The organism is Sediminibacterium salmoneum NBRC 103935 (assembly GCF_000511175.1).
Taxonomy (GTDB): domain Bacteria; phylum Bacteroidota; class Bacteroidia; order Chitinophagales; family Chitinophagaceae; genus Sediminibacterium; species Sediminibacterium salmoneum.
This window is the reverse complement of sequence record NZ_KI866530.1, coordinates 1,196,427-1,240,369: the sequence shown is the minus strand read 5'-3', so window position 1 is coordinate 1,240,369 and position 43,943 is coordinate 1,196,427. Positions and strand designations below refer to the sequence as shown.

The 43,943-nt window shown below is 38.4% G+C and carries 40 protein-coding genes and 1 other RNA gene; 22 read left to right on the top strand and 19 right to left on the bottom strand.

The features are described from left to right. Positions 1 to 105 precede the first annotated feature (105 nt). The 6 genes from P767_RS19050 to P767_RS0105945 are packed head-to-tail and all read left to right on the top strand — an operon-like array spanning position 106 to position 9,341. Entirely contained in the window at positions 106 to 636 is a 531-nt protein-coding gene (locus tag P767_RS19050; RefSeq protein ID WP_084799835.1) for a T9SS type A sorting domain-containing protein, read from the top strand. A 29-nt stretch (positions 637 to 665) separates the two neighbouring features. Continuing rightward, positions 666 to 3,560: a beta strand repeat-containing protein gene (locus P767_RS17550; RefSeq protein ID WP_026763799.1), complete on the top strand. Its 2,895-nt coding sequence runs from the start codon at positions 666 to 668 to the stop codon at positions 3,558 to 3,560. A gap of 29 nt (positions 3,561 to 3,589) precedes the next feature. Then, positions 3,590 to 5,668, top strand: a complete 2,079-nt coding sequence (locus tag P767_RS0105960) for an Lcl C-terminal domain-containing protein (RefSeq protein WP_026763798.1) — start codon at positions 3,590 to 3,592, stop codon at positions 5,666 to 5,668. A gap of 32 nt (positions 5,669 to 5,700) precedes the next feature. Continuing rightward, positions 5,701 to 6,864 (top strand): MFS transporter, encoded by a 1,164-nt coding sequence (locus P767_RS0105955; RefSeq protein ID WP_026763797.1) that lies wholly within the window; start codon positions 5,701 to 5,703, stop codon positions 6,862 to 6,864. Between the two features lie 18 nt (positions 6,865 to 6,882). Next, a complete protein-coding gene (locus tag P767_RS0105950; RefSeq protein WP_037351656.1) occupies positions 6,883 to 7,509 on the top strand; it encodes an NAD(P)H-dependent oxidoreductase in 627 nt (208 codons plus the stop codon). Further along, a complete protein-coding gene (locus P767_RS0105945) occupies positions 7,479 to 9,341 on the top strand; it encodes a monovalent cation:proton antiporter-2 (CPA2) family protein (RefSeq protein ID WP_026763795.1) in 1,863 nt (620 codons plus the stop codon). Before P767_RS0105950 ends, P767_RS0105945 begins: the two co-directional genes overlap by 31 nt. On the opposite strand, the gene P767_RS0105940 is transcribed toward P767_RS0105945, so the two are convergent. Next, positions 9,331 to 10,398 carry a Gfo/Idh/MocA family oxidoreductase gene (locus tag P767_RS0105940; protein WP_245586844.1) on the bottom strand — a complete coding sequence of 356 codons (1,068 nt, stop codon included), beginning with the start codon at positions 10,396 to 10,398 and terminating at the stop codon, positions 9,331 to 9,333. The genes P767_RS0105945 and P767_RS0105940 overlap by 11 nt on opposite strands. Then, the gene (locus P767_RS0105935; protein WP_026763793.1) at positions 10,385 to 11,212 is read right to left on the bottom strand and encodes an RHS repeat domain-containing protein; all 828 of its coding nucleotides are present in this window, start codon (positions 11,210 to 11,212) and stop codon (positions 10,385 to 10,387) included. Before P767_RS0105935 ends, P767_RS0105940 begins: the two co-directional genes overlap by 14 nt. A gap of 186 nt (positions 11,213 to 11,398) precedes the next feature. On the opposite strand from P767_RS0105935, the gene P767_RS0105930 reads away from it, so the two are divergent. From P767_RS0105930 to P767_RS0105920, 3 genes are read left to right on the top strand one after another with little or no spacing between them, the layout of a single operon-like run. Continuing rightward, the gene (locus P767_RS0105930; protein ID WP_026763792.1) at positions 11,399 to 12,298 is read left to right on the top strand and encodes a DUF3667 domain-containing protein; all 900 of its coding nucleotides are present in this window, start codon (positions 11,399 to 11,401) and stop codon (positions 12,296 to 12,298) included. 4 nt (positions 12,299 to 12,302) lie between these two features. Beyond that, positions 12,303 to 13,088: a nucleoside triphosphate pyrophosphohydrolase gene (mazG, locus tag P767_RS0105925; RefSeq protein ID WP_026763791.1), complete on the top strand. Its 786-nt coding sequence runs from the start codon at positions 12,303 to 12,305 to the stop codon at positions 13,086 to 13,088. After that, positions 13,072 to 16,818: a sensor histidine kinase gene (locus tag P767_RS0105920; protein WP_026763790.1), complete on the top strand. Its 3,747-nt coding sequence runs from the start codon at positions 13,072 to 13,074 to the stop codon at positions 16,816 to 16,818. The genes mazG and P767_RS0105920 overlap by 17 nt, the downstream gene beginning before the upstream one ends. On the opposite strand, the gene P767_RS0105915 is transcribed toward P767_RS0105920, so the two are convergent. The 4 genes from P767_RS0105915 to rplU all read right to left on the bottom strand — a co-directional run bounded on the left by P767_RS0105915 (position 16,815) and on the right by rplU (position 19,508). Continuing rightward, positions 16,815 to 18,488 (bottom strand): DNA polymerase/3'-5' exonuclease PolX, encoded by a 1,674-nt coding sequence (locus P767_RS0105915; RefSeq protein ID WP_026763789.1) that lies wholly within the window; start codon positions 18,486 to 18,488, stop codon positions 16,815 to 16,817. The genes P767_RS0105920 and P767_RS0105915 overlap by 4 nt on opposite strands. A 99-nt stretch (positions 18,489 to 18,587) precedes the next feature. Beyond that, positions 18,588 to 18,815: a hypothetical protein gene (locus P767_RS16050; protein ID WP_037352355.1), complete on the bottom strand. Its 228-nt coding sequence runs from the start codon at positions 18,813 to 18,815 to the stop codon at positions 18,588 to 18,590. Between the two features lie 73 nt (positions 18,816 to 18,888). After that, a complete protein-coding gene (gene rpmA, locus P767_RS0105905; protein ID WP_026763788.1) occupies positions 18,889 to 19,155 on the bottom strand; it encodes a 50S ribosomal protein L27 in 267 nt (88 codons plus the stop codon). Positions 19,156 to 19,202: 47 nt separating this feature from the next. Further along, positions 19,203 to 19,508 carry a 50S ribosomal protein L21 gene (gene rplU, locus P767_RS0105900; protein WP_026751554.1) on the bottom strand — a complete coding sequence of 102 codons (306 nt, stop codon included), beginning with the start codon at positions 19,506 to 19,508 and terminating at the stop codon, positions 19,203 to 19,205. A 149-nt stretch (positions 19,509 to 19,657) separates the two neighbouring features. Here rplU and P767_RS0105895 point away from each other — a divergent pair, with 149 nt between their 5' ends. From P767_RS0105895 to ssrA, 4 genes are all read left to right on the top strand, one after another. Next, a complete protein-coding gene (locus P767_RS0105895) occupies positions 19,658 to 21,154 on the top strand; it encodes a GH3 auxin-responsive promoter family protein (protein ID WP_026763787.1) in 1,497 nt (498 codons plus the stop codon). 63 nt (positions 21,155 to 21,217) lie between these two features. Next, positions 21,218 to 22,375: a 1-deoxy-D-xylulose-5-phosphate reductoisomerase gene (locus P767_RS0105890; protein WP_026763786.1), complete on the top strand. Its 1,158-nt coding sequence runs from the start codon at positions 21,218 to 21,220 to the stop codon at positions 22,373 to 22,375. Between the two features lie 33 nt (positions 22,376 to 22,408). Next, positions 22,409 to 23,758, top strand: coding sequence for an RIP metalloprotease RseP (gene rseP / locus P767_RS0105885; RefSeq protein ID WP_026763785.1), 1,350 nt, complete (start codon positions 22,409 to 22,411; stop codon positions 23,756 to 23,758). A 41-nt stretch (positions 23,759 to 23,799) separates the two neighbouring features. Continuing rightward, positions 23,800 to 24,172, top strand: a transfer-messenger RNA (tmRNA) gene (gene ssrA, locus P767_RS17905). A gap of 66 nt (positions 24,173 to 24,238) precedes the next feature. Here ssrA and P767_RS0105880 read toward each other — a convergent pair. Next, a complete protein-coding gene (locus P767_RS0105880; RefSeq protein WP_157611394.1) occupies positions 24,239 to 25,405 on the bottom strand; it encodes a hypothetical protein in 1,167 nt (388 codons plus the stop codon). A 134-nt stretch (positions 25,406 to 25,539) separates the two neighbouring features. Between P767_RS0105880 and P767_RS0105875 the strand changes: the two genes are divergently transcribed. Continuing rightward, complete coding sequence (locus P767_RS0105875) at positions 25,540 to 25,989, top strand: DUF2147 domain-containing protein (protein ID WP_026763783.1); 450 nt, start codon at positions 25,540 to 25,542, stop codon at positions 25,987 to 25,989. Between the two features lie 37 nt (positions 25,990 to 26,026). Here the strand turns inward: P767_RS0105875 and P767_RS0105870 are convergent, their stop codons facing one another. Beyond that, positions 26,027 to 27,394, bottom strand: coding sequence for an ammonium transporter (locus P767_RS0105870; protein ID WP_051417179.1), 1,368 nt, complete (start codon positions 27,392 to 27,394; stop codon positions 26,027 to 26,029). Positions 27,395 to 27,704: 310 nt separating this feature from the next. On the opposite strand from P767_RS0105870, the gene P767_RS0105865 reads away from it, so the two are divergent. After that, complete coding sequence (locus tag P767_RS0105865) at positions 27,705 to 28,205, top strand: cupin domain-containing protein (RefSeq protein ID WP_026763781.1); 501 nt, start codon at positions 27,705 to 27,707, stop codon at positions 28,203 to 28,205. Here P767_RS0105865 and P767_RS0105860 read toward each other — a convergent pair. Both P767_RS0105860 and P767_RS0105855 read right to left on the bottom strand, forming a co-directional pair. Continuing rightward, the gene (locus tag P767_RS0105860; RefSeq protein WP_026763780.1) at positions 28,202 to 28,552 is read right to left on the bottom strand and encodes a hypothetical protein; all 351 of its coding nucleotides are present in this window, start codon (positions 28,550 to 28,552) and stop codon (positions 28,202 to 28,204) included. The two genes, P767_RS0105865 and P767_RS0105860, sit on opposite strands and share 4 nt — an antisense overlap. Further along, entirely contained in the window at positions 28,549 to 29,115 is a 567-nt protein-coding gene (locus tag P767_RS0105855) for an RNA polymerase sigma factor (protein WP_051417177.1), read from the bottom strand. Before P767_RS0105855 ends, P767_RS0105860 begins: the two co-directional genes overlap by 4 nt. Positions 29,116 to 29,185: 70 nt before the next feature. On the opposite strand from P767_RS0105855, the gene P767_RS0105850 reads away from it, so the two are divergent. Further along, complete coding sequence (locus P767_RS0105850) at positions 29,186 to 29,974, top strand: C40 family peptidase (RefSeq protein ID WP_026763778.1); 789 nt, start codon at positions 29,186 to 29,188, stop codon at positions 29,972 to 29,974. 2 nt (positions 29,975 to 29,976) lie between these two features. On the opposite strand, the gene P767_RS18305 is transcribed toward P767_RS0105850, so the two are convergent. From P767_RS18305 to P767_RS0105820, 6 genes are read right to left on the bottom strand one after another with little or no spacing between them, the layout of a single operon-like run. Beyond that, a complete protein-coding gene (locus P767_RS18305; protein WP_157611392.1) occupies positions 29,977 to 30,129 on the bottom strand; it encodes a hypothetical protein in 153 nt (50 codons plus the stop codon). A gap of 36 nt (positions 30,130 to 30,165) precedes the next feature. Beyond that, the gene (locus P767_RS16045; protein ID WP_071840045.1) at positions 30,166 to 30,603 is read right to left on the bottom strand and encodes a sulfite exporter TauE/SafE family protein; all 438 of its coding nucleotides are present in this window, start codon (positions 30,601 to 30,603) and stop codon (positions 30,166 to 30,168) included. Between the two features lie 5 nt (positions 30,604 to 30,608). Then, positions 30,609 to 31,157 carry an inorganic diphosphatase gene (locus tag P767_RS0105835; RefSeq protein WP_026763777.1) on the bottom strand — a complete coding sequence of 183 codons (549 nt, stop codon included), beginning with the start codon at positions 31,155 to 31,157 and terminating at the stop codon, positions 30,609 to 30,611. Positions 31,158 to 31,167: 10 nt separating this feature from the next. Continuing rightward, positions 31,168 to 31,566: a DUF4878 domain-containing protein gene (locus P767_RS0105830; RefSeq protein ID WP_026763776.1), complete on the bottom strand. Its 399-nt coding sequence runs from the start codon at positions 31,564 to 31,566 to the stop codon at positions 31,168 to 31,170. Between the two features lie 43 nt (positions 31,567 to 31,609). Continuing rightward, positions 31,610 to 32,347 carry a tRNA1(Val) (adenine(37)-N6)-methyltransferase gene (locus tag P767_RS0105825; protein WP_037352349.1) on the bottom strand — a complete coding sequence of 246 codons (738 nt, stop codon included), beginning with the start codon at positions 32,345 to 32,347 and terminating at the stop codon, positions 31,610 to 31,612. Positions 32,348 to 32,351: 4 nt separating this feature from the next. Continuing rightward, entirely contained in the window at positions 32,352 to 34,427 is a 2,076-nt protein-coding gene (locus P767_RS0105820) for a S9 family peptidase (protein WP_051417402.1), read from the bottom strand. Positions 34,428 to 34,585: 158 nt separating this feature from the next. On the opposite strand from P767_RS0105820, the gene P767_RS0105815 reads away from it, so the two are divergent. Then, on the top strand, positions 34,586 to 35,395 hold the full coding sequence (locus P767_RS0105815) for a hypothetical protein (RefSeq protein ID WP_026763773.1): 810 nt from the start codon (positions 34,586 to 34,588) through the stop codon (positions 35,393 to 35,395). A gap of 96 nt (positions 35,396 to 35,491) precedes the next feature. On the opposite strand, the gene P767_RS0105810 is transcribed toward P767_RS0105815, so the two are convergent. From P767_RS0105810 to P767_RS0105800, 3 genes are read right to left on the bottom strand one after another with little or no spacing between them, the layout of a single operon-like run. Next, positions 35,492 to 36,256, bottom strand: a complete 765-nt coding sequence (locus P767_RS0105810) for a succinate dehydrogenase/fumarate reductase iron-sulfur subunit (RefSeq protein ID WP_026751570.1) — start codon at positions 36,254 to 36,256, stop codon at positions 35,492 to 35,494. A gap of 44 nt (positions 36,257 to 36,300) precedes the next feature. Further along, entirely contained in the window at positions 36,301 to 38,274 is a 1,974-nt protein-coding gene (locus P767_RS0105805; RefSeq protein ID WP_026763772.1) for a fumarate reductase/succinate dehydrogenase flavoprotein subunit, read from the bottom strand. A gap of 50 nt (positions 38,275 to 38,324) precedes the next feature. After that, positions 38,325 to 39,026: a succinate dehydrogenase cytochrome b subunit gene (locus tag P767_RS0105800; RefSeq protein ID WP_026763771.1), complete on the bottom strand. Its 702-nt coding sequence runs from the start codon at positions 39,024 to 39,026 to the stop codon at positions 38,325 to 38,327. 200 nt (positions 39,027 to 39,226) lie between these two features. Between P767_RS0105800 and P767_RS16040 the strand changes: the two genes are divergently transcribed. The 5 genes from P767_RS16040 to P767_RS16035 form a co-directional block, all read left to right on the top strand. Further along, positions 39,227 to 40,201 carry an ABC transporter permease gene (locus tag P767_RS16040; RefSeq protein WP_245586842.1) on the top strand — a complete coding sequence of 325 codons (975 nt, stop codon included), beginning with the start codon at positions 39,227 to 39,229 and terminating at the stop codon, positions 40,199 to 40,201. Between the two features lie 30 nt (positions 40,202 to 40,231). Beyond that, positions 40,232 to 40,474: an ABC transporter permease gene (locus P767_RS18795; RefSeq protein ID WP_262506412.1), complete on the top strand. Its 243-nt coding sequence runs from the start codon at positions 40,232 to 40,234 to the stop codon at positions 40,472 to 40,474. A 12-nt stretch (positions 40,475 to 40,486) separates the two neighbouring features. Beyond that, a complete protein-coding gene (gene tsaD / locus P767_RS0105790) occupies positions 40,487 to 41,482 on the top strand; it encodes a tRNA (adenosine(37)-N6)-threonylcarbamoyltransferase complex transferase subunit TsaD (RefSeq protein WP_026763770.1) in 996 nt (331 codons plus the stop codon). A gap of 67 nt (positions 41,483 to 41,549) precedes the next feature. After that, a complete protein-coding gene (locus tag P767_RS0105785) occupies positions 41,550 to 43,175 on the top strand; it encodes an ABC-F family ATP-binding cassette domain-containing protein (RefSeq protein ID WP_026763769.1) in 1,626 nt (541 codons plus the stop codon). 42 nt (positions 43,176 to 43,217) lie between these two features. After that, positions 43,218 to 43,943 (top strand): M14 family zinc carboxypeptidase (locus P767_RS16035; protein WP_037351654.1); only part of this gene is annotated, 726 nt, incomplete at its 3' end.

Below are 43,943 nucleotides of genomic sequence, written 5' to 3'. Positions count from 1 at the left end.
TTCTTATGTGAAATATCATACTAAATTGCCCGCATTGCGGGCAATTTAAGTTTTAAACAGACTTCATTGTGTTTGCATTTTTTTATTGTTTAAACACAATGTTTCATTGAAAAAATTACTTCCATTAGTTTTTTAGTCTGCTTTTTTCAGGATAAAGCAGAAGCCCAGTCCATCTATCCATCTACTATTAATGTAGCAGGGCAATACAGCGCAGGTCAAGGTAATTACCAGTTTGAATTAAGCCTGGGAGAATCAGCATCAATAGTAACACAATCAGCTGGGAGCCTTGTTGTAACAAGTGGTGTTCTTCAATCTTTTACTTCTTTTGCATCCATTTATAATGCATTCCCCGGATTTCTACCTGATGAAATTAAAATCTATCCTAATCCATTTAGGGATATTCTGGAGATTAATTTGATGCATACCAATTCAGGAAAGATTAAGATTGAAATTTTTGACATTCAGGGAAAGTTAGTTAAGGAAATAGTTTATTATCACTTTGGTTTGGGTAGAACAGAGAGATGGGATTTCAGTAAGCTGGCTCAGGGAGCTTATATAATTGTTATTCAGCAGCTAAATGGGGTAGGCAATTCTGTTGTTAAGAAAGGCACATTCAAAGTTTTGAAAATCAAGTAAGTTTTAAAAGAAAATATCAATCAAACAGCATGTTAAATAAAAAGGCATTCTTTGGGTTCAGTTTTGTTCTGTTTTTGTTTTTAACCACAAACTTATTTTCTCAGGCACCTGTTTTAATCAATTACCAGGGCGTTGCAAGAAATGCTGCCGGTAATCCATTACAGAATCAGACAATCTATTTAAGGGTTAATATCAGAACAGGATCATCACAGGGGCCGGTTCAGTTTTCAGAAACCAGGTCTGTAAAAACCAATTCCTGGGGGCTTTTTGCCATTCAAGTGGGAAGTCCTGGCTTTATGAGTTCAATTGGATCATTGGGCAATGTAACCTGGATGCAAGGGGATAAATTTATGGAAGTTGAAATTGATCCAACGGCAACAAACAATTATATTAATCTGGGGTCAACACAATTGTTAAGTGTACCCTATGCATTGAATGCGGTTTCTGCAGGCACTGCAAATCCTGTTGGTACAGCAGGTGGTGATTTATCTGGTAGTTATCCTAATCCAATCATTGGGAATAATAAAGTTACTTCAGCAAAAATTGCAGATAGCGCAATAGTGACATCTAAGGTTGCTAATTATAGTATTACGGATATAAAAATAGAATCGGTTAGTGGTGCAAAAGTGACGGGCGATATTAAAGGTAATTCCGAAAACGTAAATGGAATTATTAAAATTATTAATGGTGGTACTGGTGCTTCTACTGTTTTAAATGCCAAAGTTAATTTGGGAATAGATGCAGTAGATAATACATCAGATTTAAATAAACCAGTAAGTAAAGCTGTACAGAGCGCACTTGATTTAAAAGTTAATATTGCTGATGCGGAAGGATTGCTAAGTAGCAGACTTAAATTAAGCGATACTGCTGTTATGCTGAGTAACCGGCTCAAGATTACCGATACCGCAAATATGTTGTCCAACTTCAGACGGTTATCTACTAAAATTGAGAATGGTGATTTGGCAAATAGCACCATTAGTGGTATTGCATTGGGTTCAAATTTAAAAGGGTTAAGTGCTTCATATGGTATAGCAGGTACAGGTTTTAATGGTTCTGCTGATGTTTCAGATTGGAAAGTGGATACATCAGTAATTAGTACCAAAGCTAATGTGAGTGGATTGTTGACAGGTTATGCAACCACTGGGTCTGCTGCATTAAAGTTAAATATCAGTGACACTGCAAGTATGCTGAGTAACCGGCTGAAGAGTAGCGATACAACAACAATGTTGGCCAATCGGTTGAGGAGTAGTGACACATCCTATATGTTAGTGAACAGGTTGAAGATCAGCGATACAGCGAATATGTTGAGTGGCTACCGACGTTTGTCTACTAAGATTGAGAATGGTGATTTGGCAAATAGCACCATTAGTGGTATTGCATTGGGTTCAAATTTAAAAGGGTTAAGTGCTTCATATGGTATAGCAGGTACAGGTTTTAATGGTTCTGCTGATGTTTCAGATTGGAAAGTGGATACATCAGTAATCAGTACCAAAGCAAATGTGAGTGGATTGTTGACAGGTTATGCAACCACTGGGTCTGCTGCATCAAAGTTAAATATCAGCGATACAGCAAATATGTTGAGTAGCTACCGACGTTTGTCTACTAAGATAGAGAATGGTGATTTGGCAAATAGTACCATTAGTGGTGTTGCATTGGGGGCAAATTTGAAAGGGTTAAGTGCTTCATATGGTTTAGCGGGAACTGGTTTTAATGGTTCTGCCGATGTTTCAGATTGGAAAGTAGATACATCATTAATTAGTACAAAAGCCAATGTTACTGCTCTACTTGAAGGATATGCAACTACAGGTTCTACAAGTAGTTTGGATAAGTTGTCGGATGCCAAGTCAGGAGGGGATAATTTTAATAATAGTATCCTCCTTGGCCATAAAGAGACTGGTATACTAAATAATGCTTCTAATAATACTGTTCTTGGGTACGGGGCTTTTAAATCTGTTACAAGTGCTTCGGATAACACTGTGGTTGGATTTAATGCCCTAAGAAACAACCTGAGCGGTAATTATAATATTGCTTTAGGCTCACATGCTTTATTTTCCAATACCACAGGAGCGGATAATGTATCGATTGGTTATAATGCATTACTAAATAATACTGCTGCAGAAGGTAGTATTGCTATAGGAACTAATGCTCTAACAAACGCCACAACCGGAAGCTTCAATGTTGCTATTGGACATCAGTCAATGGTGAAAAATACTACTGGTGATGTTAATATTGCATTGGGGTATACTTCTTTATTTGAAAATACAACGGGCAGATATAATCTGGCCCTGGGAGTTCAGTCTTTGGAGAAAAATACTACAGGGAGTCAAAATACAGCTGTAGGTGTTGGGGCTTTGGATCATAATATTACCGGAAATGAAAATGCAGTTTTAGGTGCATTTGCAGGTAGATATATTGCTGATGGGTCTACTCTAAATACCGCAACTTCTAATTCAATTTTGATTGGGGCAAATTCAAGGGTCAATGGCATTGGGCAAAGCAATCAGATTGTTATTGGTCACGATGCCATTGGAAATGGCTCAAATACAATCAAATTAGGAAATGCCAATATTACAAATGTGGCCACAAGTGGAACCATTACGGCGGGGACAATTACCTATCCTAATACGGATGGTACAGCTGGTCAGGTTCTTGTTACTAATGGGAGTGGTGCCATTTCATGGGGTTCAGCTGGAACTACTGTTAGGGAGGTAGCAGACGAGTATAATGCAAGTGCATCACAAACCAGTTTTACTTTGAGTCAAACACCTTCAGTTAATAGTAAAGTAAAGATGTTTGTAAATGGTATTCGAATTAGTAATACCGCATATAGCGTTTCTGGAGCTACGGTTACGTATATTCCGGCTAACAATGGTGGTAACAATCTTGTGGTGGGAGATCGTATACAATTTGATTTTTTTTACTAGTAACATTAACTAATTGTAAATCGGTTTTTATGCAGATTGTTAATCGTATATTTTTTTCGGTTATTCTTGGATTCTTAATGCAATTGTCAGTTGCTGCACAGAATATATTGGATTTAGCTGGTTTAGATGAAACTGTTAATTCAACTGTTGCATATTCGGTAAGAAAGCTAAGCTCAGCGTATACAGGGTATTGTATGCAGGTTAGGAGAAGTAGTGATAATGCGTTGCTAGATATTGGTTTTACTGCAGGTGGAGATTTGGATAAAAGTTCTCTATTAGCTTTTGTAGGTACAGACGATGGATTTGTTGTAATCTGGTATGATCAAAGTGGGAATAACAAAAATCTTACACAGGCAAGCAATGCTAAACAGCCGCGAATTGTAAATTCAGGCAATATTGAATTGGAGAATACTAAACCATTTATCCGCTTTTTTGGACAAGTAAACACAAGTGCATATAATTCTCTGAATCTTGTTTCTGAAATGACAATAACAGGACACGTTGCAATTGTGAACAAGTTTGCAAATGGGGGTGACGGATTTATTTTAGGTCATTCTGCTGATTTAATTAGAGATTGGCATAGTAATCTTTCCTCCAATCTTTTAATTGATCTTTCTAATGCCAGCACGTCAATAAAAAATGGCAAATATTGGCAGAATGGCTCATCTGTTGCCCCTGGTAGTGCGGTATTCAATACTACGCTGATGGTTCAGTCTATTGCTCCCTTGACTCCAAATGATAAAACAAGGTGGAATAATATTGGCTCTGATAGAAATTTATATCATCACACCAATAATGGAGGTGGGTATGCAGAACTAATTGCCTTCTCCTCTGAACTTAAAACTTATTCAAGAAATTATTTGGCTGAAAATCAAGGGATTTATTTTGGAACTGGAACTACCCCGGTTCCTTATTTAAATAGATTCGGAAAGATGGTAATTGCAGAAAGCGAATATTTGAATAGAAATGGCGGATTGGGTACATCAGGAATGAACAGTAACGGCGAAACTTTTCCAAGATCTGTTATTGCCGATATCCCTGTTACTGCACCTGTAAGCTCAATAACATCATACAGCGCAATCACTGGTGGTAGTATATCTTCAGATCAAGGTGCTAATTTAAAAGCAGGAATTTGCTGGAATACTTCCTCTAATCCAACAATTCTAAATTCAAAAACAATCGATTTAGGGAGGTCCGGTAGTTATACTAGTCTTATAAATGGCTTAAGAGGTAATACAACATATTATATTCGATCTTATGCTTCTAATTATCTTGGGATAAAGTATGGAAATGAACTGAGTTTTACTACTGCTGCATCTGTTCTGCCCATTTTTTCTGGTACTAACAGCGTAAGTGCAATTAAAGCATCATTGGCAACGGTTTCAGCCAATTTGTATACAGACGGAGGAGAACCAATCTTGGAAAAAGGCTTTTGCTGGAGTACTTCAGCTAATCCTACCATTGCAGATTTTAAGTCTAGTACAACAAATCCTTCAACTGGATTGTTCTCAGCTAATTTGACTGATTTAACATTGGCTACTACTTATTATGTACGGGCTTATGCTACAACCAGTTTAGGTACTACTTATAATGACCCTGTTCAATTTTCAACAAGCTCTGTTTTGAGTGTTGGAGAAAAATATTATGGAGGAACAATTGCTTATATTTTAACAGCCTCTGATCCGGGTTATATTTCAGGCGAAACTCATGGACTAGTTGTGGCAAATAGTGATGCAAATATTATAAATATCCCTTGGTCAACAGCATTGTCTAGTTCCTTAAATACGAGTAATGAAATTGGAACAGGAAGGTCAAATACGGCACTAATTAGTGCATATACCGGAGCTAATATTTCTTATGCTGCTTATTTATGCAGTTCTCAAACAATCGGTGGATATTCTGATTGGTATTTGCCCAGTAAAGATGAACTATATAAAATATATCTTAATAAAGCTCAGTTGCCTGGTTTTAGGAATTCCCGGTATTGGACATCAACTCAAAATTCCGCTTCTTTAACTACTGCTTGGTATCAAGATTTTAATGTTGGTGTTCAAGCTTCCTTATCTGTCTCAATCCGTTGTTATGTAAGGCCAGTGCGAAGTTTTTAAGATAAAATAATAACTAAATTCGATATTGTTTTATGAATCGAAATTTAGTCATCATTATTATTGCCCAATTCTTCTGCACCTCAGTTTGGTTTGCAGGTAATGCTGTATTGCAGGATCTGGGAACTGAAAAAGGGTTATCGGCAGATTTTCTGCTTTATCTGGTTAGCGCAGTGCAGATTGGATTTATTTCAGGGACATTGATTTTTGCCTTGTCAGGGATCACCGATCGTTTTTCTCCTTCACGTATTTTTTTCTTATCCTCTATTGGGGCTGCTGTATGCAATATTTTATTATCAGCAAATGATATGGGTTCAACCGCAATTTTAATTTCCCGATTCTTTGTGGGCTTTTTTCTGTCCGGCATATATCCTGTTGGAATGAAAATTGCTGCAGACCATTTCGAAAATGGGTTAGGTAAATCTTTGGGATTTTTAGTAGGAGGGCTGGTACTTGGTACTGCTTTCCCTCATTTTATTAAAAGCTTATCCATCAGCTTTCCATGGGAATTCGTGGTTTATACCAGTTCAGGCTTATGTATTTTTGGGGGATTATCTCTTTATTTACTGGTTAAAGATGGTCCTTATAGAAAGCCTGCAGGAAAGCTGCAGTTTCCTGATTTTAAAGTGTTAATGCGGATAGTTCCCTTGCGAAAAGCTATACTTGGTTACTGGGGTCATATGTGGGAGCTCTATACTTTCTGGACGTTTATACCATTGCTCATCTTTCAGAAAACTTCCTGGACTTCAGCATCTATTTCCCTTTATTCTTTCTGTATAATAGCAACAGGTGCGCTTGCCTGCGCGGTATTTGGTTTGCTATCCAGAAAAACCCCGTTGGACAGCCTTGCCAAACTGGCTTTGCTTATTTCAGGTATTTGTTGTTTGTTATTTCCAGTTTTTTATTTTTTTGCTTCCAATGCAATTTTTATAGGTTACCTGGTTATCTGGGGCTTTTTTGTTGTGGCAGATTCTCCCATGTTTTCAAGTCTGGTAGCTATGTCTGCACCTCCTGGATCCAGAGGCAGTATCATTACATTCGTAAACAGTATTGGTTTTCTAATAACAGTAATCAGTATTCAGATTACAGGTTACTTGCTTATGCAGATTACATTTATTTGGGTCTGGCCTTTTCTCGCTCTTGGTCCTGTAATTGGGTTGAGTCAGTTTGCGAAGCCGCTAAATCTGCGTAAATTGTAGTATCAGCTAAAATTGTTTATGACCAGCAAAAAACTATTGTTGTTGTTTTTTCATCCCAGATTCGAAGACAGCAAGGTAAATGTAAAATTAACTGAAGGCGTAAAGCATCTTTCTGGAATCACTTTTCGGGATATGTACGAATTGTATCCGGATTTTAATATTGATATTGAAAAAGAACAGTCCTTATTGCTGGAGCATGATATAATTGTATGGCAACATCCTTTTTATTGGTACAACTGTCCGCCATTAATGAAGCAATGGCTCGATTTGGTTCTGGAATATGGTTGGGCGTATGGAACGGGGGGTAATCAGTTGCAAGGTAAGTGGGTGATGAATGTAATTACCTCAGGAGGGGATTTTCATGTGTATCAGAAAGAAGGTAGAAACAGGTTTACACACAGGGAATTTTTAAATTCATTTGATCAGACGGCAAACTTATGTAAAATGGAATATTTGCCACCTTTTATAGTTGCAGGTGCCAATAAACTAAGTGCAGACGCAATTGAAGAGAATATGATTTGGTATCAGCAAATACTTCACTTTTTAATGAATGAACCAATTGAGTTAAATAAGCTCAAAGAGATAGACAATTTTAATCAATTAAAATCAGCAGAATGGGAGCATCCGTTTTACAAAATGCCATGATTTTTCTGGGAGCTGCATTGGTTTTTGTTCCCATTGCAAAGAAACTGGGGATTGGCTCTGTACTAGGCTATATTATTGGAGGGGTAATCATTGGACCCTTTGTGCTGGAGTTTATTGGAACTGAAGGGGAAGATATTATGCATGCGGCTGAGTTTGGAGTTGTTATGATGTTGTTTTTAATTGGATTAGAATTAAACCCTCAATCATTCTGGAGAATGAGAAGACGCATTATTGGCATGGGGGGCTTACAAATGCTTTTCACCAGTATCTTATTTTTTCTATTTTTTTATTTTGGTTCAGGGATGGAGCTAAATACATCAATTGCATTAGCCCTCACATTCTCTATGTCTTCTACTGCGATTGTTTTACAAACATTGAAAGAGAAAAATCTTGATAAATCACAGGCAGGGAAATCTTCATTTGCAGTTTTATTGTTCCAGGATATTGCTGTTATACCAATATTGGCTGCACTGCCTTTACTTGCAATAGGTGAAGTTCAAACAAAGGTTGCAAGAACCGGAATGCTTGGCTGGATGGATGAAAATAGAACCATTACCATTATAGTAGCTGTTTCCAGTATTATTTTACTGGGAAGATTTGTTTTCAGTCCCCTCTTGCATTTAATTGCCAGGGTTCATATGCGTGAGTTGTTTACTGCTTCCGCTTTATTTCTGGTAATAGCAGTATCCTGGTTAATGGATCTGGCTGGTGTAAGTGCGGCATTAGGTGCTTTCCTGGCAGGAGTTTTAATGGCAAACAGTGAATTCAGGCATGAATTAGAAAGCAATTTAGAACCTTTTAAAGGGCTTTTGCTGGGCCTGTTCTTTACAGCAGTTGGTTCTACCATCAATTTTGGATTGATTGTGCATCAGCCATTGGCCATATTTAAAGCCGTATTGCTTTTCATGTTATTGAAATCAATTGTATTATTTCTGGTTGGTAAGATTTTCAGGAAAGTACTAATGCAGAACATTTTATTTACCCTATTGCTATCTCAAATAGGGGAATTTGCATTTATCCTTATGGGATCCATCGGGATGTTGGGACTGCTGGAGAAAGAAATGCTTGATTTTTACATGGCTGTTATTACCATCAGTATGATTATGTCTCCCGTATTATTATTTATCAATGAAAAATTAATTGCTAGCAGAATTGTTTCAAACAAAGCAGAGGAGAAAGAGTATAAAGTAGATCCCAAGGAACACAATGAAATAATTATTGCAGGATTTGGTCATTTTGGAAGTACACTGGGGAGGTTTTTAAGGGCAAATGGGGTAGAAGCTACCATTCTTGATAATAACAGTGAGCAGGTAGTCTTGCTGCGTAAAATGGGTTTTAAAGTATTCTACGGGGATGCTACCCGAACTGCAATTTTAGATGCAGCAGGAGCAGCACATGCAAAAATTTTGGTATCGGCACTGGATATTCCGGAAAAAAATATTGAATTGTCTGCGCTGGTTTCCAAGCACTATCCTCATTTAAAACTTTTCTTCAGGGCAAAAAACAGATTAAATGCCTATGAATTAATAGACAATGGCATAAATAATATCTACAGAGAATCTATCCATGCTTCGGTTTACATGGGTGTAGATATCTTGTCTGCATTGGGTTTCAGAAAATATACTTCACTCAGGAAGGCAAATGATTTTATTCTTCATGATAATAATGCCCTTAAAAAACTCTCTGAGCACAGACACGATTACGATAGCTATGTAAAGTCTGTAAAAGAAGAAATAGAACAGCAGGAAAGATTGCTGGCTGAAGACAGAAAATTCATTGAACACAAGCCGGATAATGCTTGGGACAAGTCTAAACTGGTTGCTAACGATTGATTATAATCTGCCTCTTTTCTGCCTGGCTCTGTATGGCTGCCTCAATAATTTTCATGACATTTTTCCCTTCTGATCCCGAAACCTTAAGGGGTTCATTGAGGCGAATTGCAGAAAATATATTTTCGTAGTATTCGCCATAGTTGCCTGGTATACTGTCTACACGGGCTTCATTTTCAGTTCCGTTGTAATTAGTAATTAAACGTCCTGCATATGCTTCAGGCTCTATTCCCCAGTTATCAGTGAAGGGTTGCGCTTGTTTCAGCAACGCACTCTCCTGAATATCGGCCCTCTGTTTTATAAAACTGCCTTTACTGCCATGAATCAGATAGGCGTCTACTGGGTGGGGAACCAGTAAGCTGCTGATTAGGGTTACGCGTAAATTATTATAAAGTAAATGAATCAGGAAGTCATCATCAACCATTGAATGGGTTCTGAGTGTTCTGATATGAGCTTCTACAGCCATGGGCATTCCAAATAGAACCAGCGCCTGATCAATAATATGGGGCCCTAAATCCATCAGCAATCCTGCTCCTGGTCCGGGTTGTTCTTTGTGAAGTTTGGCACTTAAAATATCCTTGAATCTTTCAAATCTTATAGTAGCTGTATGAATAGTACCAAGTAATTGCTGACTGACTATTTTTTGGACGGTCTGGAAATCACTATCCCATCTTCTATTCTGATAAACAGACAGTATTCTTCCCTGCCTTTCTGCTAATTCAATTAGTATATCCGCTTCCTTTTCCGAGGTAGTAAAAGCCTTTTCTACAATAACATGCTTTCCTGCAAGCAATGCTTTTTGCGCATATTCAAAATGTGTAGCAGTTGGGGTATTTACTACAACCAGCTCAATTTCCTGGTTATTCAATATCTCTTCCAGCTGATGAACTACCTGAATAGAAGGATAGTCATCCATGGCTGTCTTTTTACTGCGTTCCCATACAGCTGTTAATTCAAACCCGGGGTGATGATGTATAAACGGGGCATGAAATACTTTCCCGGACATGCCATAGGAAAGCAATGCTGTCTTAATTACGGGATATTGATTAGTGCTTTTCAAATTGATATTGCGTACTGATGATTAAATTTTTGTTGCGATCTTTTGCTATTTCCAATTCCCTTAACCCACTTGGGAAATAGGAGTAGTCCCAATGGGTAATATTTCTTCCATTCAATCCTATCTGAATCATTTTGACCAACTGTCCTTTTTCATTGTATTCAAAAACAAAATCAGGAAGTAGTTTTTGCGCTGTAGTGTTAAATCTTACGATATCGCTTATTCGGTTGTCAGGAGTGTAATAGAAGTAATATTTTTCAATTTTTTTGTCTTTTTTAATCCAGGTTTCCTCTAATACCAAACCGGATGAGTCTGTCTGAAATTCAACTGTAACAGAGTCCATCCCGCTTGTTTTTTTAATCATTTTCTTCGGAGACCCGCTTGAGCTGTATTCCCACTGATGCAATTCTGCAATGCTGCTACCGCTTGCACTGTCTTTGGTGGTAGATACCAATGTAGTTAAAAGACCATTGGTATTGTATTGGTATTCAATGATTGTTTCTGATCCTGGTTTTTGGATTGCTGTTTTTTTAAGCCTGCCCAGTTCATAATATTGATTAACTAGTTCCCTGGTACTGTTATTTTCAGATAGGGTCCTGGTTATTTTTTTACCATCTGTAGGTATATCTGTTCGGCTTAAAATGTTAACATTCCCTTCTGCAGCTGTACCCGTACCTGTTATTATTTTAATCCTGTTTTTTCTTATAATCTCGTAATTTTTTTGAGTTTGCTGTAATCCAATCAGATCTGTGTAATAATACTGTCCGGATACCAGAGAATATTGGGTTAAGAATAAAAACAGTAATAAGCCCCTCATAATTGCACTTTATTCAAATTTACTACCTTCGGCCTTACCGTTTAATATGTATTTTTAAAGAAAAAATTGTCTGGCATAGCTGAAAGAAAAGAAAAGAAATGTTTGAACTGTAATGCTACAGTTCATGGGAGGTACTGTCATGTCTGTGGACAGGAGAATATTGAGCCCCGGGAGAAGTTCGGCCATATGTTAACGCATTTTGTATTCGATCTTTTTCATTTTGACGGAAAGTTCTTTAGAACCATGAAGTACCTGTTGCTTAAGCCGGGATTTTTGGCCCGGGAGCATTTAAGCGGTAGAAGGATGGATTATTTGCACCCTATCAGACTTTATATTTTTACGTCGGCCTTTTTCTTTTTGTTCTATTTCATGGTTGCTCCGAGTAAACTGGACATGAATGTAGATATGGGGAAAAACAGAGCTGATACTGCCAATCAGCAATCAGGAGATACCACTTTAAAAAATTTAAGAAAGGACTCAACTCAGAATGCTTTTTTTAAAGCTGAAAAACAGTTTTCAACATTGAGAGAATATGACTCTACCCAACTTCAATTGCCGGAAGAAAAAAGAGATGGATTTATTATTCAGAAATTTCAGCGCCAGAACCTGATTTTAAAGGAGAAATATCCCTCGCGTAAAGATCTGATGAATAAGGTTTTTGATGTATTTGCTCATCAATTTCCTAAAATGTTGTTTGTTTCCCTTCCACTATTTGCTTTTATACTGTTCCTTTTGTACGCTAGAAAGAATCAATATTACTTTGCTGATCATGTAGTTTTTACTTTACATTTTTACTCAACTGTATTTATACTTATTTTCCTGGCTATTTTTTTGAATATGTTGCTCCATTGGACTGGATTATTTGTAATTTATAAGGAGAAGGATGAAAATTATTTGGATGGAGCAATTGGGTCTGGTTACTTAATCATAATTATTGGATATTACTGGTATCGCTCATTAAGAAATTTTTATGGACAGTCGAGATTAAAGACAATCTTTAAGTTCGTTTTGCAATTGCTTATCAATTTATTTGTCTTTTCTATTTTATTCCTTTTATTCTTTCTTTTTTCTTTCATGATAATCTAATCCGATGAATCAAACAGCTGATGCATTTTTAAAACTGGTTACCATAATGGATGAACTTAGGGAGCAATGCCCCTGGGACAAAAAGCAGACAATTCATACGCTTAGATCTATGACCATAGAGGAATTATATGAATTGGTTGATGCAATTGATGCTAATGACTGGAAAGGGATTAAGGAGGAACTGGGTGATCTTTTCCTGCATTTGTTATTTTATTCGCGCATTGGCAGGGAAGAGTCTCAATTTGCTTTGGAGGATATATTAAACGGTATTGCGGAAAAATTAATAAGACGTCATCCGCATATATATGGGGATGTTAAAGTAAAGGACGAGGAGGAAGTAAAGAAAAACTGGCAAAAAATTAAAGCAGCTGAAGGCAAAGTAGCTCAGTCGGTTCTGGAAGGGGTACCCAAATCATTACCAGCTATTGTAAAAGCGCTTAGGGTTCAGGAAAAAGCCAAGCAAATTGGTTTTGAATGGGAGAATAAGCAGGATGTATGGGCAAAAGTTGAAGAAGAAATAAGTGAGTTCAGCACAGCAGTTCAGAAGGCGGATAAGGCTGAAATGGAAGCTGAATTTGGCGATATTTTGTTTAGTCTGGTTAATTATGCACGGTTTTTGCAGATAGATCCGGAAGCAGCTCTGGAAAAGACCAACCAGAAATTTATCCGTAGGTTCAGGTTCATGGAGAAAAAAGCGGGGGAGAAAGGCCTCACACTCGACAAAATGAATCTGACTGAAATGGATGAATTGTGGAATGCTGCCAAAAGGACCAATGAATCGGATAATTAATCATATTCAGCAAGCAGCGTACAAGAATGGTTATTTAATAATAACTGCTGCATGGTTATATACTTTATCCTTCATTTTCTCCAACTACTTTAGCTATAATTCCAGTCCGGATAAAGTAAGCGAGAATATTGCAGACAGGATTCATAAGCTGGAAAACAGATTTGAAAAACTATCGAGTGATACCGCATTAATTGCAGGTTTAGTTTTTGATACTGTTAATGCAGAGATTCCTTTGGAATTGCAAAAAGAAGAAGCTGGTTTTTTTGTATATGAACTGAATGCCAACCAACCATCCAGACAGGTATACTGGAGTACCAATAAAATTTCTGTACCCGAAAAAGAACTCATCAGCTTTATTCCGGTAAAGTTTGTAAATACTTCTAATGGTCAGTTCATTTTGCTTAAAAAGAAAATGACGCTGAGAGGAAAGAGTTTCTGGCTAGTAAATATGGTACCTGTAAAGTGGTCTTACTTTATTCAGAATAAATACTTTGTTTCTGACTTTGCCGATTTTCCCGGATTAGACGAACAGTATACCATAGCTGATGCCATTACAGAGAATCCGGTTTACAGCAAAAACGGGGTTTATCTTTTCAGTTTGCAACTGAAAGAGGGTAAAAGATTCATTGCTTACGATGTAATCACCATCTTATTTAGATTACTTTCTGTTTTCCTGCTTTTTACATTTATTCACGCAATTACGCTTGAATTAATTCGCATTGTTAATTTTAAGACGGGTATAATTTTTCTGATTACCAATGTTGTCTTCTTAAGGATAGTTGCCTACATTTTCCCATTCCCGTTTGATTATTCTAAGCTTCCCTTGTTCGATCCCACAATTTACGCTTCTAATTGGCTTAATTCCTCTTTAGGTGCATTATTAATAAATGCTATTTTATTTTACTGGGTATTGAGATTTGCCAAGATACACTATGTAAATAGAACAGAGGATAAACCAGTGACGATTAGCTATAGTAATGTATTAAGACTTTTTATTTTTACTACTGCCGCATTTTTTATTGTTAGTGTAATACAAAGCCTGGTAAGAGACGCTAAAATCTCTTTTGACGTAACCAACTTCTTTAGTTTAACTATTTACAGTACTATCAGTATTGTTATTCTCTGTTTTCTGGCACTAGGCTATTTTTATTTATCACAAGTTCTAACCATTAAAATGATTGTGACCGGATCAGCTAAATTTTTCCCGGTTTTAGTTATTGTATTGAGTGGTTTCTTCAACATTCTTCTGATGAATAATTATAGCCAGGGTGGATTTTATCTGCTCCTGATAGTATGGATTATTATTTATTTTTTTATTCTGCATATCAGACGTTCAGATATGCGAATTCAAATTATCAAGTCTCCTTTTTTTATTTTCTGGGTAATGTTCTTTACTCTTTCTATTGCATCTCTCGTGATATACCAGAAACGAAATGTTGAGTTTGAGCAGAGAAAACGAATAGCTGAAAAGCTAGCCATTCAATCTGATCCTTCGGGGGAAAGCCTTCTTAAAATTGCGGCATCTAATTTTAATAACAGCTTTTTAAGCGATAATTTTCAACGATTTCACGAAAGTGAATACACCAATAAATTTATTAAAGACAGTTTGATTAATCAGAATTTTTCAGGCTATCTAAACAAATACGATACCCGTATTTATACATTTGACAGTTTGTTTCACCCTTTGTTTAACGAAGATTCTCTTAACTATTCTTCTATTAAGACTATTGTTCTGAATCAGGCCATTGCAACAGATATTCCTAATTTGTTTACCTACGACAACAATGCGAGTGGGTTCAATTATATTTATCAGGTAGATGTTGAAAAAAACAGCAGTACCATTGGTCATTTGTTTGTTTTAATGAAATCGAAAAGATATAAGAGCGAAGCCTTGTATCCGGAATTATTTAATCAGTCTCAGGATGTAATTGCTAATATTAACAGTGACTATGCTTATGCAATTTATAGTAAGGGTAAACTAATTAATCATTTCAATAACTATAATTTTCCAACGGTTCTTACAGCCAATGATAATCCTGTATTTGAGTTTACCTTCAGAAAAACAAAGGATTATATTGAACTTTGGTATAATGCAGGAAAGGAACGGCAAGTAGCGGTAGTAAAGCAAAATGCCTGGTTCATTGAATCCATAACCTTGTTTGCTTATTTGTTTTGTTCCTTCCTTTTAATCATTTTTATATTTCATATCGGGTCACTTCTGGTGGATGCTAAATTCAATTGGCATCAAATTAATACTTTATTAAGATTAAATATCCGATCACAGATTCAGGCTACCATTATTTTTGTTAGCGTTTTCTCCTTTTTGGTAATAGGAATTGCAACCATTTCTTTTTTTATCTATCGGTATAATACCACCAATGAAGAGCGCCTGACCAAGTCTATACAGGTTATGGCGAATGAATTAAATGCAAAAGTTATTAGTATTCTGGCTACAGATGACGAACCTAATAATCCAGGTATTAAGAATGAACTGGAGAATATTATTGCAGAAATTTCTGATTTGCATAATGTTGATATCAATTACTACAGTGCTTCCGGAGATTTGATTATTTCTACTCAACCTTATATTTACAACAAGAATTTGTTGAGCCGGAAAATGGATCCGGTTGCTTTTTACGAAATGCAACGAAACAACCGTATCCGATTTATTCAATCTGAGTCGATTGGTGGATTTGGATATACTAGTATTTATACTCCTTTGTTATCGGAAACTGGAGATACTTTTGGTTATTTAAATATTCCATATCTAAATTCTCAGCTGGAATTGAACCAGGAAATTTCAGGATTTCTGGCTACGCTGATTAATTTAAATGCATTTATATTTTTATTGGCAGGCGCCATCGCTTTCTTCATTACCAATCGAATTACTTCATCACTCAGGTTAATTGGTGCTACCATGCAGAAGATGAGTCTGGAAGCAAAGAATCAGCCCATTGAATGGTACAGAAACGATGAAATCGGGGCCCTGGTGAATGAATACAACAACATGGTAAAAAAGCTGGAGAAAAGTGCGGAAAGTCTTGCCAAGACTGAGCGGGAGGGGGCATGGAGAGAGATGGCCAGACAGGTGGCTCATGAAATTAAAAATCCGCTTACTCCCATGAAACTAAGTATTCAGTATTTGCAGAATGCTGTGGAAAGGGGAGCTCCCAATGTGCAGGAATTGAGTCTTAAGCTGGCCAAAACACTAATTGAACAAATTGATCAGCTGGCAAAAATTGCTGGAGATTTTTCCCAGTTCGCCAATATTGGCAATGTGAAACTGGAAACATTTTCCATCATACCCATACTTGAATCTTTTCAGCATTTGTATGAGGGAGATGCTTCAGTTAAAATTGAACTGAATAATCAAGCCAGGCAAGTGACAATTGAATCTGATAAGGTTCAGATTAATCGATTATTTATGAATCTGATTCAGAATGCCATAGAAGCGGGAAAAGAACTGGATGGTACAGCTGTTTTACAAATAAGACTCAGGAATGAAGGGAGCTCGTTAATTATTGAACTACAGGACTTTTCCGGAGGAATCCCTGCTTCCATGAAACCCAATATGTTCAGGCCTAACTTTACTACCAAGTCAGCAGGAACCGGCCTGGGTTTGGCTATCTGTAAAGGAATTGTTGAACAGGCCAATGGACAAATAAACTATCAGTCAACAGATGGAGTTGGAACCCTGTTTACAATTCAATTGCCGGTTGCCGAAGTTTAATGTTTCTGCTTTTGTTCCCGAATAAAGGTTTCCAATTGCAAGATGGAATAACTACTTAGGTTCCGGGAAGGGGTTAATCCTGCTTTCTGAGCTACCAGTACGCCATATTTGCAATCTTTAAATCCATCAATGGTATGTGCATCGGGATTAATAGATATCAGTACATTTTTCTGAAGCGCCCTTCTGATCCACCTCCAGTCCAGATCTAGCCTTCTTGGATGCGCATTTAGTTCAATGACTACACCATTAGCAGCACAGGCATCAATGATTTTTTCGTGATCAATTGGATAGCCAGCCCTGCTCAAAAGCAATCTACCGGTTGGGTGGCCAAGGATATTGGTAAATTTGTTTTCAATGGCCTTGATAACCCTGGCATTGGCTTTTTCTTCGTTCATTTTAAGATTAGAATGTACAGATGCAATTACTAAATCGAATTGCGCCAGAATTTCATCCGGATAGTCGAGGCTTCCGTCATTTAATATATCGCTTTCAATGCTTTTGAAAATTTTAAATGGTGCCAGTGTTTGATTCAGTTTATTTATTTCCTGGTGTTGTTGCAATACTCTTTCAATGCTTAAACCATTGGCATAAAATGCAGATTTAGAGTGATCAGAGATAACCAGGTATTCTAATCCATCTTTAATAGCAGCTTCTGCCATTTGCTGGATAGTATTGCCACCATCACTCCAGGTACTATGGGAATGAATAATCCCTTTAATGTCTTTTTCAGTAAGGGTTGGTGTAATCTTGTCTTGCTTTGCCAGGGTAATTATTTCCGCATCCTCTCTCATATAAGCAGGTATAAAGGGGCAACCCGCTTGTTCAAAAATGCTTCTCTCTTCAGTGTAACTTTTTGTTTCGTTCCATCCAAAGGTTTCAGACCAGGTATTTAAAAACAATTCACTGCAGCTGGTTCTAAACAGAACCGCAGGAATTTTTGCCTCATCTGCCAGCCAGAACTGTACGCGAATGTTTTTTTCGTTGCAGAAACTTAACCTATCATCTTGTTGGTTGTTAATTGTAAAGCCTATTCCCTGCATAAAAGGATTGAGTGCTTCAGCTTTGGCATTGGTAACCCAATCGATACTGTCAATTATTTCCAATTGTCTTCTGAATTCGCCAGTAATCACAAATTGGTAGGGTAGTGAATGGATAAGTATTTTTTCCAGTTCCATTTGAAATTCTTCTACCTGCTGGTACAAATAACGTCCCATGGAACCCATGTAAAATTCAATGGCCTCTTTAATATTTTGCTGTGTTTTTTCGCCAAACCCTTTATATAATGTAAGCCTGTTTTCGTTACAGGCATATAGCAATTCACCTAAGGTTTCAATTTCAAGTTCTTTCCAGATAGTGGCAATTTTTTTTGGACCGATACCTTTTATGCTTAACATTTCCAGAATGCCCGGAGGCGTTTTCTGAATAATTTCATTTAAGATAGAGAATTGCCCTGTATCTAATATTTCCAGAATTCTTTTCCCGGCACTTTCACCAATTCCTTTAATGGAAAAGATGGCATTTCTATCCATTTCTGCCAGTGGGGTTAGTAATTTATCTACGCTAAAAGCCGCTGCAGCATAGGATTTGGCTTTGAATGAATTCTCGCCATGTATGTCCATTAATTTAGCAAGGAGGCTAAACTGAGCTGCTATTTCATCATTTGTTATCATGCCTGGAAATTAGGAACAAGTAGGGGTTTATACAAAAAAACCCATTCCAAAATTGGAACGGGCCTTAAATCTATTTCTGCTTGAGAAATAAGAAGAGAATTACTTCTTCTTAGCAGCTTTCTTAGGAGCAGCTTTCTTAGCAGCCTTCTTAGGAGCAGCTTTCTTAGCAGCAGCTTTTTTAGGAGCAGCTTTCTTAGCAGCAGCTTTCTTAGGAGCGGCTTTTTTAGCAGCAGCTTTTTTAGGAGCGGCTTTTTTAGCAGCGGCTTTTTTAGGAGCAGCTTTCTTTGCAGCGGCTTTTTTAGGAGCGGCTTTTTTTGCAGTTGCCATGTTTTTTAGATTTAATGGTTAGTAAATAATACATTAAAAATAAAAATTGTATTTGGAACTACAAAAAAATTTTTTATGCGGTTGCTTCCGCTGGTAAAACAGAGACAGTTGTCTTGTCTGCTTTGCCTTTTTTGAATTCTACAATTCCATCTGCTAATGCAAATAAAGTGAAGTCTGTTCCAACTCCAACATTCTTACCAGGATGGTATTGAGTTCCTCTCTGACGAATGATAATGTTACCGGATAGTGCAGGCTGACCACCATAGATTTTTACACCCAGGCGTTTGCTCTGTGAATCACGACCGTTCTTAACACTACCTTCCCCTTTTTTGTGTGCCATAATTGTATGTTTTATAATACCGGTATGAACCGATAAAATGTTAATTACTAAGCGATGCTTTCAATTTTAATTCTGGTATAGTGCGTTCTATGACCATGCTTTTTACGAAATCCTTTTCTTCTTTTCATTTTAAAAGCAATGACTTTGTCGCCTTGAACCAGGTCGCTAACAATTTCAGCTTTAACGGTTGCCTTAACAGCTGCACCTACTGAAATATTACCACCATTGTCAACGAACAGTACGTCGTTAAACTCTACTTTGTCACCGGATTTACCCTGCAGGTGGGGAACGTACAAGCTTTGACCTTCTTGTACTTTAAACTGTTGACCTGCGATTTTTACTATTGCTAACATAGCTGTCCAAAATTAGGACGGCAAAGGTAAGGTTTCCGCCCGATATAACACAAAGATTTTAGAAATAAATTATTGCAAAATTAAGCCTTCTGTACTTGAAACGGACTTGGATAAGCCTATTTTTGTTGCTTTGGGATCAATTTTAGCCTATGAACTATAAGTCGCTGTTGGCAAAGCCCTTTGCCAATGTAATACACAATAGTATCCGTAAGGGGATGATGCACGCGGTACAGCATCAGGACCTTATTTTTAAAAACCTGGTTAAACAGGGGGCTAAAACCCAGTTTGGGAAAGATCACCAGCTTACGGCCGGATTGGATTATAAGGCATTTTCTCAGTCAGTTCCTATTCGGGATTACGAATTAATGAAGCCCTATATTGAGCAAATTAAGGCTGGGAAGCCTAATATACTCTGGAAAGGGAAGCCCATTTATTTTGCCAAAACCAGTGGAACTACCAGTGGGGTTAAATATATTCCTATTACCAAGGATTCCATACCCAACCATATCCAGACAGCCAGAAATGCCCTGTTCTGTTATATGGCCGAAACTGGAAATACAGCTTTTGCCAATGGGAAAATGATTTTTTTAAGTGGATCTCCAGTGTTGGAAAGAACAGGGGATATTCCTACGGGCAGGTTGAGCGGAATTGTAAATCACCATATTCCTGCCTATCTCCGTTCTAATCAGTTACCCAGTTACGAGACCAATTGTATAGAAGACTGGGAAACCAAGCTGGATAAAATTGTTCAGGAAACCCTGAACAAAGACATGACATTAATAAGTGGGATTCCACCATGGATGCAAATGTATTTTGACAGATTGATTGAGCGGACAGGTAAAAAGATCTCAGAAATCTTTCCCAATTTCAGCGTAATGGTTCAGGGAGGGGTTAATTTTCAGCCTTACCGTGCCCGACTCATGGAAAGCATTGGAAAGAAAATAGATGCCATAGAATTGTTTCCGGCAAGTGAAGGTTTTTTTGCCTTTCAGGATACCATGGATCAGGAAGGGATGTTATTGAATACCAATAGCGGCATTTTCTTTGAATTTATTCCTGCAGCGGAAATTTTTAATGAGTCACCCACCCGCCTGAGTCTGAAAGATGTAAAGCTGGGAGAAAATTATGCATTGATAATTAACAGCAATGCTGGGTTGTGGGGTTATAATATAGGAGACACTGTAAAGTTCGTCAGTTTAAATCCGTACCGAATACTGGTTACAGGAAGAATAAAACATTTTATCTCGGCATTTGGGGAACATGTGATTGGCGAAGAAGTAGAAGCTGCATTGCAAATAGCATTGGAAAAGCATCCTGCAAAAATTACAGAATTCACCGTTGCTCCGTTTATTCAACAAGGGGAAGGAAAGAGTTATCATGAATGGTATATTGAGTTTGAAACACCGCCTTCCGATTTCAATGCATTTGCAGCATCTCTGAATGAGGCACTAAGCAATAAGAATGTCTATTATCAGGACTTAATGCGGGGGAATATTCTATTGCCTTTACAAATAAGAGAGGTACAAAAAAGCGGGTTTATACAATATATGAAAGCAGAGGGTAAGCTAGGAGGACAAAATAAAGTTCCCCGGTTGAGTAATGACCGGAAAATTGCGGAAGGCTTGCAGCAATTTCTGATAGCATAAACCAAGGGAGATATTTTTTGGTTTATATTGTGTAACTATGCCCATTCTTAAAGTTCAACTATCATGAGTCAAAAACGAATTGCCATATTTGGGTCTACCGGATCAATCGGAACACAGGCTTTAGATGTAATAAAGGCAAATCCTGATTTGTTCAGTGCAGAAATTCTGACTGCTCAGAGTAATGATGAGCTTTTAATAAAGCAGGCATTATTGTTTAATCCCAATATTGTTGTTATTGGGGATGAGAAAAAATACCAGAACGTTAAGGCGGCATTGGCAAAAACGGATATTAAGGTCTTTGCAGGAGAAGATGCATTGGCTGAAGCAGCATCGGTAGATTGTTACGATATGATGCTCGCAGCCATTGTTGGTTATGCAGGGCTTAAACCTACATTAAATGCAATTGAGTTGGGCAAGCCAATTGCTTTGGCAAACAAGGAAACATTAGTAGTGGCCGGAGATCTTGTGATGCAGAAAGCTGCGGAGAAAAGAGTAGCAGTGATTCCGGTGGATAGTGAACACTCTGCCATTTTTCAATGTCTGGTTGGTGAGGGTAGAAATAAAATTGAAAAAATTATTCTGACAGCAAGTGGCGGTCCTTTCCTTGGAAAAAAGCCCAACTTTCTGGTGAATGTAAAAAGAGATCATGCCCTGCAACATCCCAATTGGAGCATGGGTGCTAAAATTACGATTGACTCTGCAACCCTCATGAATAAAGGCTTGGAGATGATAGAGGCCAAGTGGTTGTTCAATCTGGAAGCCCATCAGATACAGGTGGTGATTCATCCACAGAGCATCATTCATAGTATGGTTCAATTTGAAGATGGAAGCATTAAATCGCAAATGGGTTTGCCCGATATGAAATTGCCCATTCAATATGCGCTGGCTTTTCCTCAGCGCATTCCCAATAATTTTCCGAGATACGATTTTAAAAAGCCTTCAACCTTAACGTTTGAAGAGCCCGATATGAAAACCTTTCGGAATCTTGCGTTGGCCACAGATGCTTTGTATAAAGGTGGAAATACGGCCTGCGTAATGAATGCAGCGAATGAGATGGCGGTATTTGCTTTTTTAAGAAACCGGATTGGATTTTTGGATATTACCGAAGTAGTTGAGCAATCCATGAATAAGATTCCATTCATTGAAAAACCAACTTTAACGGACTATTTTGACAGCGACGCGGAGGCACGTAACTTTGCCGCTTCCTTATTGCATATGTAATTAAATGATTTAAATTAATAAAGAGGGGAATGTATGAGTTTATTAGCTATTGACTGGGGTAGTGTAGGAGTAAAAGCCGGACAGTTTATTTTATCTTTTTCTATATTGGTGGTATTGCACGAACTAGGGCATTTTTTGCCTGCTAAATGGTTTGGGTGCCGGGTTGAAAAATTTTATTTATTCTTTGATCCCTGGTTTAGTTTGTTCAAGAAGAAGAAAGGTGAAACCGAATATGGTTTAGGCTGGATACCTTTTGGAGGCTATGTTAAAATTGCCGGCATGATCGACGAGAGCATGGACAAAGAGCAATTGAAGAAGCCTGCTGAATCATGGGAATTCAGATCCAAACCCGCCTGGCAACGTCTGATTATCATGATTGGTGGCGTATTTGTTAATGTGGTATTGGCCATTGTTATTTTCGTTGGTATAACCTGGTATTGGGGGGATGAACAATTGCCTACAAAAAATCTGGCCTATGGTGTTCATGTGGATTCATTGGGCAAGAGCCTTGGATTGCAGGATGGCGATAATGTAATTGCCATGGACGGTAAACCCATTGAAAATTTTGGTACCATTGAATCAGAGTTGGTTCTTACCGAAGCAAAGACATTAACTGTATTGCGCAACGGAGAAAAATTGGAGATTAAAGTGCCTGATCAGTTCATGCAGAAAATTATCAAGGAGAAAAAATTCAGTGGGATGTTAATTCCACAGTATCCGGTGATTGTAGATTCTGTAAGCAACACGGCTGTATTTAATGCCGGTGAACTGAAAAAAGGGGATACTTTAATTGCGATTAATAATCAGGCATTCAGGTATTATCACGAGTTTGATGCACTAAAGAAGAAAGCCACCAATCAGGTAGCAGTATTAACTGCAATCCGTGGCAAGGATACGGTTCAGATTAAAGCATTGGTGAATGAAAAAGGGGCTATCGGCTTTTTCCAGAAAAGTCCACTGGCTATTTTAGGTACCGAACATATTCAATACGATTTGTGGGCATCCATTCCCATTGGATTTAACCGTTGCTGGGAAACCCTGGATCGGTATGTAACCGGCCTGAAACAATTGTTTACCGGTAAAGTAAATGCCAGCGATTCTCTGGGCAGTGTTATCAGTATTGGTAATACTTTTCCCGGCGTTTGGGATTGGGAAAGATTCTGGACTTTAACAGGTATTTTCTCCATAGTACTGGCTTTTATGAATATTCTGCCCATTCCGGCATTGGACGGAGGACATGCATTGTTTACCTTATATGAAATGATTTCCGGCAGAAAACCAGGCGATAAGTTCATGGAATATGCCCAAATGGCAGGTATGATCCTGTTGATGGGATTAATGGCATACGCTTTGGGGTTAGACTTTTGGCGTTTGTTTAAGTAAGCATTTAAATTTGCGCTTACCTTTGTATACTAAACTTTCACGGGGCCGTTTTGGTTTTGACAGCATATGTAACGGTTGGTGTAAGCATGCAGTGCGTTGGATAATTAGCACTTTAATCTGAATATTCAACCATTAATTGGCAATACACAGTATGCCATGGCTGCTTAATCAGTGATTAAGTAACCATTTGGGCCGCCGCACAGGTTCGCTTCTTTCCAGGTGCCGCCGCCGACTACAAAACAAAAGGAGATGCTGCAACAGTAGGCTGTGCCTGTTGATTAAGATTATCCAGCTAAGTAGTGTATTGGTTTGTTCTTTTCCTGTGCATTGCCGACAATTAATAAGGAAATAAGCATGTAGAAAGCTAATGGTCGCGATGTTTGGACACCGGTTCGAGTCCGGTCGGCTCCACAAAAAACCCCGAGTATTTTCGGGGTTTTTTATGGGATAATTCAGGAATTATTTCCAGTATTCTGTTGATTAGTTGTTTTGATTTAATCGCTTTTGCCAAATAATATTTTCCAGGACAAGTAAGTTATTGTAGCCAGGACTATAATAATAGAATGTACCCAGTTTAGATTTGGTTAAAAATTTCTTTACCTGGTCTGGATAGATGGATCCCATATTGGCTATGAAAAATGAAAAGGTTTCGTCTTCTATTAATGAGGTTAAATCCTGATTGGGACCTATAGAAATTTCGGGTGGCTTAGCACCCCATTTCAATAAGGAAGTGCTCAATAAAATCTGTTCCATAAATGAATTGGATTGATTAAATAGGGTAGTAGCCTGATTGATGAGTTGGGGTTTTAGTGATTCCAGTGAAGGAATTGGCTTTAAAGACATTAATCGTGAAAGATGGTATAAAACAATAGAAGTTTTGGCATAATGATGAGAAATATAATTAGCATGGTCAATATGCTTCCGGGTTTGAATAGCATTTTCTATTAAGCCTAAACTTGCTGAATCTGCAGAGCTCCAATCCAGGTTATATTTCTGAACAAAGTAAAGTACATTCATCAATACACTGATGTCGAACTCGGTGGGCATTTTTTTGCCAAACCAGGTGGAATAAGCCCCCAGCTTTCTATAATCTTTAAAAGTGTTTTTTACAGGATTGGAATGGTTGTTAACGTGTTTTTGCATGAGCCCATGCACTAATCGGGCAATGGAATCATTGGCCTGCATTGCCAATAAAATGATTACCGTATCATCCATGTCATCGGGCAAGGATCTGCTTTTATCAAGTTGATTCAGCCAGCCAGCATTGGGGAAAATCCGGGGGGTATCTGTTGGCCAGAAATTATAAGTGGGATAATTGTTTTTTCTGTTTTTGAATTTTTCAAAAACCGGTAGGCTATTCCCTATGATCTGGTTGGCAATGTTTTTTTGATAATCTGTTAAATGAGAATGAATATCAAGTAGCGTAAATGAAACCAGGCCAGTAAAAAAAGGGTTAATATCTGCTTTGAACCGATCTTTATTATGTGCGTACATCCGGTAAGATGGGATGGAGCCTTTGGGGAAAACCCCTTCTTCTTTAGCCTGCAGAAAAGCAATTCTGTTAAGCAGTTGGGATGTTATCAGACTATCGCCTGCAAAACAGAATAAATTAAGGGTTAAGAAAAAAAGAGTAATGATTGGCTTCATGAAGGGTTCAATAATCAAATGTATTGAAATGATAGCATTAAACATTTTATAGCTTCTTTGTATAAAAAAAATTGAACTCAAGAGAAATTCTTTAAGATATTTACCCTTTATCAATGCAGACAAAATCTATGTGTATGAAAAAAGTTTGGGGGGGCTTAATTGCCGCACTGGTAGCAGTAATATTTTCAAATGCATTATGTGCACAGGATAATGCCAACGCCATTCTGGGTAATTGGAAAACGGGTTCCGGGAATGCAGTGATTCAGATTTATAAAAACGGTGAAAAATTCCAGGGGAAGATTATTTCCTTGCAGGAACCCAATGATCCGGAAACAGGAAAACCAAGATTAGATAAAGAGCATCCCGATCCCTCCAATAAAACCAGACCAATTTTAGGTCTTGTTAATCTCTGGGGGTTTAATTACAAAGACAAGAATTCGTGGAAAGATGGTCATATTTATGACCCTAAGAATGGCAAAACCTATTCCTGTAACATGAAATTAACCAATGCCAATACCTTAGAGGTAAGGGGTTTTATTGGGGTTTCTTTAATTGGCAGAACCGATACCTGGACTCGTCAATAAAGCCAGATTCAGTAAGCAATTTAAAAAGAAATAGTCTTCAGGCATTTTCACTTACAAGTAAAGTGCCCTGTAAATATTTTTCATTATGCTGAGTGGCATCAAGTCCCAGTTCTTCCTCTTCAGAGCTTACTCTTAGTGGTAGCATCAGGCTGATTATTTTAAAGATACCAATAGACATGGTAAAGCTGAATATGACTACAATTAATAAAGCTTTTAATTGTGTTATGAAAAAATGACCGTTCCCATATAGTAATCCATCCTCACCAATTCCGTTTACAGATTTTGAAGCAAAAACACCGGTTAATAACATCCCAACCATTCCTCCAATTCCATGGCAAGGAAATACATCCAGCGTATCGTCGAGAGAAGACTTTGATTTATAGTATACGGCAAGGTTAGAAATTATTGCAGCAATAAATCCAATAAATATGCTTTGAGGAATTGCTACAAATCCTGCGGATGGAGTAATGGCAACCAAGCCAACAACCGCGCCAATACAAAATCCAAGCACGGATGGTTTCTTTCCTCTCAATACATCAAAAAACATCCAGGATAAACCTGCTGAAGCTGCAGCTGTATTGGTTGTTGAAATAGCTGATACAGCCAATGTATTGGCCCCTAATGCAGAGCCACCGTTAAAACCAAACCATCCAAACCAAAGCAAGCCGGTTCCAATTAAAACATAGGGAATATTTGCCGGCGGAATTTCAATTTGTTCCATATGCGATTTTCTTCGTTTCAAAACCAAAGCACCTGCAAGGGCAGCACAACCTGCAGATATATGAACAACGGTTCCACCCGCAAAATCTAAAGCACCCATCTTAAAAAGAAAGCCTTCCGGATGCCAGGTCCAGTGTGCAATGGGAGCATAAACGAGTATACTGAACAGGGCAATAAATAGAATGTAACTGGTGAATTTAATTCTTTCGGCTACAGCTCCAACAACCAATCCAGGTGTAATGATGGCAAACATCAATTGAAACATAGCAAAAAGTCCCAGAGGAATAGTTGGTGCAAGACTCCATGGAGCTCCGCTGTTCACTCCTTTCATAAATAAATAAGTGGTTGGATTGCCAATAAATCCATAAAATGAATCACCAAAGCAAAGGCTGAATCCAATTGTTACCCAAAAAATTGTTACAACCCCGCTGGCTACAACGCTTTTAATCATTGTTGAAATAACATTTTTTCTGTGTACCATTCCGCCATAAAAAAAGGCCAGTCCGGGTGTCATTAAAAATACCAAGGCGGTTGCCGTAAGTATCCAGGCAATATCAGCTGTATTGTAGTTCCCGTTTTTATCAATAAAGCTGATTTCGGGGGGAGCAAAAATGCTGAGTAGAGCAATCACTGATAAAACCAGAAATGGCATAAGGTTGTAAATGTTGATTTTCTTTTGGTACATAGTTGAATTAGATATTTCTTATATTTATATAAGTTCATGCTAATTTACTTTAAAATAGCATATAATTTATTTAATATTAAATATCTAAATTATAATAATGTAATTTATTATGCTCTTTTCAAAATCAATTATTGCTATATATTTATTTAATTAATTGTTAATCAATATTTTAGTTTAATATTGTGTTGGTTTTAAATATATAGTATTATTAATAATATAATATTATTTAATTGTATTTTAATAAAATAGATTGATTCTTACTTTGCCGGTAAATAGATAATAAAACGAAATATTTAATTTTCTTTGCAATATGAAAGCCGCCATTGATTCTATTATCCAATCGTATAAAATGTTGCCTCATCCGGAAGGGGGATTTTATAAAGAATCCTATCGATCTGATCTTTTATTAGAGGGAGATAGTTTGAGTAATGGAATGAATGGAAGGCGGAATTGCTCAACAGCGATCTTGTTTTTATTGGTTGAAAACTCCTTTTCTGCTTTTCATCGCATTAAATCAGATGAAGTATGGCATTTTTATGATGGCGATCCGGTTCAGATTCATGTAATTGAACCTAATGGACATTATTATATAATAAAACTAGGCAGGAATACTTTGGATAATGAAGTATTTCAGGCTGTTGTACCCGCCGGGGCCTGGTTTGCCAGTAAAACAATAGGAGCGTATTCATTGGTTGGCTGTACCGTTTCCCCGGGATTTGATTTTGCTGATTTTGAATTAGCCAATGGGGAAAGCCTTGCAGCCGAATTTCCTGATCAAAAGGAACTAATCCTTGCTTTTTGCAGGCATTAACGGCTGTAATGGATAAGAAAATAACCGAGAATACTTAGCAGTAATACGGCAAGGGTAACCAATACAATCCATTGCTGGTCATCTGATTTTCTTTTTTTCTTTTTGTCTGTGCTTTTACTGATTTGTTTTTTCAGTTGTTGGTTTAATAGCCTGGTAGTACCGGCTAGCTTAGATTTGTCTTTGAATGCAGACAATCCCTCAAGGGCATCCATATGAAAATCAGAAGCAGCAATTTTTTCTTCCAGTTCGTGGATATCAGCTGCATCCACTTCGTTTTTCAGATATTTCATTAACTCATCTTCTGAAAGTGGTGCTTCTTTTTTAAATATGTTTTTCCAGCTTTTCATATTCTGGTTTGTTTTTTTAAAAGCAACAGTTTAAGATTTCGCTTTCCATTTTGAATATTGCTTTTTACCTGTAAAAGAGAATAGCCGGTAATTTCACTTATTTGCTGGTAGCTTTTTTTATGGTGATAGAATAAAGTTATGCAGGATTTCTGTTCCGGATTTAATTCTTCTATTGCTTCTTCCAGCAAATTCAGGTTCATTTCTTTTTCTTCCATGTTTTCCCTGTCGGAATCTGTTATAAGCATTTTTTCATCCTGCTGGTCCAGTTCTATGGTATTTTTCCTGTCTCTTATTTTCATTAAGCAATAATTGCAGGCTATTTTATACAGCCAGCTTTTGGGATAGTCTACCTGGTATTTTTCAAGTTCATTCAATGCCTTCAGAAATATTTGCTGCACTGCATCTTTGGCTTCTTCTTCGTTTTTCAAATACTTCATACATACACCTAATAACAGAAGGGTATAACGCTGCAGTAAAATGCCCAGCCATTCTTTATTGAGATCTGATCGGTACTTTTTAAGTAATTCGTTATCGGTAATATGGTTAAAGGCGCCAGTATTCACAACTTAAATAAAAGCATTTTTCTTAAGATGCAGGCATAATTAAATTCCATATCTTCCCCTTAAAATTTACATGACTTTTATCACTGCCATTGTTGCTGTAGTGCCCATCAGAGCAGAAGCTTCTCATCGGTCTGAAATGGTGTCCCAATTGTTATTCGGAGAACTGGCAGAAATTACAGAGGGTAATCCTCAACTCCTTACGGGTAGTTTTGTTAAAATAAAATCTCAGGTTGATGGATACGAAGGCTGGTGTCAGTCTGCACAACTGGCAAGGGTACCAGTAGAATTGGCTAACCAGTATAATGCTTCAATTACTTCAGAGGCCTTAAATACGATGGTTGTAAATGGTACAAAAATGCAATTGCCATTTGGTGTTTCCCTGGGTCTTTTCAGGCAGCAGCAGCTAAACCTCGAGGGTTATCAGTTTGCCTATCAGGGACAATTAACCATGCCGGAGAATAATCCATTCTCCTCTGATCGGGTAAAAGAGATTGCATTGCTTTTTTTAAATACACCTTATTTGTGGGGAGGGAGATCCTTGTTTGGGATTGATTGTAGCGGGTATGTACAGCAGGTTTTCCGATACTTCAATATAATACTTCCCAGAGATGCGTACCAGCAGGCAGAAGCGGGTACAGATATTGCATTTTTAGCGGAATCCCATTGCGGAGACCTTGCTTTTTTCGACAATCCGGAAGGCAAAATTACGCATGTGGGTATTCTACTAAATGAGTACCAGATAATCCATGCATCCGGAAAAGTACGAATAGACCGTATTGACCAGGCAGGTATCCTTAATACAGATACAGGTGAGAGAACACATTCCCTCAGATTAATAAAGAGATATTCCGGAAAATAAGATTACATTAAATCCATCCCCTTGGCAAAATAGGTAACAACGCCAGGAAGTGCTAGCCAGAAGAATTCACGGTATACAATAAGGAGTACAATCATGGCAGCAAGCCAGAAAAAGAACAACATCCAATATTTACCAGTAGATTGTTTAGCTTCCATTGTATCTTAATTTTTAGCAAAGATAAGGAGGGTGAATCAATTCACCCTCGTCTCTTCAATAGATTGTTTATTTTTTGTTGTATGGGTTGTCTCAGCTGGCTTCTTTTTATCTAAAAACAACATTTTCAGGCTAAGTAAAAGCATCACAATCGCAAAAATCTTCTTCATTTTATCATCAGATAAATTCAATGCTAGTTTGCTTCCCAGATAGCCTCCTGCTAAAAAAGCCAGGGCAATTACAAATACATAATTGAAATTAATCTGCCCCTGCTTGTAATACTGCCAAACAGCCAGTGCTACAACAGGTAAAACAAGAACCCCAAGCGAAGTGCCTTGTGCTTGTTTCTGGGTAAAACCCAATACAAGAACAAGAGCCGGCACCATAATGATTCCCCCTCCAATCCCAACCAGACCGCTCAGAAATCCGGCGGCCAGTCCAATAATGACCAGTAATAGCAGGGTGGTAGTACTCATTCTAATTATTGTCCAAAAGTTTCCTTGTAAAAGTTGATGGCTTCTTCCACAATGGTTAAGGCTTTTGCCTTATCTCCAAAGTCCTCTACCAGTACTTCCTTTTTTTCAAGGCGCTTGTATTCCTGGAAGAAGTGTCTGAGTTCATCAAAAAAGTGTCTGGGCAGTTCTTCAATATTATTATAGTGATTCACACCCGGATCTGTAGCAGCCACTGCAATTATTTTATCATCTGGTTCTCCTCCGTCAATCATTTGCATAACACCAATCACTTTGGCTTCCATCAATGTTAGTGGTTGAACAGGTAAAGAGGTAATTACTAAAATATCAAGTGGGTCTTTATCTCCCCCATAAGTCTGAGGAATAAAACCATAGTTGATGGGATAGTAAAAAGATGAAAAAATGACTCTGTCTAATTTAAGTAGTCCGCTTGGCTTGTCAATTTCATATTTACATCTGGATCCCTGTGGAATTTCAATTACTGCATTTACTATTCGGGGAGCATTTTCTCCGTAGTGTACTCCATGCCAAGGGTGTAAAACTGTTGTCTGCTTCATATTTTCTTCTTTATTGATTGGGTTGGCTTAAGTTTACCAACCAACGGTTATCTTGTTTAATAATGATTGTCTTTTTCCCGGTTGTATCTAATGAATTGCTATGGAATAAAATAACTGTGCTGTCATTTGGTTCTGAAACTTCTCTGATATTAATAGAAGCTGTTCTTAGTTCCTGTCTGCCTTCTTTGTCTTTTTCTCTGTATGTTGTTTCTATCTGATTCAGTAGGGCCTTGTTTTCATTGGACTCCACCATGTAGAAAGCCGCTCTTTCAAAATCACCTTTCAGGCAGGCGTCTATAAATTCTCTGCCGGCATCTAATCCATTTTCGGCTGGAACCAGTGGCGCAGACGCTGTACTGCAACTTGCCAGGGTAATTGCTATTCCAATTAAAAAATGATTCAATTTCATTTGCCGAAGGTAGTTAATTCAAGCCATTGCCAATATGGGTTCATTAAAACGCCAGATAGTAGGGCTTTAGTATAGTTTTAAATTCAGGGGAGTAATCAGACCCCATTTTGATGCTGATTTCTTCTGTTATTTCAACTTGTGTTATTTTTTCCTCAGTAGTTGATTTTCGAAGTAAAATCATTGATCTGAAAAATGGATGAGCTTCTGTTTGTTTTACATAGCAGCTGTGAAACAAACAGAGGTTTTCCTTAGCGACCAACTTCCTCCATTCATCTGTTCTTTGATAGGGGATTAATACAGCCCCGATTCCATTGTCGGATAATAAATCAGCCATTCCTTTTGCCAGTAAGCCAAAGCTGAATTGCTGACTATGCATAGCTAGATTTCGGTTGTTCTGACTGCTTTTAAGCTGGTTTTCAAAAAAAGGAGGATTCGAAATAATTAAATCAAATTTTTTGTGCTGCCCATCCATGTATTCCTCCATCGATTGATGGTGAACACTAAATTGTTCTTTCCATGGACTTGCATTAAAGTTTTCCCTAGATTGAATGGCTGCATTTTCATCAATTTCTACAGCTTCAATGGTTGCACGGGTAAACTGTGCAACCATTAAGGAAAGCAATCCTGTTCCTGTACCAATATCCAATATATGCCTGGTATCTGGCTTAAGTGCATGCATCGCCGTCCATGCCCCGAAAAGACAGGCATCTGTGCAAACTTTCATTGCCACTTTTTCCTGGTGAACAGTAAAGGATTTAAAAGAAAAATAAGTATTCGCCATACAATTATTCCATAATGCCTTCAAGGGCAAGCAGGAATGCAAAATTAAAGGCCGTTTCTTTTAAGTAGTCAAATCTTCCAGATGCACCGCCATGACCATAATCCATATTCGTCTTTAAAAGCAGCACATTATTGTCTGTTTTCATACTTCTCAATTTTGCTACCCATTTAGCAGGCTCAAAATACTGTACCTGACTATCATGTAATCCGGTAGTTACCAGTAAATTCGGGTATTTTTTTGCAGTTACGTTTTCGTAAGGCGAGTAGCTCTTCTGATAATTGTAATAGACTTTTTCTTTCGGATTTCCCCATTCATCAAATTCATTAGTTGTTAATGGAATGCTTTCATCTAACATGGTATTTACAACATCAACAAAAGGTACTTCTGCAATAACACCCTTCCATAAGTCTGGTGCCATAGTACTAACTGCACCCATTAGCAGTCCGCCTGCACTGCCTCCATTGGCATACAAGTGTTCTTTACTGGTAAACTGCTGTTGAATCAGGTATTCTCCGCAATTGATGAAGTCGGTGAAAGAGTTTTTCTTTTTCAATAACTTCCCTTCTTCATACCATTGTCTGCCCAAATCTTCACCCCCTCTTATATGCGCCAATGCATATACAAATCCTCTGTTTAACAGGCTGATGAAAGTACTGTTGAATTCAGCGTCTAATGAATAGCCATATGAACCGTATGCATATAATAACAGGGGAGACTTCCCATCCTTCTTTAAACCTTTTTTGTAAACCAGTGAAATGGGAATTTTTGTACCATCACTGGCTGGTGCATAAATGCGTTCAGTTGCATAATCATTGATATTATAACCTCCCAACACTTCCACTTGCTTTTGTAATGTTTTAGTCTTGTCCTGAACATTGTAGTCATAAACAGAGTATGGTGTTGTTAATGAAGTGTAGATGAATCGGATGGAGTCTGTAAAATAATTGGGGTTGGAACCTAAGCTGGCAGTATATGCTGGTTCGTCAAAGGCTATATAATGTTCTCCCGAACTAAAACTCTGTTTGATATTCAGTTGAATGAGCCCATTCTTTCTTTCTGTAATGATGGTGAATTTTTTAAACGCATCTACGCTCTGTACCAGAATATCTTTTCTGTGTGGAATAACTTCTTTCCAGTTAGTAACCCCGGTTTTATTGAGCGGACATTCCATCACTTTGAAATTAAGGGCATCCAGATTGGTCCTGATTAAAAAACGATCGTCTAGTGCAACAATATCGTATAGTACATTTTTTATTCTGGGCTGGAACGATACAAATGCATCATTGGGCTGATTGGCATTGATGAAAAAAACTTCCGAAGAAAGGGTTGCCTGTGAGGTAATCAGAATGAACTGACCGTTTTTGGTTTTGCTCACCCCAATATAATTGCTTTTATCTTTTTCTTCGTACACGGTATTATCCGGACTGGTACTTCCCAACTGGTGTCTCATGATTTTTTCAGAAAGCAAAGTCACCGGGTTATTTAAAGTATAAAAAATGGTTTTGTTGTCGTTGGCCCAGACTCCTTGTCCACTGGTGCCTTTAATGTCATCTGACAAAATTTCTCCGGTTTCCAGATTTTTAATTTTCAAAGTATATTGTCTTCGGGATACTTCATCAATACCAAACAAAAGCAAGCGATTATCAGGGCTAACTGTTATGCCTGATATGGAGTAATAAGATTTTCCCTCTGCCATCAGATCCACATCTAGTAGTATCTCTTCTTTGGCGGTAAGACTACCTTTCTTTCTGCAATACTTATAATATTGTTTGCCTTCCTCTGCGCGCGTGTAGTAATAGTATCCATTATTGAATACGGGAACAGATTCATCTTTTTCCTTAATCCTGGCTTTCATTTCATTGAAAAGCCGGGTTTGTAAATTTTTTGTTCCAGCCATCATTTGCTCTGTATAATTATTTTCAGCAGTCAGGTAGTTTACCACTTCTGTGCTGTCAGGCCCCTTTTTAAAATAGTCAATCATCCAGTAATAGGGGTCGGGAACGGTGTCACCGTGTAATATTCTAACATGCTCTTTTTTAAGGGCAACAGGTGCCTGTGTTTTCGGCCATTGGTAATTCATTTCTTCATTGTTTTTTACGTTGGAACAGGCTGTCAGAAGCAGGGAAAAGATGCATATAGGCAATAGCAGTCTCATGGAATGATTCTTTTTATGAAAATAATGAATAATAGGAAAACCGAATGGGTTTAAATTTCGTAGATAAGGTATAAAACAACCCTATGGTATCAATTATTTCCAAGCAAAGGGCTGCTTCCCGCAGACTTATTTCTTTTGGTGTGGTTGCGCTCACAGTTATTCTGGGTACTGGTATAACCAATCATATCAGAGGCCTTTGGTTATCTGCCTGGCTTTTATATGCATTTGCATTTGTTATTGGGATCATTATGTTGTTGGATTATTGGGGCTATAGCAGGTTTAAAAATACTTCAGTGGTATTAGCAGTAAACATATTCTTGTGTGCAATCACTTCGGTGGAGGGACTAAATGCTGGGGCTTATCTCTATATTATTCCCACCATTTTTGCCCTGGTTTTTATGCTGGGAAATACAAGGGAATACAGGGCCGAAGTGATTGGATATTTTGTTGTTAGTGTTCTCACATTTGCTGCTACAATAATTTTTGTTCCCAACTCGAGTAGCTGGCAGGAAATCAGCGATGATATTTATAGAAAAATGTTTACTACCAATGCTATTGCTGTGGTAGTGCTTTGTGCCGTTTTCGCCTATATTGGTATTTATTTTGAAAGAAAAGTATACGAGCGACTCATAAATGAAAGAAATAAAGCCAGACATCAGGAACAGATGATCCGGGAACAGAACGGTTATCTGCGTGAAATTGCTTTCATGAGTTCGCATACAGTAAGAGCTCCGTTGAGTAATATACTTGGTTTAGCCGCATTGATGCGCGATATACCAAATGATCCGGATACATTTATTTTAGTAAAGGAGGGGATTGCAACTGCTGCCAATGATCTGGATAAAGCCATACATCATATGGTGTCTAAAACAGGCAATTTGATTAAGCGATAATTGCAGGATTGTAAAATGGAAAAGTCCCAGTAATTGGGACTTTTCTTAATTTATTTCAAGTGAAGTATTGAATAGTAAACAATACGCTCATTAAAATTATTTCTCTGCACTTAAACTTGCGCTTAGGTATTCTGCGTTCAATCTGGCAATATTTGTTAAAGATATTTCCTTAGGACAAGTTGCTTCACAAGCACCTGTATTGGTACAAGCACCAAAACCTTCTTTATCCATCTGTGCTACCATGTTCAATACACGGGTCTTGCGCTCGGGTTCTCCTTGTGGCAATAAAGCAAGGTGGCTCACTTTCGCGCTCAGGAATAACATGGCAGAACTGTTTTTACAAGCTGCTACACAGGCACCACATCCAATACACATGGCAGCTGCAAAACTATTATCTGCATTGTCTTTGTTAATAGGTAAGGCATTACCGTCAACCGCATTACCGGTGTTAACGCTGATATAGCCCCCTGCCTGGATAATTCTATCAAATGAAGTTCTGTCTACAGTTAAGTCTTTAATAACAGGGAAGGCATTGGCTCTCCAGGGTTCAACCACAATCGTGTCTCCGTCTTTGAAAGCACGCATATGTAATTGACAGGTAGTATTTGCCTGCCAGGGACCATGTGGCTTTCCATTGATGTACATTGAGCACATTCCACAAATTCCCTCTCTACAATCGTGATCAAATGCAACTGGTTCTTCCCCTTCGCTAATCAATTGCTCGTTCAGTACATCGAACATTTCCAGAAAACTCATTTCTGATGAAATGTTTTTTACCTGATACGTTTTGAAGTCACCTTTTGTATTGCTGTTTTTTTGTCTCCAAACTTTTAAGTTCAGATTCATATGATAGTGTTCCATTGCTTAAAATTAATTCGGTTTTTAATTTGCTTTAATAACAACGATTATTTGTAATTACGTTGTGTTGGCTTAATAACATCGTAGTTCAACGTTTCTTTATGTAAATCCCACTGATGTTCACCTTTGAATTCCCAGGCTGCTACATACATATAACCTGCATCGTCTCTTAAAGCTTCCCCGTCCGGAGTCTGGAATTCTTCTCTGAAGTGACCGCCACAACTTTCATTACGGTTTAATGCATCAATACACATTAGTTCTCCCAGTTCAATGAAGTCTGCAACGCGGTTTGCCTTATCCAGTTCAGTGTTCATTTCATTAATTTCACCTGGAATTCTAACATCACTCCAGAATTCCTTCTTCAAGGCCTGAATTTCCTTTATGGCCTGTTCAAGACCTTCTTTGTTTCTGGCCATTCCACATTTGTCCCACATAATTTTACCCAGACGCTTGTGGAAACTTTCTACAGACTGCTTTCCTTTAATACTCATCAATTGATGAATTCTATCGCTAACCGCTTTCTCTGCTTGTTCAAAAGCAGGGTGGGAGGTTTCAATAGATTTGTTATAGATTTCATCTGCTAAATAGTTTCCTAGAGTGTAAGGAATTACAAAGTATCCGTCAGCCAGCCCCTGCATCAAAGCAGAAGCACCCAAGCGGTTGGCACCGTGGTCACTGAAATTAGCTTCTCCCAATGCATACAAGCCAGGAACAGTTGTCTGCAATTCATAATCCACCCAAAGTCCACCCATGGTATAGTGTACTGCAGGGTAAATTCTCATAGGAACTTCATAAGGGTTTTCACCGGTAATCTTTTCATACATATCAAAAAGGTTACCATATTTGGCTTTCACCACTTCCTTACCCAAAGCAATAATTTCTTCCTGAGATGCATTCACTCTACCTTGTTTACCGGCCTCAATTTTGCCGTATCTCAGTATGGCATCTGCATAATCCAGATATACCGCCTGCTTGCTGCTTCCTACACCGTATCCTGCATCACAACGCTCTTTCGCCGCTCTGGATGCTACGTCTCTTGGAACGAGGTTACCAAATGCAGGATATCTTCTTTCCAAATAGTAATCTCTTTCTTCTTCTGGTATATCGGTTGCTTTTCTGGTGTCGTTTTGTTTTTTGGGAACCCAGATTCTACCGTCATTTCTTAATGACTCAGACATCAGGGTAAGCTTACTCTGATGATCACCACTTACCGGAATACAGGTAGGGTGAATCTGAGTGAAACAAGGATTCGCAAAAGCTGCTCCTTTCTTATGTGCTTTCCACGCAGCGGTTACGTTGCTACCCATTGCATTGGTAGATAAATAGAAAACGTTACCGTATCCACCAGAACACAACAATACTGCGTGTCCAAAATGTCTTTCCAGTTTGCCGCTTACCAGGTCACGGGCAATAATACCTCTTGCTTTTCCATCAATGGTTACCACTTCCAGCATTTCGTGTCTGCTATACATGGTTACATTTCCTAAAGCAACCTGGCGCTCCAAAGCCTGGTATGCGCCAATCAATAATTGTTGACCGGTCTGTCCTGCGGCATAGAAGGTTCTCTGTACCTGAGTACCACCAAATGAACGGTTGCTTAGCAAACCACCATATTCTCTTGCAAAGGGTACACCTTGAGCAACGCACTGATCTATGATATTGGCACTCACTTCGGAAAGTCTGTGCACGTTTGCTTCTCTTGCTCTGTAATCACCACCTTTAATGGTATCGTAAAACAAACGGAACACACTGTCTCCGTCGTTCTGATAATTTTTTGCTGCATTAATTCCACCCTGTGCTGCAATGGAGTGCGCACGACGGGGAGAATCCTGAAAACAAAATGCTTTTACTTTATAACCCAGCTCACCCAAAGAAGCAGCTGCAGAAGCTCCCGCTAATCCGGTTCCCACAACTATTACTTCCAGTTTACGCTTATTGGCAGGGTTAACGAGTTTGCAATGTCCCTTGTACTCAGCCCACTTACTTTCTAATGGTCCGGTAGGAATTTTAGCATTTAACATAGATCCAAAGGTTTATGATGATTTGAATATACTTTTTTAATAATAACCGACTATCCGATCCATCCTAGTTTAAAGCTCAAAGGCATTAAGATGAATGCAAGCGCAATAATGATTGAATAGGCGTATCCTACTGAGGTTAATAGGGTTGTGTAGCGCTTATTGTGAACTCCTAAAGTTCTGAATGCACTTTGGAAACCGTGAGCCAGGTGATAAGCCAGAGATATACAACCTGCAGTATAAACACCAATAATCCACCATTCTGTGAATGTTGCCTGCATAAGTGCAAACATATTGTGCATTTCAACGCCATTGTAGGTTACCGGGGCCAATCCTTCGTGTGTAAAACGAGCAGAAACCCAAAAATGATATAGGTGCAACACAAGGAAAATCAGGATAAGTGTACCCAGTAAGCCCATACTTCTGCTATACCATTTACTTCCGTCTTTATAAGTAACCGCGTAGCCTACTGCTCTTTTTTGTTTGTTTTCTAGGGTTAACAGGTATCCCTGGAAAATATGTAAAATTATGCCTGCAAAAAGTCCAATTTCCATGATTCTGATTAATACGGTAGATCCCATAAAATGGGCAGCCTTATTAAACATTTCGCCATTTTCATTGGGGTCGGCAAGGTCTGCAAATACACAGGCATTGATACCTGCGTGGACAATTAAAAACAAAACGAGGGAAATTCCGGTTAATCCCATAACCAGTTTTTTTCCAACTGACGATGTAAAGACTTGTTTCCAGGTCATATAGCAAGATTATTTTGGTTAAATCTCCGCAAATTTAACTCATTTATATATACAATAGGCGAAGACTTTGGTTGTGTGGAAATACAATAAATGCTTCCTGTTGAATTCGTTGTTGTCATTTATTAAGACTGCTTGAACAGTACTATCAACCGTTTACATAAAACAGGCCTTTAAAGTGATGATTAAACGTACATTTGAGTATGGTTAAATTACTCAGTATTTTATGGAACAGCTTCCGTATGGCATTGCAGGAGCTTAAAGTAAATAAATTACGCACTTTCCTCTCCTTATTTGGAATTACCATCGGAATTTTCTGCATAATCGGGGTGCTGGCTACAGTGGATAGTCTGGAAAGAAAAGTGCAGAATGACATCAAAACTTTAGGGAGCAATACCATTTATATAGACAAATGGAATTACGGCGGTGGTCCCGATTATCCCTGGTGGAAATACATGAAAAGGCCCAATGTTAAGATTGAAGAACTGGATGCACTAAAACAAAAAAGCGAACTGGCGGCTTATGCAGCTTTTTTTGTAAGTAGAAATGTAAACTACAGCTATCTCGACAATATTCTGAATAATACAAGTATTTATGGAGTAACCGGAGAGTTCAATAATATTCAGACAATTGATATAGAAACGGGTAGATATTTAATTGAGTCTGACTTTTTAAGGGGATCTGCAGTGGGAGTTATCGGTTTTAAAGTGGCGGAGGAATTGTACGGAAAAGCTGAAAAAGCAGTGGGTAAAGAAATTTCTTTTGGTGGCCGAAAAGTGTATGTGGTTGGTGTTATAAAAAAACAAGGTCAAAGTTTCATTGGAGGCTTTAACTACGACGATTGTATGATTGTTCCGTACCGATATTTCGCAAGTATATATAGTCCGGAAACCAGTAGTCCGAATATCATAGTACAAGGCAAACCTAAAATTGCCTCTTCTGCATTGCAGGATGAGTTGAACGGAGTAATGCGACAATTGCGAAAATTGAGCCCCACACAGGAAGATAATTTTACCTGTAATGATGTGGCCATGTTCAGTGAGCAGGTAAACGGGTTCTTTGGACAGGTTACTGCCGGTGGATGGGCCATTGCCGGACTGAGTTTGATTGTAGGTGCGTTTGGGGTAGCCAATATTATGTTTGTGACGGTAAGAGAAAGACCAGCCAGATTGGATTAAAGAAAGCAATCGGGGCAAAAAGAGGTACCTATTTTAACTGAGTTTTTATTGGAGAGTGCTTTTCTATGTGTACTCGGAGGTTTAATTGGACTTACCCTGGTTTGGCTTTTGTCACTGGTACTGAGTTCTATACTTCCTTTCCCGATATACATTGCACCTAATATTGTGATACTGGGTCTTAGTATTTGTATTGGTCTGGGGGTATTGGCAGGAATTATTCCGGCTTCCATTGCGGCTAAACTGGATCCGGTAGTTGCCATCAGAACTAAATAGTATTTTTGCCGGATGGGCACAACAATTCTGGCAATAGAATCTTCCTGCGATGAAACGGCTGCGTCCGTTTGTAAAGACGGCGAAATTCTTAGTAATATCATTGCATCACAGTCTGTACATGAGCAATACGGGGGAGTGGTTCCTGAATTGGCCAGCAGGGCACATATGCAAAATATTGTGCCCGTTGTAGATCAGGCATTATTGCAGGCAGGATCAAAGCTGTCGGATCTCAGTGCTATTGCCTTTACGCAGGCACCGGGCTTAATAGGCAGTCTCTTAGTTGGAACACAGTTTGCCAAATCACTTTCGCTTTCCTTGCAGATTCCTCTGATTGCCGTGCATCATATGCAGGCGCATGTGCTTGCTAACTTAATACCTGAACAAAGACCCACTTTTCCATTTCTATGTTTAACCGTCAGTGGCGGGCATACACAGATTGTGTTGGCTAAATCTGCCCTTGAACTGGAAGTAATTGGAGAAACCATTGATGATGCTGCGGGAGAAGCTTTTGATAAAACAGCTAAACTGCTGGGTTTGCCTTACCCGGGCGGACCATTAATTGACCGGTATGCGAAATTGGGGGATCCTTTGAAATTTAAATTTGCCGAGCCTCAAATACCCGAACTTAATTTTTCTTTTAGTGGTTTAAAAACCTCTGTTTTATACTTCTTGCAAAAGCAGGAGCCGGGTTTTATTGAAGCGAACCGAGATGATTTGTGCGCATCCGTGCAACATACAATAGTTCAGATTTTATTGAAGAAACTGGCAAAAGCTGTTCAACAGACAAATGTAAAACAAGTCTGTATTGCTGGTGGAGTAAGTGCCAATAGCGGTTTAAGAAACGGTTTAATTAAAATGGGGCAGAAACGAGGCTGGAAAACATTCATTCCCGATTTTAGCTATTGTACAGATAATGCTGCCATGATTGCCATTACGGCCTACCATAAATTTCAACAAGGGGATTTTGTTTCTCTGTCTGTTAATCCCTCGGCAAGGGCGGAATGGTAATCAAAAGGCAAGTTCCTTCGGATTTCCCTTTTAAAGTCGTAATTTTGCACCCCAAAACTGCCAATCAATGTTAAGTGCAAGGAATATTACACTCGCTTATGGAAAGCGGGTTCTTTTTGACGAAGTAAATATCAATTTTACCAAGGGCAACTGTTATGGTGTTATTGGCGCCAATGGTGCAGGGAAATCTACTTTCCTGAAGATTTTGAGCGGTGAGATAGAGCCCAATAAAGGAACTGTTGAAATTACACCAGGTGAAAGAATGGCTGTTTTAAAACAGAACCAGTTTGAATTTGATAATTGTACGGTGTTGAATACCGTTTTAATGGGGCATAAAAGACTCTGGGAAGTAATGCATGAAAAAGATGCCTTATATGCAAAGGAGGATTTTTCTGAGGAGGATGGAATGCGTGCCGGAGAACTGGAAGCAGAATTTGGAGAAATGGGGGGATATGAAGCAGAGAGTAATGCTGCCAGCTTTTTGAACAGTCTGGGTGTGCATGATGAGATGCACAATAGTTTAATGAGTGAAATTCCTAGTAACCTAAAAGTAAGGGTTTTACTTGCCCAGGCTTTATTCGGCAATCCGGATATTCTTTTACTGGATGAACCTACCAACGGTCTGGATATTGAAACCATTGGCTGGCTGGAGAATTTCCTTGCAGATTATGAAAATATTGTATTGGTTGTGAGTCACGACCGTCACTTTCTGGATACCGTATGTACACACGTAGCTGATGTGGATCGCTCAAAAATTAAAGTATTTACCGGTAACTATACTTTCTGGTACGAAAGTAGTCAGTTGATGAGCCGCCAGATCAGCGACAAGAATAAGAAGAACGAAGAAAAGCGTCAGGCTTTATTGGATTTCATCGCCCGTTTCTCGGCCAATGCATCCAAGAGTAAGCAGGCAACTTCCAGAAAGAAAGCTTTGGAGAAATTGACCATTGAAGAAATAGAGCCATCCAACCGTAAATATCCTGGCATTATATTCCAGCCGTTAAGAGAAGTAGGAAACCAGATACTTAATGTAGAAAATTTAAGCAAGTCTGTTGATGGCAGGGTTCTTTTTGATAAAGTTACCTTCAGTGTAAACAAGGGAGAGAAAATTGCATTCCTGAGCAAGGATCCTTTAGCAGTTACTGCCTTCTTTGATACCATAACAGAAAACGCACCATTGGAAGGTGGCAAGTATGAATGGGGTACTACTATCACAAAAGCATATTTACCACAGGAAAACAGTGAATTTTTTAAGGAAGGGCTTAGTTTAATGGACTGGCTCCGTCAATATGTACCACCGCATATTACTGATGCGGATGAACCTTTTATCAGAGGATTTCTGGGTAAAATGTTGTTTAGTGGAGATGATATACAAAAGAAAACCAATGTGCTGAGTGGGGGAGAAAAAGTACGTTGTATGGTTAGCCGTATGATGTTACAGAATCCGAATCTGGTTATTCTGGATCAACCTACCAACCACCTGGATCTGGAAAGTATTCAGAGCTTTAACGAAGGCTGTCAGTCATTCCCGGGTATTGTTTTCATTACCTCTCATGACCACACTTTCATGCAAACTGTGGCCAACAGAATCATTGAATTAACGCCTAAAGGAATCATTGATCGTCTGATGACATTTGATGAATATCTGGAAGATGCAAGGGTGAAAGAGTTGCGTGCCGAAATGTATGCTTAGATAATTTTTCTTCAGTAACTTACCGGTTCAAATTGGTAAGGAATGAAAAAAATTACGATTGCATTTCTATTGTCACTTTTTGTTGCATCCACTTTTGCGCAGGACCTGTCGTATTATTTACCCAGGAATGTTCAATACAATAAATCAATTCCAACGCCTGCTAGCATTGTTGGACATGAAGTAGGGGAATGGCATGTTACTCATGACCGTTTGGTGCAGTATGTAAAAGCAGTTGATCAGGCTTCCGACAGAATGATTCTGAAACCACTCGGACTAACCAACGAGGGCAGACAGCAATTGGCGCTCATAATTACTTCTCCTGAAAATCAGCAGAAACTGGAACAGATTCGTCAGCAACACCTGGCGTTAACCAATCCTGATCAATCCTCTGGCCTGAATACCAGTGAAATGCCGGTTGTGGTATGGATGGGGTATAGTATTCACGGAAATGAAAGCAGTGGTGCAAATGCGGCTCTTTTAGCCACTTATTATCTGGCAGCAGCCCAAGGCCCGGAAATAGATGCATTGTTGAAAAATACAGTAATTATTCTGGACCCCTCTTTTAATCCGGACGGATTAAATCGTTTCGCCAATTGGGTAAACATGCACAAGAGTTTTACACCGGTTAGCGATCCCAATGCAAGGGAGTTTAATGAAGTGTGGCCGGGAGGGAGATTTAATCATTACTGGTTCGATTTAAACCGCGACTGGTTACCGGCACAACACAAAGAGAGCAGGAACCGACTCTCACTTTATCACGATTGGAAG

Excerpts from the sequence above, each read along its gene's own strand:
- P767_RS16040 (WP_245586842.1), top strand. The coding sequence starts at position 39,227 with ATGGTTAAATTACTCAGTATTTTATGGAACAGCTTCCGTATGGCATTG.
- P767_RS16045 (WP_071840045.1), bottom strand. The coding sequence starts at position 30,603 with ATGAGTACTACCACCCTGCTATTACTGGTCATTATTGGACTGGCCGCC.
- P767_RS0105820 (WP_051417402.1), bottom strand. The coding sequence starts at position 34,427 with ATGAATTACCAATGGCCGAAAACACAGGCACCTGTTGCCCTTAAAAAA.
- P767_RS0105890 (WP_026763786.1), top strand. The coding sequence starts at position 21,218 with ATGAGTCAAAAACGAATTGCCATATTTGGGTCTACCGGATCAATCGGA.
- P767_RS0105785 (WP_026763769.1), top strand. The coding sequence starts at position 41,550 with ATGTTAAGTGCAAGGAATATTACACTCGCTTATGGAAAGCGGGTTCTT.
- P767_RS0105810 (WP_026751570.1), bottom strand. The coding sequence starts at position 36,256 with ATGGAACACTATCATATGAATCTGAACTTAAAAGTTTGGAGACAAAAA.
- P767_RS0105950 (WP_037351656.1), top strand. The coding sequence starts at position 6,883 with ATGACCAGCAAAAAACTATTGTTGTTGTTTTTTCATCCCAGATTCGAA.
- P767_RS0105865 (WP_026763781.1), top strand. The coding sequence starts at position 27,705 with ATGAAAGCCGCCATTGATTCTATTATCCAATCGTATAAAATGTTGCCT.
- P767_RS0105930 (WP_026763792.1), top strand. The coding sequence starts at position 11,399 with ATGTTAACGCATTTTGTATTCGATCTTTTTCATTTTGACGGAAAGTTC.
- P767_RS0105960 (WP_026763798.1), top strand. The coding sequence starts at position 3,590 with ATGCAGATTGTTAATCGTATATTTTTTTCGGTTATTCTTGGATTCTTA.
- rplU (WP_026751554.1), bottom strand. The coding sequence starts at position 19,508 with ATGTTAGCAATAGTAAAAATCGCAGGTCAACAGTTTAAAGTACAAGAA.
- rpmA (WP_026763788.1), bottom strand. The coding sequence starts at position 19,155 with ATGGCACACAAAAAAGGGGAAGGTAGTGTTAAGAACGGTCGTGATTCA.
- tsaD (WP_026763770.1), top strand. The coding sequence starts at position 40,487 with ATGGGCACAACAATTCTGGCAATAGAATCTTCCTGCGATGAAACGGCT.
- P767_RS0105870 (WP_051417179.1), bottom strand. The coding sequence starts at position 27,394 with ATGTACCAAAAGAAAATCAACATTTACAACCTTATGCCATTTCTGGTT.
- P767_RS0105945 (WP_026763795.1), top strand. The coding sequence starts at position 7,479 with ATGGGAGCATCCGTTTTACAAAATGCCATGATTTTTCTGGGAGCTGCA.
- P767_RS0105955 (WP_026763797.1), top strand. The coding sequence starts at position 5,701 with ATGAATCGAAATTTAGTCATCATTATTATTGCCCAATTCTTCTGCACC.
- P767_RS0105880 (WP_157611394.1), bottom strand. The coding sequence starts at position 25,405 with ATGAAGCCAATCATTACTCTTTTTTTCTTAACCCTTAATTTATTCTGT.
- P767_RS0105830 (WP_026763776.1), bottom strand. The coding sequence starts at position 31,566 with ATGAAATTGAATCATTTTTTAATTGGAATAGCAATTACCCTGGCAAGT.
- P767_RS0105935 (WP_026763793.1), bottom strand. The coding sequence starts at position 11,212 with ATGAGGGGCTTATTACTGTTTTTATTCTTAACCCAATATTCTCTGGTA.
- P767_RS0105895 (WP_026763787.1), top strand. The coding sequence starts at position 19,658 with ATGAACTATAAGTCGCTGTTGGCAAAGCCCTTTGCCAATGTAATACAC.
- P767_RS0105805 (WP_026763772.1), bottom strand. The coding sequence starts at position 38,274 with ATGTTAAATGCTAAAATTCCTACCGGACCATTAGAAAGTAAGTGGGCT.
- P767_RS0105850 (WP_026763778.1), top strand. The coding sequence starts at position 29,186 with ATGACTTTTATCACTGCCATTGTTGCTGTAGTGCCCATCAGAGCAGAA.
- P767_RS17550 (WP_026763799.1), top strand. The coding sequence starts at position 666 with ATGTTAAATAAAAAGGCATTCTTTGGGTTCAGTTTTGTTCTGTTTTTG.
- P767_RS0105835 (WP_026763777.1), bottom strand. The coding sequence starts at position 31,157 with ATGAAGCAGACAACAGTTTTACACCCTTGGCATGGAGTACACTACGGA.
- rseP (WP_026763785.1), top strand. The coding sequence starts at position 22,409 with ATGAGTTTATTAGCTATTGACTGGGGTAGTGTAGGAGTAAAAGCCGGA.
- P767_RS0105800 (WP_026763771.1), bottom strand. The coding sequence starts at position 39,026 with ATGACCTGGAAACAAGTCTTTACATCGTCAGTTGGAAAAAAACTGGTT.
- P767_RS0105825 (WP_037352349.1), bottom strand. The coding sequence starts at position 32,347 with ATGGCGAATACTTATTTTTCTTTTAAATCCTTTACTGTTCACCAGGAA.
- P767_RS16050 (WP_037352355.1), bottom strand. The coding sequence starts at position 18,815 with ATGGCAACTGCAAAAAAAGCCGCTCCTAAAAAAGCCGCTGCAAAGAAA.
- P767_RS0105920 (WP_026763790.1), top strand. The coding sequence starts at position 13,072 with ATGAATCGGATAATTAATCATATTCAGCAAGCAGCGTACAAGAATGGT.
- P767_RS0105875 (WP_026763783.1), top strand. The coding sequence starts at position 25,540 with ATGAAAAAAGTTTGGGGGGGCTTAATTGCCGCACTGGTAGCAGTAATA.
- P767_RS18305 (WP_157611392.1), bottom strand. The coding sequence starts at position 30,129 with ATGGAAGCTAAACAATCTACTGGTAAATATTGGATGTTGTTCTTTTTC.
- mazG (WP_026763791.1), top strand. The coding sequence starts at position 12,303 with ATGAATCAAACAGCTGATGCATTTTTAAAACTGGTTACCATAATGGAT.
- P767_RS0105915 (WP_026763789.1), bottom strand. The coding sequence starts at position 18,488 with ATGATAACAAATGATGAAATAGCAGCTCAGTTTAGCCTCCTTGCTAAA.
- P767_RS0105815 (WP_026763773.1), top strand. The coding sequence starts at position 34,586 with ATGGTATCAATTATTTCCAAGCAAAGGGCTGCTTCCCGCAGACTTATT.
- P767_RS0105860 (WP_026763780.1), bottom strand. The coding sequence starts at position 28,552 with ATGAAAAGCTGGAAAAACATATTTAAAAAAGAAGCACCACTTTCAGAA.